The 57,671-nt window shown below is 71.6% G+C and carries 47 protein-coding genes and 1 pseudogene (1 of these 48 cut by a window edge); 28 read left to right on the top strand and 20 right to left on the bottom strand.

What is annotated here, in order from left to right:
- Positions 1–5,235, bottom strand: partial view of a hypothetical protein gene (locus ABZ374_RS13905; RefSeq protein ID WP_360310452.1) — the 5' portion only. Its footprint begins 117 nt before the window's first position; 5,235 of the gene's 5,352 nt are visible here — the first part of the coding sequence; it begins with the start codon at positions 5,233–5,235; its stop codon lies beyond the left edge, outside the window.
- Positions 5,232–6,641, bottom strand: a complete 1,410-nt coding sequence (locus ABZ374_RS13900) for an alpha/beta fold hydrolase (RefSeq protein ID WP_360310450.1) — start codon at positions 6,639–6,641, stop codon at positions 5,232–5,234. The genes ABZ374_RS13905 and ABZ374_RS13900 overlap by 4 nt, the downstream gene beginning before the upstream one ends.
- 381 nt (positions 6,642–7,022) lie before the next feature.
- Between ABZ374_RS13900 and ABZ374_RS13895 the strand changes: the two genes are divergently transcribed.
- The 5 genes from ABZ374_RS13895 (at position 7,023) to ABZ374_RS13875 (ending at position 9,010) form a co-directional block, all read left to right on the top strand.
- Positions 7,023–7,238: a hypothetical protein gene (locus tag ABZ374_RS13895; protein ID WP_360310448.1), complete on the top strand. Its 216-nt coding sequence runs from the start codon at positions 7,023–7,025 to the stop codon at positions 7,236–7,238.
- The gene (locus ABZ374_RS13890) at positions 7,235–7,786 is read left to right on the top strand and encodes a flavoprotein (protein WP_360310446.1); all 552 of its coding nucleotides are present in this window, start codon (positions 7,235–7,237) and stop codon (positions 7,784–7,786) included. Before ABZ374_RS13895 ends, ABZ374_RS13890 begins: the two co-directional genes overlap by 4 nt.
- Positions 7,787–7,841: 55 nt before the next feature.
- Positions 7,842–8,171, top strand: a complete 330-nt coding sequence (locus ABZ374_RS13885; protein ID WP_360310444.1) for a DUF6247 family protein — start codon at positions 7,842–7,844, stop codon at positions 8,169–8,171.
- Positions 8,168–8,401 (top strand): hypothetical protein, encoded by a 234-nt coding sequence (locus tag ABZ374_RS13880; protein WP_360310442.1) that lies wholly within the window; start codon positions 8,168–8,170, stop codon positions 8,399–8,401. The genes ABZ374_RS13885 and ABZ374_RS13880 overlap by 4 nt, the downstream gene beginning before the upstream one ends.
- A gap of 171 nt (positions 8,402–8,572) precedes the next feature.
- The gene (locus tag ABZ374_RS13875; protein WP_360310440.1) at positions 8,573–9,010 is read left to right on the top strand and encodes a hypothetical protein; all 438 of its coding nucleotides are present in this window, start codon (positions 8,573–8,575) and stop codon (positions 9,008–9,010) included.
- Positions 9,011–9,143: 133 nt separating this feature from the next.
- Here the strand turns inward: ABZ374_RS13875 and ABZ374_RS13870 are convergent, their stop codons facing one another.
- From ABZ374_RS13870 to ABZ374_RS13860, 3 genes are all read right to left on the bottom strand, one after another.
- A complete protein-coding gene (locus ABZ374_RS13870; RefSeq protein ID WP_360310438.1) occupies positions 9,144–9,731 on the bottom strand; it encodes a flavin reductase family protein in 588 nt (195 codons plus the stop codon).
- A gap of 110 nt (positions 9,732–9,841) precedes the next feature.
- Positions 9,842–10,618, bottom strand: a complete 777-nt coding sequence (locus ABZ374_RS13865; protein WP_360310436.1) for a tryptophan 2,3-dioxygenase family protein — start codon at positions 10,616–10,618, stop codon at positions 9,842–9,844.
- On the bottom strand, positions 10,606–11,418 hold the full coding sequence (locus tag ABZ374_RS13860) for an alpha/beta fold hydrolase (RefSeq protein WP_360310434.1): 813 nt from the start codon (positions 11,416–11,418) through the stop codon (positions 10,606–10,608). Before ABZ374_RS13860 ends, ABZ374_RS13865 begins: the two co-directional genes overlap by 13 nt.
- Before the next feature lie 192 nt (positions 11,419–11,610).
- Here ABZ374_RS13860 and ABZ374_RS13855 point away from each other — a divergent pair, with 192 nt between their 5' ends.
- The 3 genes from ABZ374_RS13855 (at position 11,611) to ABZ374_RS13845 (ending at position 14,425) form a co-directional block, all read left to right on the top strand.
- Positions 11,611–12,807: a cytochrome P450 gene (locus tag ABZ374_RS13855; protein WP_360310432.1), complete on the top strand. Its 1,197-nt coding sequence runs from the start codon at positions 11,611–11,613 to the stop codon at positions 12,805–12,807.
- A gap of 97 nt (positions 12,808–12,904) precedes the next feature.
- Positions 12,905–13,111: a ferredoxin gene (locus ABZ374_RS13850; RefSeq protein WP_360310430.1), complete on the top strand. Its 207-nt coding sequence runs from the start codon at positions 12,905–12,907 to the stop codon at positions 13,109–13,111.
- Positions 13,112–13,120: 9 nt separating this feature from the next.
- Entirely contained in the window at positions 13,121–14,425 is a 1,305-nt protein-coding gene (locus tag ABZ374_RS13845; RefSeq protein WP_360310428.1) for a cation:proton antiporter, read from the top strand.
- Between the two features lie 121 nt (positions 14,426–14,546).
- On the opposite strand, the gene sigJ is transcribed toward ABZ374_RS13845, so the two are convergent.
- On the bottom strand, positions 14,547–15,434 hold the full coding sequence (gene sigJ / locus ABZ374_RS13840; protein ID WP_360310426.1) for an RNA polymerase sigma factor SigJ: 888 nt from the start codon (positions 15,432–15,434) through the stop codon (positions 14,547–14,549).
- A 144-nt stretch (positions 15,435–15,578) separates the two neighbouring features.
- On the opposite strand from sigJ, the gene ABZ374_RS13835 reads away from it, so the two are divergent.
- The 10 genes from ABZ374_RS13835 to ABZ374_RS13790 all read left to right on the top strand — a co-directional run bounded on the left by ABZ374_RS13835 (position 15,579) and on the right by ABZ374_RS13790 (position 27,478).
- Entirely contained in the window at positions 15,579–17,165 is a 1,587-nt protein-coding gene (locus ABZ374_RS13835; protein ID WP_360310424.1) for an MFS transporter, read from the top strand.
- Between the two features lie 263 nt (positions 17,166–17,428).
- Positions 17,429–17,923 (top strand): helix-turn-helix domain-containing protein, encoded by a 495-nt coding sequence (locus ABZ374_RS13830; RefSeq protein WP_360310422.1) that lies wholly within the window; start codon positions 17,429–17,431, stop codon positions 17,921–17,923.
- A gap of 263 nt (positions 17,924–18,186) precedes the next feature.
- Entirely contained in the window at positions 18,187–19,071 is an 885-nt protein-coding gene (locus ABZ374_RS13825; RefSeq protein ID WP_360310420.1) for a sigma-70 family RNA polymerase sigma factor, read from the top strand.
- A gap of 285 nt (positions 19,072–19,356) precedes the next feature.
- Complete coding sequence (locus ABZ374_RS13820; protein WP_360310418.1) at positions 19,357–20,949, top strand: tryptophan halogenase family protein; 1,593 nt, start codon at positions 19,357–19,359, stop codon at positions 20,947–20,949.
- A 28-nt stretch (positions 20,950–20,977) separates the two neighbouring features.
- Positions 20,978–21,589 carry a flavin reductase family protein gene (locus ABZ374_RS13815; RefSeq protein ID WP_360310416.1) on the top strand — a complete coding sequence of 204 codons (612 nt, stop codon included), beginning with the start codon at positions 20,978–20,980 and terminating at the stop codon, positions 21,587–21,589.
- Positions 21,586–22,656: an LLM class flavin-dependent oxidoreductase gene (locus tag ABZ374_RS13810; protein WP_360310414.1), complete on the top strand. Its 1,071-nt coding sequence runs from the start codon at positions 21,586–21,588 to the stop codon at positions 22,654–22,656. Before ABZ374_RS13815 ends, ABZ374_RS13810 begins: the two co-directional genes overlap by 4 nt.
- Positions 22,653–24,482 carry a non-ribosomal peptide synthetase gene (locus tag ABZ374_RS13805; protein WP_360310412.1) on the top strand — a complete coding sequence of 610 codons (1,830 nt, stop codon included), beginning with the start codon at positions 22,653–22,655 and terminating at the stop codon, positions 24,480–24,482. The genes ABZ374_RS13810 and ABZ374_RS13805 overlap by 4 nt, the downstream gene beginning before the upstream one ends.
- Positions 24,479–25,678, top strand: a complete 1,200-nt coding sequence (locus tag ABZ374_RS13800) for a cytochrome P450 (RefSeq protein ID WP_360310410.1) — start codon at positions 24,479–24,481, stop codon at positions 25,676–25,678. The genes ABZ374_RS13805 and ABZ374_RS13800 overlap by 4 nt, the downstream gene beginning before the upstream one ends.
- A 65-nt stretch (positions 25,679–25,743) precedes the next feature.
- On the top strand, positions 25,744–27,087 hold the full coding sequence (locus ABZ374_RS13795; protein ID WP_360310408.1) for an NAD(P)/FAD-dependent oxidoreductase: 1,344 nt from the start codon (positions 25,744–25,746) through the stop codon (positions 27,085–27,087).
- 64 nt (positions 27,088–27,151) lie between these two features.
- Positions 27,152–27,478, top strand: a complete 327-nt coding sequence (locus ABZ374_RS13790; protein WP_360310406.1) for an antibiotic biosynthesis monooxygenase — start codon at positions 27,152–27,154, stop codon at positions 27,476–27,478.
- 4 nt (positions 27,479–27,482) lie between these two features.
- Here the strand turns inward: ABZ374_RS13790 and ABZ374_RS13785 are convergent, their stop codons facing one another.
- A complete protein-coding gene (locus tag ABZ374_RS13785) occupies positions 27,483–28,508 on the bottom strand; it encodes an isocitrate/isopropylmalate family dehydrogenase (RefSeq protein ID WP_360310404.1) in 1,026 nt (341 codons plus the stop codon).
- Between the two features lie 286 nt (positions 28,509–28,794).
- On the opposite strand from ABZ374_RS13785, the gene ABZ374_RS13780 reads away from it, so the two are divergent.
- Positions 28,795–29,460, top strand: coding sequence for a nitroreductase (locus ABZ374_RS13780; protein ID WP_360310486.1), 666 nt, complete (start codon positions 28,795–28,797; stop codon positions 29,458–29,460).
- Positions 29,461–29,561: 101 nt separating this feature from the next.
- On the opposite strand, the gene ABZ374_RS13775 is transcribed toward ABZ374_RS13780, so the two are convergent.
- Complete coding sequence (locus ABZ374_RS13775; RefSeq protein WP_360310402.1) at positions 29,562–30,239, bottom strand: NAD(P)H-dependent oxidoreductase; 678 nt, start codon at positions 30,237–30,239, stop codon at positions 29,562–29,564.
- 236 nt (positions 30,240–30,475) lie between these two features.
- On the opposite strand from ABZ374_RS13775, the gene ABZ374_RS13770 reads away from it, so the two are divergent.
- From ABZ374_RS13770 to ABZ374_RS13745, 6 genes are all read left to right on the top strand, one after another.
- Positions 30,476–31,357, top strand: coding sequence for a sigma-70 family RNA polymerase sigma factor (locus tag ABZ374_RS13770; RefSeq protein WP_360310400.1), 882 nt, complete (start codon positions 30,476–30,478; stop codon positions 31,355–31,357).
- 134 nt (positions 31,358–31,491) lie between these two features.
- Positions 31,492–32,394 carry an RNA polymerase sigma-70 factor gene (locus ABZ374_RS13765; RefSeq protein ID WP_360310398.1) on the top strand — a complete coding sequence of 301 codons (903 nt, stop codon included), beginning with the start codon at positions 31,492–31,494 and terminating at the stop codon, positions 32,392–32,394.
- A gap of 155 nt (positions 32,395–32,549) precedes the next feature.
- Positions 32,550–33,752, top strand: coding sequence for an FAD-dependent oxidoreductase (locus ABZ374_RS13760; RefSeq protein ID WP_360310396.1), 1,203 nt, complete (start codon positions 32,550–32,552; stop codon positions 33,750–33,752).
- 411 nt (positions 33,753–34,163) lie between these two features.
- Positions 34,164–38,048 carry a Pls/PosA family non-ribosomal peptide synthetase gene (locus ABZ374_RS13755; protein WP_360310394.1) on the top strand — a complete coding sequence of 1,295 codons (3,885 nt, stop codon included), beginning with the start codon at positions 34,164–34,166 and terminating at the stop codon, positions 38,046–38,048.
- Positions 38,036–39,550 (top strand): M1 family metallopeptidase, encoded by a 1,515-nt coding sequence (locus tag ABZ374_RS13750; protein ID WP_360310392.1) that lies wholly within the window; start codon positions 38,036–38,038, stop codon positions 39,548–39,550. Before ABZ374_RS13755 ends, ABZ374_RS13750 begins: the two co-directional genes overlap by 13 nt.
- A gap of 131 nt (positions 39,551–39,681) precedes the next feature.
- The gene (locus tag ABZ374_RS13745) at positions 39,682–40,455 is read left to right on the top strand and encodes an SDR family NAD(P)-dependent oxidoreductase (RefSeq protein ID WP_360310390.1); all 774 of its coding nucleotides are present in this window, start codon (positions 39,682–39,684) and stop codon (positions 40,453–40,455) included.
- Between the two features lie 265 nt (positions 40,456–40,720).
- Here ABZ374_RS13745 and ABZ374_RS13740 read toward each other — a convergent pair whose 3' ends face one another.
- A complete protein-coding gene (locus ABZ374_RS13740; RefSeq protein ID WP_360310388.1) occupies positions 40,721–41,071 on the bottom strand; it encodes a hypothetical protein in 351 nt (116 codons plus the stop codon).
- A gap of 470 nt (positions 41,072–41,541) precedes the next feature.
- Between ABZ374_RS13740 and ABZ374_RS13735 the strand changes: the two genes are divergently transcribed.
- Complete coding sequence (locus ABZ374_RS13735) at positions 41,542–43,059, top strand: amidase (protein WP_360310484.1); 1,518 nt, start codon at positions 41,542–41,544, stop codon at positions 43,057–43,059.
- A gap of 33 nt (positions 43,060–43,092) precedes the next feature.
- Here the strand turns inward: ABZ374_RS13735 and ABZ374_RS13730 are convergent, their stop codons facing one another.
- The 5 genes from ABZ374_RS13730 to ABZ374_RS13710 all read right to left on the bottom strand — a co-directional run bounded on the left by ABZ374_RS13730 (position 43,093) and on the right by ABZ374_RS13710 (position 48,614).
- Entirely contained in the window at positions 43,093–43,935 is an 843-nt protein-coding gene (locus tag ABZ374_RS13730) for an alpha/beta hydrolase (RefSeq protein ID WP_360310386.1), read from the bottom strand.
- 4 nt (positions 43,936–43,939) lie between these two features.
- On the bottom strand, positions 43,940–44,557 hold the full coding sequence (locus ABZ374_RS13725; RefSeq protein WP_360310384.1) for a dihydrofolate reductase family protein: 618 nt from the start codon (positions 44,555–44,557) through the stop codon (positions 43,940–43,942).
- An 85-nt stretch (positions 44,558–44,642) separates the two neighbouring features.
- Positions 44,643–45,638, bottom strand: coding sequence for a TolB-like translocation protein (locus tag ABZ374_RS13720; RefSeq protein WP_360310382.1), 996 nt, complete (start codon positions 45,636–45,638; stop codon positions 44,643–44,645).
- Positions 45,635–47,014, bottom strand: coding sequence for an MFS transporter (locus tag ABZ374_RS13715; RefSeq protein ID WP_360310380.1), 1,380 nt, complete (start codon positions 47,012–47,014; stop codon positions 45,635–45,637). Before ABZ374_RS13715 ends, ABZ374_RS13720 begins: the two co-directional genes overlap by 4 nt.
- Before the next feature lie 115 nt (positions 47,015–47,129).
- Positions 47,130–48,614, bottom strand: a complete 1,485-nt coding sequence (locus ABZ374_RS13710; RefSeq protein ID WP_360310378.1) for an alkaline phosphatase family protein — start codon at positions 48,612–48,614, stop codon at positions 47,130–47,132.
- A gap of 219 nt (positions 48,615–48,833) precedes the next feature.
- Here ABZ374_RS13710 and ABZ374_RS13705 point away from each other — a divergent pair, with 219 nt between their 5' ends.
- Both ABZ374_RS13705 and ABZ374_RS13700 read left to right on the top strand, forming a co-directional pair.
- Positions 48,834–49,223, top strand: coding sequence for an Ig domain-containing protein (locus ABZ374_RS13705; protein WP_360310376.1), 390 nt, complete (start codon positions 48,834–48,836; stop codon positions 49,221–49,223).
- A gap of 246 nt (positions 49,224–49,469) precedes the next feature.
- Positions 49,470–50,354 carry a LysR family transcriptional regulator gene (locus tag ABZ374_RS13700; protein WP_360310374.1) on the top strand — a complete coding sequence of 295 codons (885 nt, stop codon included), beginning with the start codon at positions 49,470–49,472 and terminating at the stop codon, positions 50,352–50,354.
- 44 nt (positions 50,355–50,398) lie between these two features.
- Here the strand turns inward: ABZ374_RS13700 and ABZ374_RS13695 are convergent, their stop codons facing one another.
- The 6 genes and pseudogenes from ABZ374_RS13695 to ABZ374_RS13670 form a co-directional block, all read right to left on the bottom strand.
- Complete coding sequence (locus tag ABZ374_RS13695; RefSeq protein ID WP_360310372.1) at positions 50,399–51,301, bottom strand: hypothetical protein; 903 nt, start codon at positions 51,299–51,301, stop codon at positions 50,399–50,401.
- On the bottom strand, positions 51,298–53,172 hold the full coding sequence (locus tag ABZ374_RS13690; protein WP_360310370.1) for a class I SAM-dependent methyltransferase: 1,875 nt from the start codon (positions 53,170–53,172) through the stop codon (positions 51,298–51,300). The genes ABZ374_RS13695 and ABZ374_RS13690 overlap by 4 nt, the downstream gene beginning before the upstream one ends.
- Entirely contained in the window at positions 53,166–54,329 is a 1,164-nt protein-coding gene (locus tag ABZ374_RS13685) for a nucleotide disphospho-sugar-binding domain-containing protein (RefSeq protein ID WP_360310368.1), read from the bottom strand. Before ABZ374_RS13685 ends, ABZ374_RS13690 begins: the two co-directional genes overlap by 7 nt.
- Positions 54,326–55,201: an alpha/beta hydrolase gene (locus tag ABZ374_RS13680; protein ID WP_360310366.1), complete on the bottom strand. Its 876-nt coding sequence runs from the start codon at positions 55,199–55,201 to the stop codon at positions 54,326–54,328. Before ABZ374_RS13680 ends, ABZ374_RS13685 begins: the two co-directional genes overlap by 4 nt.
- Complete coding sequence (locus tag ABZ374_RS13675; protein WP_360310364.1) at positions 55,198–55,509, bottom strand: phosphopantetheine-binding protein; 312 nt, start codon at positions 55,507–55,509, stop codon at positions 55,198–55,200. Before ABZ374_RS13675 ends, ABZ374_RS13680 begins: the two co-directional genes overlap by 4 nt.
- Positions 55,506–57,671: pseudogene (locus tag ABZ374_RS13670) on the bottom strand (hypothetical protein); the annotation flags it as partial. The gene ABZ374_RS13675 and the pseudogene ABZ374_RS13670, both read right to left, overlap by 4 nt.

Raw genomic sequence — 57,671 nt, 5'->3', positions numbered from 1 at the left:
GGCGTACATCGCGCAGGCGCGGGCCTCGTCGGGGGAGCCGTCGGCGAGGGCCAGGACGGCGGTGAGGACTGCGGCGTTGGCGTCGTGGTTCTCCAGGACGGGTGGGCAGGCCGCGAGCACGGCTGTCATCCAGGGCACGTCGGCGTGTTCGATGGCGTCCAGGGCATGGTTGGCCGCGACGGACGGGTCGGTGAGCAGGGCGAGTACGTCTGCCGCGGCCATGTGTTCGCTGAGGTCGAGGATGGCCCGGTGTCGGCGTGAGTCGACGGTGTCGCCGGCTGCGGTGAGGAGTTGCCGGACCGCCGGGGTGTGCAGCTCGTCGGCATGCTCGGCGAGGAAGCGGATCGAGTCGTCCCAAGTCGGCGTGTCGAGCCAGGCCTTCACGACCGCTCGGCGTTCGTTGTCGTCGCGACTTTCGGCCAGGAACGTGGCGACACCGAGTCGTGCGATGGCGTCGAATGTCTCGGCCAGGCGGCCGAGCGCGGCGTGTCCCGGGTACAGGGACTGCGCCGCGTCGAGGTCGGTTCTGCCGGCCGCCGTCCGAAGCCAGGTGGAGTTTTGCGTGACGAACGCCTCGACGCCGGCCCAGGTCTCGATCTCGGCCCATGCCTCCAGGAGGGCGGCGCATTCGTCGTCCGGATGGAATACCGCCCAGGCCGGTAGCCGCTCGTCCCGGCTTTTGCCGAGCAGCACCACATCGCGGATCGCCCGTCGTGTCAGTCCCAGGCGATGTGACGATCCTTCATAGGTTTCAGCCGCTGCTTGGACCAGTTGATCCGTTGCCTCGGAAGATCTGTCGCTGTCCATCAGATATCGGGCGTAGCGGGTGCGCAGTTCGGCCATGGCGATCGGGGTTGGCCTCAGGTCGTCCAAGACGCCCAGCCAGGTTGCTTTCGTCAGGCCGGCATCCGTCTGCAGGAGCGAAAAGTTCTCGAGGGACATGGCGAGGTCGGGGAGGAAGGCTGCGGGGTCGTCCCGGGCGAGTGCGCGGTGGTGGTCGACGGCCTCGGTGATCGAGGTGAGCGCCGCGTTCGGGTCTCCGGCGTCGGACTGGCGGCTTGAGAGGTTGTTGAGGGACATCGCGAGGTCGGGGAGGAAGGCTGCGGGGTCGTCCTGGGCGAGTGCGCGGTGGTGGTCGACGGCCTCGGTGATCGAGGTGAGCGCCGCGTCCGGGCTTCCATTCTCGGACTGGCAGTTCGCGAGGTTTGTGAGGGACATGGCGAGGTCGGGGAGGAAGGTTGTGGGGTCGTCTTGGGCGAGTGTGCGGTGGAGGTCGACGGCTTCGGTGATCGAGATGAGGGCTGCTTTTTGGTTTCCGGTTTGGGACTGCTGGACCGAGAGGTTGTTGAGGGACGTGGCGAGGTGGGGGAGGAAGGTCGCGAGGTCGTCCTGGACGAGTGCGCGGTAGTGGTCGACAACCTCGGTGATCAAGGTGAGGGCTGCTTTTTGGTTTCCGGTTTGGGACTGCTGGACCGAGAGGTTGTTGAGGCACATGGCGAGGCGGGGGCGGAAGGTCGCGGGGTCGTCTTGAGCGAGTGTGCGGTAGTGGTGGACCGCTTCTGTGCTTGAGGTGAGTGCCGCGTGACCGTTCCCGGTCTTGAACCGGCAGTTCGAGAGGTTGGTGAGGGATGTGGCCAGGTGGGGGAGGAAGGTCTCCGGGTTGGCGTCGGTGAGCGTGCGGTAGTGGTCGACGGCTTCGGTGCTGGAGGTGAGTGCCGCGTGCCGGTCCCCGGTCTTGATTTGGCAGGTCGAGAGGGTGTTGAGGGAGGCGGCGAGGTCGGAGAGGAAGGTGGCGGGGTCCGCCTGCGCGAGCGGGCGTTGCAGTCGGACGGCTTCGGTGCTCGAGACGAGTGCCGCGTCCCGGTTCCCGGTCGCCGACTGGTGGTTCGAGAGGTTGGTGAGGGACGTGGCGAGGCGGGGGAGGAAGGCTGTGGGGTCGGCTTTGGCGAGTGTGCGGTAGTGCTCGACGGCTTCCGTGCTTGAGGTGCGGGCCGCCTCTCGGTTCCCCGTTCGCGACTGCTGGACCGAGAGGGTGTTGAGGGAGGAGGCGAGGTCGGGGAGGAAGGCTGCGGGGCCGTCCTGGGCGAGTTCCCGGTAGTGGCCGACGGCCTCGGTGATCGAGGTCAGTGCCGCGTTCGGGTTCCCGGTCTCCGACTGGCAGTTCGCGAGGTTGTCGAGGGACGCGGCGAGGTCGGGGAGGAAGGCTGCGGGGTCGTCCTGGGCGAGTGTGCGGTAGTGGTCGACGCCCTCGGTGACCGAGGCAAGTGCCGCGTGCCGGTCCCCGGTTGCGCGTTGGCGGCTCGAGAGAGTGTTGAGGGAGGCGGCGAGGGAGGGGAGGAAGGTTGCGGCATCGGCCTGGGCGAGTGCCCGGAAGTGGTCGACGGCCTCGGTGGCCGAGGCAAGTGCCGCGTTTCGATCACCGGTTACGCGCAGGTGGTTCGAGAGATTGTTGAGGGACATGGCGAGGTCGGGGAGGAATGCCGCAGCGTTCGTCTGTGCGAGTGTGCGTCGGAGCTGGACGGCTTCGACGATCGAGATGAGTGCCGCGTCCCGTTTCCCGCTCTCGGATTGCCGGTTCGAGAGGTTGTTGAGGGACGCGGCGAGGTCGGGGAGGAAGGCTGCGGGGTCGGCGTTGGCGAGTGTGCGGTAGTGGTCGACGGCTTCGGTGCTTGCGGTGAGCGCCCCGTTTCGGTCCCCGGTTGCGTCCCGGGAGATCGAGAGGTTGTTGAGGGCGGCGGCGAGGCCGGAGAGGAAGGTTGCGGGGTCGGCGTTGGCGAGTGTGCGGTAGTGGTCGACGGCTTCGGTGCTTGCGGTGAGCGCCCCGTTTCGGTCCCCGGTTGCGCCCCGGCAGGTCGAGAGGTTGTTGAGGGCGGCGGCGAGGCCGGAGAGGAAGGTTGCGGCATCGGCCCGGGCGAGTACTCGGTAGTGGTTGACGGCCTCGGCACCCGAGCTGAGCGCGGCCTTCCGGTTCCCGGTCTCCGACTGGCGGTTCGAGAGGCCGTTGAGGGCTCCGGCCAGGCCGGGGAGGAAGGTTGCCGGGTTCGCCTGGGCCAGTGCGCGGTAGTGGTCCACGCCTTCGGTGGCGGAGAGCAGCGCCGCATTGTGCTCACCGATGTCCGCTTGTCGCGGGCTGAGGCGTGTCAGTTGCGCGGCGAGTGCTTCCGTTGGCGTCGCATTGTCGTTTCGTAAGTCCGTCAGGCGGCGTACCTCGACATCGTGCGCGAGGTGGACCAGGCCGGTGTGAGCCTCCGGCAGGGCACGGGCGAGTTCGTCGAGCCAGGTTGGTGTCCTGGGTCGGCGGACCGCGAGTTCCAAGGTGGCGAGGGCGGCGCCGCCCTGTGCGGAGGCGACCGGCAGGACCGCCTCCCATCGGTTTGCGCCTGCATCGATCCAGGTGAGGAGACGGGAGTTGGCGGTTTCGGGGTCTGCGGCTGCGGCGCGGTTGAAGTGGAGGAGGGTCTGATGCAGTGGGTCGGGTTCGAGGCCGTTCAGGACACGTTCGAGAAGGGCGGGGTCGTCCGCGAGCCGCTGGATGGTGAGGTGGTCGCCGATCGGGTCGGGGCGTACCACCAGGGGTTCGCCGACGCCGGGGCGTAGGCAGGTGGTCAGGGTGGTGCGTACCTCCTCCCGCCATCGGCCGTCGTCCGACAGTTCCTCGACCGCGCGGAGCGCCGCGTGGGCCTGGGCGTCGGTGGTGGGTGCGCGCAGGGTCAGGCAGGCCGCCGCCCGGGCCAGGACGGCGGTGGGGGCTTTGCGGGTGCCGGTGAGGTCCTGGTGGGTCTGGGCCCAGTAGCGGCGTTCGTGGTCGAGTACCTCGTCGTACAGGTCGCCGCGTGTGGCGGGCAGTGGGCCCTCGCGGCGGGCGGCGAGCAGGCCGAGTAGTACGTAGTCGAGGGTGGACCACCGGTCGGGTACCAGTGCGTCGAGTGTCGTGTCCTGCGGCGTTGCGCCCGGATCCCGCTGCGCGGCGTAGGCGTCCATGGCGCTGCGGAACAGCCTGCTGCGGGCGGGGTGTTCGGAGGGCAGGCGGAGGCGGAGTTCGTCGCAGAGTTGTCCCCTGCGGGTCCAGGAGGCGCGGAGGTCGTCGAGCCAGTCGCCTTCGACGGAGCGGGCGGTCATCACGACGGCCGCAGGGGCGCCGCGTCGTAGGCCGAGGATGCGCAGGAGTTCGCGGGTGCGGTCGGAGGCGGCGTCGGCGTAGTCGACGACGATCAGGGTGGGGGTGACGACGGCGCCGAGCCAGTCGAGGGGTTCGTCGCTCTTGAGGTAGCCGGTGTACCAGTCGTGGCGGGTGCGCATGCGCTGGGCGAGTTCGAGGGCGAGGCGGGTTTTGCCGGCGCCGCCGGGGCCGTGCACGACCGCGATGCCGGTGCGGCGGCCGGCGGCGACGGTGTGGCACCAGTCCGCGAGCACGGTGAGTTCGTCCCGGGCCTCGAAGGGCACGATGCCGTAGTCCGCGCGCAGGAGTTGCATCGGCGTGCGGGCGGCTTCGGGGACCGTGTCCAGGCTGATGTACGGCTCGCGCAGCGGGTCCCCGGCCGGGCGGCTGGTGGTGGGGTGGACGCTTTGGGCGCGCCATAGGTGCTTGACGTCAACGCCGACGCGCCATGCCCAGGACGCGGTGCCGGCTTCGTCGGGGAAGGGCGTGTAGTGGGTGGCGGAGCGCGCCGCCTCGTCGAAGTCGGCGTTCAGGCCGCGGGTGGCGGCGGTGGGCAGGCCCCGGGCGATCCCGACCGGGTCCACGAGCACGAGCGGGGGCCGGCGGCCCGAGGGCGAGGGACGGGTGAGCCCGCCCCACGCGGAGGGCGGGCTGTGCCACACGCCCGAGGGCTCCACGGGGTGGGGGGCGTCGCGGACCCACACGCCGAGCAGCGCGTGGGACGCGCCTCCGCTCGTGGAGTCGACGAGCACGACGATCGGGTGCAGGCCGGCCTTGAGGCAGGCCCCCGCCATGACCAGGGCGAGGTCGAGGCAGGTGCCGCGACCGGGGCTCCACAGGACTTCGCCGGGTTCGCGGATCACCTGGCGGCCGGAGTCGGTGGTGGGTTCTTCGTGGTCGTAGAGGATGCCGTGTGCGGCCAACGCCTCGTAGACCGCCCGAAGGTGGGCGATGGGGCTGTTCAGGAGCGCTTTGGGAGGCAGTTCGCGGACCAGGCCCGCGACCTCGTCGGGTACGACGTATCGGGCCAGTGCGGCGTCGTCGCCGATGAGGCTCCAGGTGGGCCAATCGCTCACGGGGCGACCACCGCGACCAGGTCGCGGGCGGTCAGGTCGCCGGCACCCGGGACGGCTTCGGCATCCACAGTGATCTCGTACACCCCCACCGGCTGCCCGGCGAATTCGCCCACGTACGCACCCGCGGTCGAGTCCGCCGTCAAGCACATCTCGATTTCCGGCGTGCCCGGCGGGGCATCGGCGGGCCGCAGGGTCGCCCACACCTCCACATCGGCCGGGGGACCGGCAGGCGCGTCCTCGCCGCGAATGGCGACCTGGACCGACAGCGGGCTGCGTTCGGCGTGGACGTCGTCGATGTCCAGGCCCAGCGTCGTCTTGTGGCGGTCGCCTCGGACAGCGTCCAGCGGGCGCCTTTCCGCGTAGGGCACGAGCATCGGTGCGACCCACGCGGCGGCGGACATCGGTCCGTGCTTCTCGGCGACGCGCATCGCGATCGTGTTGTGGCCGCTCATCTCCCACGGCACCGCCGAGCACGCGGGGACGGTGCCGTCGCCGAGTTCGTCCTCGCGGCCGGCCAGGTCCAGCCAGGTCGGCTGCTCGCCCGTGATCCGCAGGGCCTTTCCGTCCCAGTGGGCGACCCCGTCGGTGGCGTGGCTCCACCCGACCCGGGGCACCATTTCCGTCGTGCGTGGCAACACGTCCCATGCCTTCTTGATGTCTGCGTGCGTCCGTGCGCCGGTCTCGGCCCGCGAGCGCAACCATTCGATCGGTAAGTCCTTCGGGTACAGGGATATTTGAGCCGAGTCATCCCACACCGCCGGGTACTGGGGGAGGAGTTCGGCGATCGACGGCCATCGGGTGAGGGCTCCCTTCGGGCCGCCGATGCCGGGCCGGAGCGGGATGCCGTTGACCATCCAGCGGAGAGCCGTGGGCGCACCGCGATGGGGTGTACCGAGGGTGACCAGGGACCGGCACACCCGCCGGCCCTCCAACGGACCGAGCCAGTAGCGGGCCACCAGCCCACCCATCGAGTGCGCCACCACCACGACGCGTCCCGCCCGTTCCTTCTCGCTGCAATCCTTGAGCCGGTCGTGGACGTCGGCGGCCAGGCGGTGTGCGGCTTCGACGACGCTCAGCCGGAAGTCGTAGGGGAACAACACGACATCGGCGGCGAGGTTGCGGGTATCGGGGTGTCCGCAGTCCACGACGGCGCCCGCACCCACCTCCTTGATCAGCCGCTCATAGCCGTGGACCGGCGTCCAGCCGAGCAATCGCTTCGACGTGATCAACCCGACCGGTCGCAGCGCGATGTCGGGATCGAGCCGGCCGGGACGCAGGAACGACGCCGCGATGTCCCCCAATCCCGCGTCCCACACCCGCCGACCCGGCCGCTTGCCGGACGGCGGTTCCTCCAGAACACTCCCCCCGATGCCCGGCAACACGTACACCAACTGCCGACGACCCATGCCCGTCCCCCTTCGCTACAGCCACACGACAAACCGCCGGATCGCCCGGAACCGGTTCATTGCTGGCCACACCGTAGAATCCCCGCTCTCGCCTCCGCCGGGAATCGCACACATCGCAAGATGCTCTTCACCGGTTCGCGAGCTCGGGCAGGCGTTTCGCGGGGGCGGATCATCAACACGCCAGTGGAAGAACGGTGTTCGGCCGCAACAGGCGGCGGCCATGCTCGACGGCGACCGCAACCGCGCCTTTACCGCGTTCGGCCCCATCAACGTCAGCGTCCACAGGGTGTCCCTCGCCCTCACGCCGGGCAACGCCGGGCAGGCTGTCGAGGCGCCTGCGGTGTCGACGTCGCGGGCCTCGAAGCGGCCGAGCGTGGGGCGGTGTTCCGGCTCGACGTCGCTCGGGCTCTCGCCGTCTGCGGACGCACCGAGCAGGCCGGCATCGCCCTGCCCGCGGCGGAGGAGCAGCAGGCACCCGAGGAGATCCGCTCCCGCACCGTCGCGCGGAACCTCATCGGCGAGTTGGTGCGTCGCGACGAGTACGGTCGCCTCCCGGAGCTGCGACCCCTGGCCGTCCGATCGGGAGTACCCCTGTGAGCGATCGAGTCCTGTACCTGGTCGTGTGCGCGGCCGGGCCGGCGCCGCAGGTCGGTGTCCTTGTGGAGGCGGCCAAGGGACGAGGTTGGGACGTGTGCACGATCGCGACGCCGGCGGCCGAGGGCGGCGGGTTCGTCGATCCCGCAGCCATCGAAGCAGTGACCGGCCGCCCCGTCCGCCACCGCTATCGGCGGGCGGACGAGCCCGGTCGATGGCCGAAGGCGGACGCCGTCGCCGTGGCGCCGATGACGATGAACACGGTCACCAAGTGGGCGGACGGACACGCCGACACCTACGCCCTGGGGGTTCTCACCGAGGCGATCGGGCTCGGCTTGCCGATCGCGGCCCTGCCGTTTTGGAACGCCGCCCAGGCCGCCCACCCCGCTGTCGACCGGGCCGTCGCGACCCTTCGGGAATGCGGGGTCGAGGTCCTGTACGGCACCGACGGGTTTCGGCCGCACCCGCCGGGCACGGGCGGCAGCCGCATCCCGACCTACCCGTGGGTCCGTGTGCTCGATGCCCTGGACCGGCGCGCGGCCGGCGGGTAACCCACCCGTGTGCGCCGGCTACCGATTACCACCCGTGCGGTGTCACGCTGGCGGCATGGACGAGCAGACCACCGACCCCCGTCGGCCCCGGCACACCATCGGCTTCGGCGGCACCCACCACGCCACCCCCGCCGAGATCCGCGCCGAACTTCCCGCCGACCTCCGCGACGAGTTCGAAAAGGAGTACGGCCAGGCCCTGGACACCGCCCGCGACAGCGGAGACCTCCAGCCCCTCGCCGACATGCTCGGCCCCTGGCAATCCGAGGTCCGCATGCGCCGCAGCCCCGACTGGCCGGAAACCGAAGAGACCATCCGGCGGATCAACGCCGGCCTGCCCGTCGACACCGTCCCGGCCGACCGCACACAGTGGGGAGACCACCCGTGAGCTACAGCGTCGAGTCCACCTACACCGTCCAGCGCTGGCTCAAAGGGCAGCCGGCCCACGTGACCGGCGCCTACGACGACATGACCCGACGCCTTGTCTCCGACCCCTGGCGAGTCGGCTCGCCCACGCGCTCCGACAACATGCGCGAGTATGCGTTCTGTGTGGAGGGCACCGCGACGTTCATCATCGAGGATCGATGCGTGACCGTCACGATCGTGCAGATCAGCTGAGCAACGGGGCGTTGTGGGACCCGCCTCGTAGAGTGTCGAGATGCACGACGAGCACATCGCCCAGGCGACCGCCCGCCGGGAAGTGGCCGACGGCGCCGTCGAAGCCCGCGTCGCCGATGGAATGACGAGCTCGCGTCCGAGGACGACCGTCTGTTCCGAAGGATGGCCGTAATGATCACCCAAGGTGCGCGGTTCACGGAGGATTGTGGTCACTGTGGTGGGGTCGTCGAGGGGTGGTTCGCCCAATTCATGGACGACGAAGTCCTGCACTGGGCCGTGGATCGGTGTTGTGGGAGCTGTGGGGTCGTCATCGACGACTGGGGGGTGGACCCGGCGCCGGATTTCGTCAGAGAAGCAATTCTGGCCGAGCACGCTGCTCGGAGACTCGTGGTCGGGGACTCTTCTCGGGCGAAAGTCCAGTTGCTCAAGGCATTTCGCGCGGTATCCCAGGTCGACCTCAGGACCGCGTCGACGATGACGAGCCAGGCCATGGCGTCCGGTTGGTCCGGGACCCACCTGGAGGTCGAGTTCCTCGCGAGCATCCTGAGGAACGCAGGGGTGGCAGGCGTAGCGGTGGAGGTTGTCTCCCCGCCCCTCCCCGCACCGTAGGTATGGGATCGCCGGCGCCCGGCCGCTCATGCCTCTGTTGCGGACGGACGACCCTGCGGAGGTCGCGTGGCAGGCGGGCGGCCGGGGCCGCGGGAAGCCCAGGACGGCACCCTGTCCTGGGCTTCGGGTGGGGTCAGGGGTCGAGGGTGTAGCGGTCCTGGGTTTTGAGGTAGTCGGCGGCGCCCATCCGGCCGATGGCGTCGAGGCGGGTGAGGTCGACGTGGAAGTCGTCGGTGTCGAGCAGGTCTTCCTCGGCGGTGACGTGGACGACCTCGCCGATGACCACGAAGTGGTCGCCGATCGGGACTATGGCGGAGGTTCGGCATTCGAAGGCGATGGGTGAGCCGTCGATGCGTGGGCTGCCCACCCGGGTGCCGGGGATGGGGAGCAGGCCGACGAGTTCGTATTCGGATCGGCCGTGGGGGATGGGTTTCGCCGCGCCGGTCGCGGCCTCGGCGTGTTTTTGGATCAGGACGTTGACGGTGAACTCGCCGGTGCCGCCCTCGGCCGGTGGTCGCGCGTTGCGGCACGAGTCCTTCTCGGAGCCGTCGGCGCGTCGGCCCGCGCAGAACAGCAGCGCCATCGGGGAGTAGCCCACAGCGGTGTAGTAGGAGAAGGGCGCGAGATTGACCGCCCCGTCCGGCGAGACCGTACTGACCATGGCGATCGGTCGGGGGACGACGCTCCACAGCAGCAGCCGTTCGCGCTGCCGCGTGGTCATGTCCGCTGCGTCGAATTCCAGCATGTATCAGCCGTTTCGGATCGGGACCGGACGTCCGCGGCCGGGGGAGGCCGCCTGTGCCGCCGGGGTGGGCAGGGTGCCCGCCGACGTCACGCCGGGCTGCTCGTGAGTTCCGCCGCGTGGAGTGAGCCGCGCAACCGGCGGAGTTCGGGGAAGGGGAGGGTGATCCGGCGCATCAGGAATTCCTCCCCCGTCGTGCCGCCGGTGCCCTCCTGTCCGCCGACCATCCTCGACATCAGCCCGAGGTGGGCCACCTTCCATCGCCAGTAGCCGTTGCCGACGTCGAGAAGCGCCTCGGCGACGCGGTGCAGGCCGCCGATGTCGGGGCCCAGGCGGCAGATCTCGGCCACGCTGTGCCCGTGGTGCGCGGCGCTCTGCACGAAGGCTTCGTAGAGTTCTCCGTCGCGCTTGTTGTCGCCGATCAGGCGGCCGAGTACGCGGAATTGATCCGACTGTGCTCCGCTGGCCGTGCCGAGGTAGGGCCGGAACTCGACGAAGTGGCGGAGCTGGAGGCGCTCCAGGACGATCACCTGCTCGTGCAGTACCCGCAGTAACTCGCTTGCCCGTTGCAGGAGTTCCACGCTCACCTCGATCCCGTTGCCGCCGGGATACGGGGAGGCCGGGCGATACCCGTTGGCCGAACGATGTGCGGGGGTCGAGCGATACGGGGAGGTCGACAGCAGTTCGGTGACCAGGTTCAGGTCGGCGATGGTTTGTTTGAGCCAGAGTTCGCAGGACTGGTGCGCGACGATGAAGAAGTGCTCGGCCAGGACCACGGTCCGGTCGGCCGTCTCGGGGATCTGCGTCTTCTGGAGCGCGAGCAGTGTCTCCGTTTGGAGGTAGGAGGTATAGCTCAGGTCGGCCATGGTTGGCTCCGCGTCCTAGAGTCCGAAAAATCGAGTGCGGCGTCGATGAAGGCGAGGATCTCGGCCACCAGCCCGGCCGGGTCCCGGAACGGGTGGAAGTGTCCGCCCGGTCGTTCGAGCAGGCTGAAGGTCCCGGTGCCGACCGCGTCCCAGCCGGCCAACCCGGTGCCGTCGACGAGGGGGTCCTGTGCGCCGTGGTGGCAGCGGACGGGGCAGCGCAGCGGCGTGGCCCGGGCGGCCGGTCGGTAGCGTTCGTGCGCGGTGATGTCCGCGCGCAGCACCGGGAGCAGTACCTGCGCCAGGTCGGGGTTGTCCGCGATCTCCGGGTCGACGCCGCCCATGCGGCAGACCACGGACCACAGTTCCTCGTCGGGGCACAGGTGTGTGCGGCCCCCGCCCTGCCTGCTCGGCGGCAGGCAACCGGACACCAGCAGGCCGTGCAGCGGCCGACCGTCGGCGGCGAGGGCGAGGGCGCTCTCGTAGGCGACCAGGGCTCCGAGGCTGTGCCCGAACAGGAAGGTGGGCAGCGGGTCCAGTCGTGAGAGCTCCGCGTCGAGTTCCGCGCTCAGTGTCCGCACGTCGTCCGGTGCCGGCTCGCCGAAGCGGTCGCCGTGCCCCGGGTATTGCACGGCGAGCAGCTCGATGTCCGGTCGCAGGCTCGCGGCCCACGGTGCGTAGGCGGCGGCGGTCCCGCCGGAGTGGGGGAGACAGACGAGCCGCGCGACGGGCTGCGGGGTGGCCGGGGTGACCGGTGCGTCGGTCAGAGTCCGCAGGCAGTAATTCCGGCGTGTAACGGGCATCTTTTCACTCCTCCGCTCCGATGCCTTCGTAAGTTCTCATGGCGGATGAATGCATCGAGGAAATCTTTCGACTCTCCGTCAATTCCCGGTCGCCTGCGACAGATCTCTGACACAACTTGTTCGTACGGTCCCGGGTGCGTGTAAGGATCCGCGTGCCGGAGTCGGTACCTTTTACGATGGGGATTTCGAACAATGAGCCCAGCGGCAGCCACCTCGGTTGATTTGACCGATTCGCGCACGTTTTTCGAGCACGATCCCTACGAGTTCTTCGCGGCGGCCCGGGCCCGCGAACCGGTGTACTGGCACGAGGCGTCGGGTGATCTGCCCGGATTCTGGGTGGTCACCGACTACGACAGCGTCGTGGACTGCTACCGGGATCCCGCGACCCTGGGCTCCGGCCGCGGCACCGTGCTCGACGTGCTGCTTCGGGGCGACGACTCGGCCGGCGGGAAGATGCTGGCCGTGACCGACCCACCCCGGCATCGCCAGTTGCGGGCCCTGCTGTGGCGCGCCCTCTCGCCGAAGGTGCTCAATCGGGTCGTACGCGAAGTCGAGGCGTACACCACCGCGTTGATCGGCGCCGCGGTCGAGGAGGGCAGCTTCGATTTCGCCACCCGGGTCGCGGAACACGTGCCGATGAACACCATCTGCGATCTGCTCTCCGTGCCCGAACGGGATCGCCCCGACCTGCTCGACTGGAGCAAGGGCGCACTCGCCGGTGCCGAAGAACTCGATTCCCTCGAAGCACGCAACGAACTCGTCCTGTATTTCATGAATCTGGGCGCCTTTCGCCGCGCACATCCGGGCGACGACGTGGTCAGCACCATCGCGACCGGGACCATCGACGGCGAGCCGTTGACCCTGGAGGAAGTCGCCCTCAACTGCTACAGCCTGGTCATCGGCGGCGACGAGTCCTCGCGGGTGTCGGCGGTCGGCACGGTCAAGGCGCTGGCGGAGGCCCCGGAGCAGTGGCACGCCCTGCGCGCGGGGCGGATCGACCCGGACACCGCCGTCGAGGAGGCCCTGCGCTGGGCCACGCCCTCGTTGCACTTCGCCCGTACCGCCGTGCGCGACCGGGTCATCGGCGACAAGGCGGTGCGCGCGGGAGAGATCGTGTCCCTGTGGAACATCTCGGCGAACAACGACGAGCGGGTCTTTCCGGCGCCGCGCAGTTTCGAGCTGTCCCGAACCCCGAACAAGCACGTCGCCTTGGGACACGGCCCGCATTACTGCCTGGGCGCCTTCCTCGGTCGGGTCGAACTGCGCGCGCTGATGGGCGCGCTCGTCGGCGCGGTATCCGAGATCGAACTCCTGGGGACGCCGACCCGGATCCAGTCCAATTTCCTCAATGGGTACAGCAGCCTGCCGGTGCGCTTTTCACCGCGGTGACGCAAGCAGTCGCGGAATGCGCGGCCGGCCGTGGAATTGCGACCGGCCGTGGAATGCGACCGTCGGAATCGGAATCGACGCGAGAAAAGGATCTGTCATGCGTGTGACCGCCGACCAACAGCGGTGTATCGGCTCCGGAATGTGCGTACTCGCGGTGGCCGAGGTGTTCGACCAGGGCGAGGACGACGGCATCGTGCACCTGCTCCGCCAGGACGTGCCCGGCGAACTCGAGGACCGAGTGCGGCACGCGGCGCGCGTCTGCCCGTCTCGGGCGATCGCCGTGCTCCCCGAATCCGACGCCTAGGAGCACGTCATGCCGTCCGACACCGCCGCGCCCCTGGGCGGCCATTCGCTCCTGCTGCTCCTGGTTCAAGTGTCGACGCTGTTGTGTGTGGCACTGCTGCTCGGCCGGCTCGCCGAGCGGCTCGGACTGCCCGCCCTCCTGGGCGAGTTGTCCGCGGGCGTCCTGCTGGGGCCATCGGTGCTGGGCGGGCTCGCGCCCGGGCTTCGGGACTGGCTCGAGACCTCGTCCGCACCGCAGACGCACCTGCTGGACGCGGTCGGGCAGATCGGAGTGATCCTGCTCGTGGGCGTGACCGCGTTGGAGATCGATCTCGGCCTGGTGCGCCGCAAGGGTCGGACCTCGCTCGGCGTGGGCCTCCTCGGTCTGCTCATCCCGCTGGCCCTGGGGGTCGCCATCGGCTTCGCGGCGCCCGCGAGCCTGCTGCCCGCCGATCACGATCGCGGCCTGTTCGCGTTCTTCGTCGGGGTGGCGATGTGCGTCAGCGCCCTGCCGGTGATCGCCAAGATGTTCGCCGACATGCGCCTGTTGCACCGCGACCTCGGCCAACTGACCATCGCCGTCGCGGTGGTGGACGACGTCAGCGGCTGGATGTTGTTGTCCGTGGCGTCCGCCGCGGCCGTGGGCGGCCTCACCGTCGTCTCGGTGGTGAAGCCGGTCTGTTGGCTGTTGCTGATCGTGGTGTGCGCGACGCTGATCGTCCGGCCGGCCATTGGGTGGCTGATGGCCAGGGTGACCGCGGCGGGGACGACCATCGCCACCGCGACCGTGGTGATCCTGGGCAGCGCGGCGCTGACCCAGGCCGCAGGCATGGAGGCGTCCTTCGGCGCGCTCGTCGGCGGCCTGCTGATCGGCACCTGCACCCGAGAAACGGTGGGCCGGTTGGCGCCGTTGCGCGCGGTCACGTTGTCGGTGTTCGCCCCCCTGTACTTCGCCGAGGCCGGCCTGCGGCTGGATCTGACCGTGCTGGGCAGACCCGTGATCGCCCTGGCCGCGCTGTGCGCGCTGGCCGTGGCCGTCGTGGGCAAGTTCGCCGGGGCCTTCCTCGGCGCCCGACTGGCCGGTCTCGACCATCGCACCGCGCTCGTGCTCGGCGCCGGGATGAACGCGCGCGGGGTCATTCAAATCATCGTGGCCGGGATCGGACTGCAACTGGGCGTGCTGAACACCGCCGCCTACACCATCGTGGTACTGATCGCGATCAGCACCACGATGATGACCCCGCCGGTACTTCGCCGGGCCCTTTCACGCATCGAGGTCAACGAGCAGGAACGGGCCCGCCTGCGGCGCAGCGAGAAGCTGGTCGGCGTGTCCTGACGGACCTCCCGGCCGCCCGCCCGCAGCAGCCGCGCACGGAAGCCGCCTGCGCTGGCCGCCCGCGCGCAGCCGGCCCGCGCAGGCCACCCACACAGCGCCCACGCAGGCCACCCCGCGCCCGCTACCCGTGCAGCGCCGCCAGATCCATCGCCCCCAGCCGGTCGGGATCCAGCAGGATCTGGATCCCGACGATCCGGCCCCGCGCGATGGCGAACCCCATCACCGAGACCGGCCGCCCGTCCCGCTCCACCAGCGCGCCGGGCGAGCCGTTGACCAGCACGGCCCGCACCACCACCCCGGGCTGCCGGAACAACGCCGCCCGCTGCGCGGTGGGCCCGGCCCCCCGGACTACGGCCGAGGCGGAGACGAGGGTACGCCCGCCGTCCGCGCGCAACTCGACGTCCGGATCCAACAGGGCCACCAGCGCGTCGAGATCCCCGCCCCGCGCCGCGGCGAAGAACGCGTCGACCAGCAGGCGCCGGGTCGCGAAGTCGCCGTCCGCCGAGCTCGCCGAGGCGCCCTGCACCCGTCGGCGCGCCCGGCTGGCGAGCTGACGCGCCGCGACCGTGGAGCGCCCGACCACCTTCGCCACCTCGTCGAACGTCAGATGGAACATGTCGTGCAGGACGAAGGCGACCCGCTCGGTCGGCGCCAGCGTGTCCAGCACGATCATCAGCGCGAGGCTGACCGAATCGTTCAGCAGCGCATCGTCCTCGGGGCCGAAGGTCTCCTCCCGGCCGAGCACGGGATCGGGCAGCCGCAGCCCGATCGGATCCTCCGGCCGGGCCGCACGGGAGCGCAGCACGTTGAGGCAGATCCGGCTGACCACGGTCGTCAGCCACGCCGGGAGCGACTCCACCTCGTCCGCGTCCGTGCGGCTGAGTCTGATCCAGCTCTCCTGGACCGCGTCCTCGGCCTCGGCATGCGAACCCAGCATGCGATAGGCGACCGTGCCGAGCCGTGGCCGGGCGAGCTCGAACTGCTCCGCAAGCTGATCGGGATCGGACACGGTCACACTCCTCGGGCGACAGGGGTCATTACCAGTGGGCGGTCAGGACCTGGCAGTCACGGATTCACTGGGAGTACGGATGATCACCACATCGCATAGCGTAGTCGGCTCGGCACTGTGCCCGACGACCGACCGGGAGGGCACATGAGCCTCCGACTCACCGAGACGCAACATCGCCGCCTGGTCCTGTTCGCGATGTGCATGGCGACGTTCATGACCTCGCTCGACCTGACCATCGTGAACGTGGCACTTCCCTCCGTGCAGAACGAACTGCACATGAGCGCCGCGCAGTTGGAGTGGGTGATCGGCGCCTACTCACTGAGCCTGGCGGCGATCATCCCGGCCGGCGGCGCCCTCGGCGACCGCTACGGCCGTAAGCGGGTGTTCCTCACCGGCATGGTGGTCTTCACCATCGGTGTGGTCGCCTGCGCCCTTGCCTGGGACGCGAATTCACTGATCGCCTTCCGCGCCCTGCAGGGCGTCGGCGGCGCGGCGATGCTCGCCCTGGGCCTGCCCATCATCATGGAGACGTACCCGCAGGAACAGCGGGCCGGCGCGATCGGCGCCTGGGCCGCGATCGGCGGCACCGGCTTCGGCGCCGGACCGGTCGGCGGCGGCATCCTGCTGACCTTCTTCGGTTGGCAGTCGGTGTTCTGGATCAATCTGCCGTTCGCCGCCCTGGGCATCGTCTGCACGGTCGTCGCGGTCCGCGAATCGCGCAATCCGCGGGCCCGGAAGCTGGACGTGCCGGGCATGACGATCAGCGGCCTGGCGCTGGTCTGCCTCACGCTCGGCTTCGTCGAGTCCTCGGCCCACCCCTGGGGCTCGACGCTGGTGGCCCTACCCCTGGTCGCCGGAGCCGTGTTGCTGGCCGCGTTCTTCTGGTGGGAGCGCCGCATCCCGCACGCGATGTTGCCGCCCGCGCTGTTGCGCGCGCGCAGCTTCGTGAGCGCCTCGGGCATCTACATGCTCTGCTACGGCGGAATGACCGGCGCGTTGTTCTGGGTGACGCTGTATTTCCAGAACGTCGCGGGCTGGTCCGTGATGCGCACCGGCCTGTCGTGGTTGTTCATGAACATCCCGTTCCTGGTCATGGCGCAGTTCGGCGGGCGCCTGGACGCCCGGTTCAAGACGTGGGTGGTGACCGTCAGCGGCACGGTGGTCGCCGCGGTCGGTGTGCTCCTGCTCAGCCGGGCGGGGACCACCCCGTTCGCGGTCAGCGCGCTGGGATTCGCGCTCTACGGCGGAGGGTTCGGCACGTTCGTCCCGGCCACGACCCACGCGGCCATGCGCGACGTGCCCGCAGGGGTCTCGGGCGCGGCTTCCAGCGTCCTGAACGCCTCCCGGCAGATCGGCTCCTCGGTGTGCCTGGCGGTGCTGGGCACCGTCGGGGTCAACATGGCGACCTCCTCGTGGCGGAGCAAGACCTCCGGCCTGGACGGCGTCCGGCACGCCCAGGCCACGCAGCAGGCGCAGAACGTCGGCGGCGGGCGGGTGGAAAAGGTCGTGGACACGCTGGGCCCCTCGGTCAAGCAGACCGCGATCGATTCCTTCCTGCACGGCTACCAGATGGCCGTCGGACTGGCCTCGGCCTGCACCCTGGTCGCGGCCGCCGTCGCGTACGCGGGGTTCCGACAGCGGGCCGTGCGTTCGGTGGCCGTGGGGCCGCAGGCGAAGCCGGAGTCGGAAAGCCCCCGGGAGAGTGAGGCGCTCAGCGATCGTTCGCGGTGACTCGTTCCATCGTCCCGTCCGTCGGGGCAGCGTGTTCGCGGAGCTCCATGCTCCGCGAACACGCGACTTCGGCGCCCGGTGAAAAATGGCGTCCGGGGAAATGAGAAATCCAATCCGGGTGGGTACACATCTGGAGCCGCGGCGTGGCATCCCGGCCTCGGTCTGCTTTTTTCGTACGTACCATCCGATTTGCAGGATCGCGTGAACCATGGGGTGCAAAAAGGGAATATCGACAACAGAACTCTGTGCATTGGGGGACACCCTTGAGCAAGAGCGTCAAGTTGGTGCGCTGGCCCATCGAGGCGAGCACGCGAGACGATTGCAAGAAGGCGGGCATTCCCTGCCTTCTCGTCGTGGAGGCCGGAAATCGGGCTCCCATCTGCGTTGATCCCTCGGAGGACTGGATCAGAACGCCGGCCCCTCGGGAAGATGTCGAAGCCCGGATCCAAGCGTTAACACAACGTGCGCACGGGCTCATAATTCCGGCCGTCGACTCCACCGGAGTGCTCTACTTCGGTACGGACTCGGTGGCCATCTCCAGCACGCAGGCGGGCCTGATGGAACAGTTCGTCGCGCACTACGGCGAAGTGGTCTATCGCGCGGAGCTCGAGGAACAGTTGATCGAATTGACCGGGAAGATCACCAGAAACGCTCTCGATCTTCAGATCATGCGACTGCGCCGCCGCATCGCCTCGGTACGCCTCAGCATCCGAACCATCTGGGGACGCGGTTACATCCTCGAACCCGAGACCATGTAACCCGCCACCGGACCGGCCGACGCCGGGCGCCTCGTCGCCGGCGTGGCGGACGATCCCGTCCTCTGCCCGATCCCTAGCCGGGCAGAGGACGGGGGCTCGGGGCCCGTCGGGTTCGGGACGTGAACGAGGTCCGCACACAGGGCGAATCCCGACGGTCTCGTCGCTTTGGATGGCCATGGCACCTTTCCTCGTCAGGCATTCGTCACACGACCCGTTACCTCAGGGTCATCTGTACGACGGATTGCACACCGGAAAGGTGACCGATGGACCAGCGCCAATTCCTGGCAACGTGCTTCGAGGACAACCGCAGGGACCTGCTCGCCCTCGCCTACCGCATGCTCGGTTCGCGCGAGGAGGCGGAGGACGCGGTGCAGGACACCTGGCTGCGGCTGGAGCGGGTCGACGCCGCGTCGGTGCGGAACCTGCCGGGCTGGCTGCGCACCGTGGTCTCCCGTATCTGCCTGGACATACTGCGCGGCCGACACGTGTGCACCGAGGAGCCGAGCGATCCGCTGCCGCCCCCGGCCACGGGTGTGACGAGCGGCAATCCCGAACAGCGGGTGCTCGAAGCCGAATCCGTCGGCATCGCGCTGCTCGTCGTCCTGAACGCCCTCAGCCCCGCCGAGCGGGTGGCGTTCGTACTGCACGACATGTTCGGCGTGCCCTTCGACGAGATCGGCGCGACCCTGGGCCGGAGCGAGGCGGCGGCCAAGAAGCTCGCCAGCCGGGCCCGGCACAAGGTGCGGGAACCGCACGAGCATCGCCGGTCGGTCGAACTGGCCCAGCATCGCGAGGTGGTGGCCGCCTTCCTCGCCGCCGCCCGCACCGGTGACACCGCCAAGATCGCCGCGCGCCTGGCTCCGGACGTGGTGCGGCGCGTCGACGCCGCAGCCGTCTCGGCGAACCACCCGAGCGAGGTGCGCGGCGCGGGACCCGTCGCTCGCGAGATCAGCCACTTCTGCGCCGCCGCCGAACACGTCGAACTCGCGATGATCGACGGCCGCGTCGGCCTGCTGGTCGCGCCGGAAGGGCGGCTGCGACTCGTCATTCGCTTCGCCATCGAGGACGGTCGGGTCCGGGAGTACGAACTGCTCGCGGGTCGCGCCTGGCTGGAACCGTTGCGCATACGGCTGTTGCCCGAACCCTGACGCCCCCGACGCCGCGCAGCGGAATACGGTGATCCGTTTATCGATCCCGGGGATAACCGGCAACACACCGGACCGGTCCGGGCAACCGAGCCGGTCGGTGAAAGATCACCCGCATATCCGCGGTCGCCCCGGCCGGAAAGAAGCGCGTCTTTCGTGAATCTTTTCCCGTCGACCGACCCTGTGGACGCCCGTGTCAGAGTCGGGTGCATTACCGGGATCCCGCTGGAGTCTCATACCGAATCGCCGGGTCCCGTCCCATTCGAGGCATCGACCAAGACGGGAATCATGATCGAGAACGTAGTGATCGTCGGCGGAGGTACAGCCGGCTGGATGACCGCCACCCATCTCAAGGCGAGCTTCGGTGATCGACTGTCGGTCACACTCGTGGAATCGAAGGCCGTGCCCACCATCGGAGTGGGCGAGGCCACGTTCAGCACCGTCCGGAAATTCTTCCGGCACCTGGGGCTGACCGAACCGGAGTGGATGCCCCGCTGCCACGCCTCGTACAAACTCGCCATCCGATTCGAGAACTGGCGCGCCCCGGGCCACCACTTCTACCACCCCTTCGAACGACCCCGCGTGGTCGAGGGCTTCCCGCTCGCCGAATGGTGGCTGCGGGACCGCCCGTCCGACCGGTTCGACCGGGACTGCTCCGTGCTGGCCGCACTCTGCGACGCCAAGCGCTCGCCCCGCCACCTGGACGGGGGCCTGTTCGAAGGGGACTTCACCACCGGCGACGCACAGGACATGTCCCGCGCGACCCCCGAGGGCCAGAGCACCCAATTCCCGTACGCCTACCACTTCGACGCCACCCTGCTCGCCGGATTCCTGGCCGAGTACGGCGTCGAACGCGGCGTGCGACACGTCCGGGACGACGTGGTCGACGTGCGCCTGGACGCCGACGGCTACATCACGGACGTACTGACCAAGGAGCACGGGCCGCTCGGCGGCGACCTGTTCGTCGACTGCACCGGGTTCCGCGGTCTATTGCTGAACCAGAAGTTGGGCGAGCCGTTCGTCTCGTACCAGGATTCCCTGCCGAACGACAGCGCGGTGGCCCTGCGCGTCCCGGTGGACGTCGCCGCCGGCGGCATGCGGCCCTGCACGACGGCCTCGGCACAGGACGCCGGCTGGATCTGGACCATTCCGCTGCTCGACCGGCTCGGCACCGGCTACGTCTACTCCAGCGACTACACCACGCCGGAGGAGGCGGAGCGCACGCTGCGCAGGTTCGTCGGCCCCAAGAGTGCCGACCTGGCCGCCAATCACATCAAGATGCGGATCGGCCGCAGCGCCCGGTCATGGGTCAAGAACTGCGTGGCCATCGGCCTGTCCAGCGGCTTCGTCGAGCCGCTGGAGTCCACCGGCATCTTCTTCATCCAAAACGGGGTGGAGCAACTGGTCAAGCACTTCCCGGGCACCCGGGACGACGAGCCGCTGCGCCGGGCCTACAACCACCAGGTGAGCGGAGTCATGGACGGGGTACGGGAGTTCCTGTTCCTGCACTACTACGCCGCGGCTCGGGCGGACAACGACTACTGGCGGGACACCAAGACCCGGGCGGTGCCCGACGGCCTGGCCGAGCGCCTGGAGCAGTGGAGCGCCACGCTGCCGGACGAGAACTCCGTCTTCCCGCGCTTCCACGGCTTCGAACCGTACTCGTACACCGCCATGATCCTGGGCCTCGGCGGGCTGCCGGTCCGGTCGCTGCCGGTGCTCGACCAGTTGGATCCGACCACCGCGCGCAACGAGTTCGAGCGGGTGCGCAAGCAGGCTTCGGCCCTGATCGAGCGCCTGCCCGGGCAGTACGAGTACCTGGCCCACCAGGTCGCCCGGCACGGCGGGGCCGCCGGCGGGCGCCTCGTTCCCAGCGCGTGACAGCACACCAGGAGGTGCTGCAACCACCATGTCGATTCCCATCGCCGAGGCCGATCGCCGCGTTGCGACGGAGCCGGTGTCCACAAGCGAGTTCAGAAACCTGATGGCGGCCTTTCCGGCCGGTGTGTCGGTGCTCACCGCCGCCGAGCCGGGCGGTCCGCTGCACGGCATGACCTGCACCGCGATCGCCAGTGTGTCGGCCAGCCCGCCGACCCTGCTGGTGTGCGCCCAGCAGGCCGGCCGCACCCTCGCCGTCCTGACCAGGACGCGGGCCTTCACCGTGAACCTGCTCGACGATCAGGCCCGCGCGACGGCCGAACTGTTCGCGGCCCGTTGCCCGGATCGCTTCGAGCGGGTCGCGTGGACCATGCGACCCGGCTTCGGCGGACCCCACCTGGTGCAGGACGCGCACACCATCGCGGACTGCCGGGTCACCAAGTCGGTGACCGTCGCCGACCACGTCGTCGTGTTCGGCGAGGTGGTCAAGGTCAGCACCGCGGGCGACGTGCTGCCGCGACCGCTGGTCTACGGGATGCGCGAGTACTGGTCCCTGACCCCGGGCGGGGCCGGCTCGCGGGAGTGCACCACCACCACGACAACGGACGATCAGCCGCACACGGATACGAAGAGGCCGCGATGACGAGCTACGGGATCTCCCTGTTGCCGGACACGACGCCGCAGCAGCGTAGCGCCGGTGACTACTACACGAACCTGCTGACCGTGTCCGAGCTGGTGGAGAACCTCGGGCTCGAATACGTCAAGATGACCGAGCACTACCTGCATCCCTACGGCGGCTACTGCCCCGACCCGCTCGCCTTCCTGTCCGCCGTGGCCGCGCGAACCAGCAGGATCCGGCTGATGACCGGCGGCATCCAGGCGTCCTTCCACCACCCGATCCAACTGGCGGCCCGCACCGCGCAGCTCGACGCACTCAGCAACGGGCGCCTGGACGTCGGCTTCGCGCGGGCGTTCCTGCCGTACGAGTTCGACTCGTTCGGCATCGACCTGGACAGCAGCAAGGATCGTTTCCGGGCGACCGTCGACGCGGTGGTGCGGCTGTGGACCGAGTCGGACGTGAGCGAGGACACCCCGTTCTTTCGCTACCGGGCGGCGAACTCCCTGCCGTTGCCCACCCAGGAGCCGCACCCGCCGGTCTGGGCCGCCGCGTTGCTCACCCGTTCGAGCTTCGAATGGATCGGCGACGCCGGCCACAACCTGTTGATAGCCTCCGCGCCCAGCCGCGAACAGGTGGACCAGGTCCGGGAGATGATCGACCTGTACCGGGCCCGCTTCCGCGCCGCGCCCGGCAACGCCGGCCGCGAACCCCGGGTCGCCATCAGTGTCGCGCTCTACCTCGCCGAAACGGACCAGGAGGCGATCGAAGAGGGCACCGCCGCGTTGCGCCGCCACTGGGACGTCTTCGGCTCGGCCGCGAACGCCTGGCGGGACCGGACCTCCAGCTCGTACGAGGGCTACCGCGAGGCCGTGGTGGACAAGCACCAGGCCGGCCCGAGCGAGGACGCCGGGCTGGCCGTGGTCGGCTCGCCGCAGACCGCGATCGAGCAACTGCGGCATATCGAACAGGAGTTGGACACCGACATCGTGCTGTTCCAACTCGACTTCGGCCAGCAGCCGTTGGAGTCGATGGAACGCAGCCTGAAGTTGTTCGCCTCCGAGGTGCGCCCGTACCTGGGGAGCACGCGGTGACGACGCGGCGATCGGCTCCGCGTACCGTGCCCGAGTTCTTCGAGGCACAGGTGGTAAGCAGTCCGGACGCGCTCGCGGTGCTCTACAAGGACACCGCGCTCACCTACGACGATCTCAACCGCCGGGTCAACCGGCTGGCCCGGCTGCTGATCGACCGCGGCGTGGGCCCGGACCACCTGGTGGCCGTGGCCGTTCCCCGGTCGGTCGAGCTGGTGGTGAGCGTGCTGGCGATCCTCAAGGCGGGCGGCGCCTACCTGCCGCTGGACCCCCGCTACCCGGCGGCCCGCAAGGCGTTCATGGTCGAGGACGCCGCCCCGACGCTGCTCGTGCGTGCCGGCGGCGGGCGGGTGCCCGGGGTGGAACTCGCGGAGATCGACCTCGACTCCGACGCGTGCGCCGCCTTCGACGACGCGGATGTGCGCCAGGCCGACCGCCGCGAGCCGTTGACGGACCGGCACCTGATGTACGTGATCTACACCTCCGGCTCCAGCGGGACCCCCAAGGGCGTCGCGATCAGCCACGACGGCGTCGCGGACCTCGTCGCGACCCAGGCGCAGCGGTTTCGGCCGGGCCTCGGTGACCGGGTGTTGCAGTGGGCCTCGATGAGTTTCGACGCCGGTTTCTGGGACGTCACCCTCGCGCTGCTGCACGGGGCCACGCTGGTGATGGCCGACGACGAGGACCTGCTGCCCGGCGACGCGCTGCACGAGACGCTGGCCAAGTACGAGATCGACCATGCCGTACTGCCGCCGGTCGCGCTGAGCGTCACCGACAGCGAAGGTGTCCTGCTGGGCGGCACCATCATGTCGACCGGCGACGCCTGCACCCCCGCCCTGCTGCGCAAGTGGGCACCCGGGCGGCGGATGTTCAACGGCTACGGGCCGACCGAGGCCACCGTCGGCTCCACGATCGCCGGGCCGATCACCGAGGCGGACGGCGTCGGGATCGGCTTCCCGTGGGTCGGGACCCGGGTCCGGGTGCTGGACGAGCACCTGCGGCCGGTGCCCGACGGCCGGGAAGGTGAGCTCTACCTGGCCGGTTCGGGGTTGGCCCGAGGCTATGTCAACCGCCCGGAGTTGACCGCGTCGCGCTTCCTGCCCGACCCGTTCGGCCCACCCGGCGCGCGGATGTACCGCTCCGGCGATCTGGGTCGGCGCGACGCCGACGGTCGGTTCCACTTCGCCGGCCGGGTCGACGGGCAGATCAAGCTGCGCGGGTTCCGCGTCGAACTCGGCGAGATCGAGACCTGCCTGACCGGGCAACCGGACGTGGCCCTGGCCGCGGTGGTCGTCGAGGGCGAACTCGCCGACGCGCGACTGGTGGCCTATCTGACCGCGCACCCGGGCGCCACCCTCGACCCTGCCGCGCTGCGCACCGAACTGGCCGCCGCGCTACCGGAGTTCATGGTCCCGACGCGGATCACCGTGCTCGACGAATTCCCCACCCTGCCCAACGGGAAGGTGGACCGGCGAGCCCTGGGCGCGCCGAGCGACGCGGACGCGCCGGAGCCGCCCGCACCGCCGGCCGGGCCGCGCACGCCCGACGCCCTGCTGGGTGACGTGGTCGCGCGCCTGCTCGGCCTGTCGACGGTCGATCTCGACGCGAACTTCTTCGACCTGGGCGGCAACTCGCTGATCGCGGGCCGGCTGATCGGCGCGGTGCGCGAGGAACTGGGTGTGCGCCTGCCGATCCGGACGGTCCTGGAGGCGGGCGACCTGGGGGAGATAGCCCGATTCCTGCACGGACGCATCCAGCCACCGACAACCGCCGAAGCAGAGCCGCCCACCGGGAGCGGCACGGCGCGGCAACAGAAGGAGATGCCGTGAACGAAGAGTTGATCCGCTTCCCGATCCGCAAGGACGCCGCCTGCCCGTTCGACCCGGCCGGCAGCATGCGCGCGTTGGACGAACTGACCCGCGTCACCCTGTGGGACGGCAGCACACCCTGGCTGGTCACCGGCTACGACCTCGGGCGCAAGCTCCTGGTCGACCCCCGGGTCAGCGCCGACTCGACGACACCGGGCTACCCGCACTTCGACGAGGGCAGCCGGGAGCGGCGCAAGGACGGGCGCTCCTTCGTCGCCCTGGACGACCCCGAGCACGCCCGGCAACGCCGGATGGTGTCGCTGCCGTTCGCCATCCGCAACATCGAGGCGCTGCGCGGCGACGTAACGAACATCGTCGACGGCCTGATCGACGACCTGCTCGCCGGGCCGAATCCGACCGACCTGGTTAGCCGCTTCGCCTTCCCCACCTCGACCCAGGTGATCTGCCGGATGCTCGGAGTGCCCTACGCCGACCACGAGTTCTTCCAGGATCAGACGTCGCGCATGCTGCATCGGGACAGTGAGCCCGCGGCGATGGTCGGCGCCCAGGAGGCGCTGCGCAGCTATCTGCGGGAGCTGATCGAGCGGCAGAAGAAGGAACCGGCGGACGGCCTGATCTCCTCGGTGATCGAGGCCCAGGTGCGCACCGGCGAACTGAGCGAGGAGCAACTCTCCTACATCGCGGTGACCCTGCTGGTGGCCGGACTGGAGACCACCGGGAACATGATCGCGCTGGGCACACTGGCGTTGTTGCGCAATCCGGACCAACTGGAACTGCTGCGCGGCACCGAGGACCGCCGGGTGGTGGAAGGCGCGGTCGACGAACTGCTGCGCTACCTCAACATCTCGCACTCCGGCCGGCGGCGGGTCGCCATCCGGGACATCGCGGTCGGCGACACAATCATCCGCGCCGGGGAGGGCATCATCCTGGCCAGCGAACTGGCCAATCGCGACCCGGAGAACTTCCCCGACCCGGACCGGCTCGACCTCGGCCGCGACGCCCAGCACCACCTGGCCTTCGGATACGGCCCGCACCACTGTCTCGGTCGACCGCTGGCCGCGCTGGAACTACAGGTGGTCTACGGGACGCTCTACCGGCGCATTCCGACCCTGCGACTCGCGATCGACTTCGACGACGTGCCGTTCAAACACGACGGCGTGGCGTACGGCGTGCGCGAGCTTCCGGTGGCCTGGTAATCGGCCCGCACATGGGTGATCGCAGAGGTCGTCATTCGCCGGTGCCGCCGTCGCTGGGAGCAGTCATGCACACGTCGAGCACGTCCGGGTTCGGGACGGGCAAACATGTCGCGGTCGTCGGGGCCGGACTGGCCGGCCCCGTGGCCGCGATCTATCTGGCCCGGCGCCACGACCTGGTCACCCTGCTGGAACGACACCCGGATCCGCGACGCAGCGCGGCCGGACCGGGCCGTTCGCTCATGGTGATCCTGTCGAACCGCGGCTGGCGGGTCCTGCGCGAACTGGGCCTGGAGCGGGCGGTACGCCGGATCTGCTCGCCGCTCACCGGCAGGTGCGGTCACCTGCCCGACGGCAGCACGGTGGTGACTCCCTACAGTCGGGACGGGGCACCGATCTGGGCGGTCCAGCGGGAGCGGCTGCACCGGATGTTGCTGGACGCGGCGCAGGCCGAGCCGGGAGTGCGGCTGCACTTCGAACGCCCGGTGCTGGAGGTGGATCTGGACGCACCGGCGCTGCTGGTGCGCGCCGGCGAGGCGGAGCGGTGGATCGAGTGCGATCACATCCTGGGCTGCGACGGAGTTCGCTCCACGGTCCGCGCCGCGCTGGTGGCCAAGGGTGGTCGCGAGGAGGTCGGCACCCTGGAACTGGCCTACCAGGAGATCGTGTTGCCGCTGCCGGCCTGCGATCGCGGCCTGATGCACTATTGGCCGGCGGGCGATGCCCTGTTCGGGGCGTTCCCGATGGTCTCCTCCGACCTGTTCGCGGGGTCGGTGTTCCTGCGTCGGGAAGGGCCGGGTCCGTCCTACCGCGCGGCGGCCGGCACTCGGGCACTGGCCGAGCAGTTCACCCGGCTCTTTCCCGAGCCGGCCCGCAACATCCCGGACCTGCAAAGGCAGTTGGCGACCAAGCCGGTCTCCTCGCTGCGGGTCACCCGCTGTGACCGCTGGGTCCTGGGCGACCGGGCCGCGCTGATCGGCGACTCCTGCCACGCGATGGCACCGTTCATGGGCCAGGGCATGAACTGCGCCTTCGAGGACGTGCGCACGCTGGTGAACTGCCTCGACCGAGAGCCCGACTGGGCCTCGGCGTTCGCCGAGTACGAGCGGATCCGCCGCAGCGACGGCGAGGCGATCGCGGAGATCTCCTACGAGCACTACCGGACGATGTCGCGGCTGCCGGATGCCCGGCACGAGGCCGAAGAGGCGATCACCCGGCGGCTGGTCGGCCTGATGCCGGACCGCTTCGTCCCACTCTACGAACGCTGCGCGTTCAGTGAGGAGAGCTATCGCTCCGCGCTGGACCAGGACCGCCGACTGCGCGCACTGGCCCGGCGCATTCTCAACCGGCACGGCGCCGCGGCGATCGACCTGCCCGATCCGCGGCTGCGCGAATGCGTCTCGTCCGGGTGAGACGTGGCACGCCGATTCCCCGCACGGACAGCCCGGTACAGCCGAGACCCCAGGGAGGGTACAAGTGATTCTGGTCGTCTTCAGGTCACGTTTTTCCGCGCAGGTCGACGAGGAGTACGGAACGACCGAGGATCATCTGGCCAAGAAGGTCCGGGAGATGGCGGGGGAGGATCTCCTGCACATCAAGAACTACGTCGCGGACGACGGTGAGCGCGTCGCCCTGGTGTGGTGGCGCAATCCCGAGACGCTGGAGAAGTGGCGCGAGGATCCGGAACACCTGGACGCGCAGCGGCTCGGCCGGGAGAAGTGGTACGACTTCTACGAACTGAGCGTCGCCGAAGTGCTCCGCACCAGTTCCAACGCACAACCCGAGGTCTATCCCGCCCCGTGAGGGCTCACAGGGCGGCGAGCACGGCGCGGGTCACCTCCTCCGTGCTCAGCCTCCCGCCCAGATCCGGCGTGACCCGCTCGGCCGCGATCGATTCGGCCACCGCCGCCTCGATCGCGGTCGCCGCCGCGGTGAAGCCCAGGTGGCGCACCAGCAGGGCCGTCGTGAGCAGGCACGCGAAGGGGTTGGCCAGGCCCTTCCCGGCGATGTCGGGAGCCGAACCGTGCACCGGTTCGAACAGCCCGAACGTCGTCTCGGGATTGAGGTTCGCGGACGGGGCCAGCCCGATGCCGCCGGCCAGCGCGGCGGCCAGATCGCTGAGGATGTCGCCGTAGGAGTTGTTGGCGAGGATGACGTCGAAGCAGCCGGGGTCGGTGACCAGCTTCATCGCGGCGGCGTCGATGTACAGATGCGAGGAGATCGTCCGCGGGTTGCGTTTGGCGGCCCGGCGCCGGCATTCCTGCCACAGCCGACCTCCGTTGCGCACCGCGTTGGCCTTGTCCACCAGGCACACCTCGCGGCGGGCCACCGTGTAGGCGTAGTCCACGATGCGCGAGACGCCGTGCCAGGTGTTGACGTCCGTGTCGATGGCGATCTCGTTCGGCGAAAAGCCGCGGAGACTGCCGCCGATCCCGCTGTAGAGCCCCTCGGTGTTCTCCCGCACGATCACGCAGTCGATCGTGCGCCTCGCCGCGTTCCGGAGCGGACTCAGCCGGTCGTGCCACAGCCTGACCGGACGGTGGTTGGCGTACAGGTCGAATTCCTGGCGAATGCGCAGCAGCACGCTGCGGGTGTAGTCGGTCTCGTCGAGATCGGGCCGGCCGATCGCCCCGAGCAGGAGCGCGGAACTCGCGGATATGCGCGCGAGGTCCGCGTCGTCGAGCGCACCGCTGCCCGGCGTGTATCCGTTCGCGTCGACATGGTCGAGCACGTCGATGGACAGGCCCAGGTCGAGCGCGGTCAGGACCCGCAGCGCGGAGTCGACGACCTCGGGGCCGATGCCGTCGCCGGGGATGACGGTGATGGTGCTCACGGGTCGCCTTTCGCCGGGCCGAAGGGTTGCCGGGCGCGGACGGACCGTCGCGGTGTCGCGGCCTGCGGCAGGGCTCAAGGCTAGGGTTCCGCGGCCGACCGGCGACCGGATCTGTCGTGGTTCAGTCGCCGCCCGACGCCGCCCGCCCGACGCCCGGGTTGCCCGTTGCGGGTGTTTTGCCGTCACCTCCGCGCCCTCCCGATCGTCAGAAATGCGGAAGGAGCCCCGTCGGCGCCGCAGACGACGGCCGAGGGGCGACGAGATCGGATGCGAGAGGCACATGTTCTTGGACGTGTACGAGGCTGTGGCGAGTCGGCGCGCGGTACGCGGTTTCGCGGACGAGCGAATCCCGCGCGGAGTACTCGAACGGGTGATGTCCGCCGCGTCCCGGGCACCGTCGGGAGCGAACCTCCAACCCTGGAACACCTACGTGCTCACCGGCCCCGCGCTGGACCGGCTCAAGAAGCGCACCGGCGAGCGGGTGGCCGCGGGCGACCCCGGAGACGAGCGGGAGTACCCGATGTACCCGCCCGAATTGCGCACGCCCTACCGCGAGCGGCGGTTCGCCGCCGCCGAGCGGCGCTATGCCGCGCTCGGCATCTCGCGCGGGGAAAAGCAGGCCCGCTCGGCGGCCGTCGCCGCGAACTGGGACTGCTTCGGCGCGCCCGCCGCGCTCTTTTGCTACATCGACCGCGAGATGGGCGCGGCCCAGTGGGCCGACGTCGGCATGTACCTCCAGACGGTCATGCTGCTGCTTCGCGCCGAGGGCCTGCACAGTTGCCCACAGATGGCCTGGTCGGTCTACCGCACGACCGTCGCGGAGGTCGTCTCGCCGCCCGACGGCCTGCTCCTGTTCTGCGGCATGTCGATCGGCTTCGAGGACCTGGACACGCACCCCGTGCGCACGGACCGGGCCCCGATCCCGGAGACCACCACCTTCATGGCCGACTGACCACCGCACTCCGTCGGGCGCCGCACCGAAGGCCCGGTCGCGGGTAGGCGGCGTCGACCCGTGCCCCGCGCCCCACGCCGACGCGGGGCGCGGGCGGGGGGTCAGGCGGGTGTGGGGGTGCGGGTGTTCGGGACGGCGCGCAGTCGCGCGGCGACCGCGCGGGCGTGTTCGGTCGCCGCGACGCGGGCCTCGGCGAGGAGGCGGTGGGCGAGCGGCCTGAATTCCGCCATCGCCGGGTTGACGTCGGCGGCGGTGAGTTCGGCTCGGGCGGTGACCACGTCCAGGCCCCAGACGTCGGTGAGCATGCGGTTCAGGTACGGCGTGGCGTGGTCCCAGCCGGCGCGCGGAGTCCCGGGCGCGTAGCCACCGCCTCGGGCCTCGACCAGTACGGCCGGCCTCCCCGGCAGGATCGGCCGGCTGACGTCGGCGGCCCGGGGGTCGGTGATGACCACGTCGAACCACTGCTTGACCTGCTGCGGGACGCCGAAGTTGTACATCGGCACGGCCAGCAGGAAGGCGTCGCAGGAGAGGAGCTCGTCGGTGAGTTCGGCGGCGAGCGCGGTCGCCGCGCGCTGTTCGTCGGTCCGGGCCCACTCCTCGGTGGTCCGGCTCGCCTCGGCGACGGGCCAGACGCCGGGCAGCGGTCGGCGGCCCAGGTCGCGGCGGACGAACTCGGCGTCCGGGAAGGCGCGCAGCCATTCGGCCTCGACCAGGTCGGCGAGGGTGCGGCTGACCGAGTCGTCGACGCGGATGCTGGAGTCGAGTCGGAAGAACTTCATCGGGCTTCTCCTTGGTACGGATCGGGCGGCCGAAAGCACCGCTCGGGGCAGCACGGGGTGCCGCGCGAACCGGGTCGGTTCCGGTTCGGCGGGCGGCTCGGGTGGGTGTGGCCGGGTGGCACGCGCCAGGCCCGGCGCGGTGCGGCGACGGTAAACTCGCCTGTTGTCTCCTTGCCGTCGGCATCGTGCGGAGTGGTCGTCTCCCCTTTGACCGATGCTCGACCGAAAAGGTGACCATGAACGGACCCGAGGGCCTGGCCACGCGTTTCGAGGCACACCGCGACCACCTGCGCGGGGTCGCCTACCGGATGCTCGGCTCGCTGGACGACGCCGAAGACGCGGTACAGGCCGCCTGGTTGCGGGTCGACCGGGCGGGCGTGGACGGGGTGGAAAACCTGGCCGGGTGGTTGACCACCGTGGTCGCGCGGGTGTGCCTGGACATGTTGCGGATCCGGCGGACCCGAGGCGAGGAATCCCTCACCTCGATCCCGGAGGCGGTGCTGGAGCGGCCGGGCGGGATCGAACCCGAGCAGGAGGCGGTGTTGGCCGAGTCGGTGGGCCGGGCCCTGTTGGTGGTGCTGGACCGGCTCACCCCCGCCGAGCGGGTCGCCTTCGTCCTGCACGACCTGTTCGCCGTTCCGTTCGCCGAGATCGCGCCGGTCGTGGGCCGCACGACGGTGGCGAGCAAGAAGTTGGCCAGCCGGGCCCGGGAGCGGGTACGCGGGCCGGTCACCCCGGACGAGGCCGAGCGGGCCGAGGACTACGGCGTGGTCGACGCGTTCCTGTCCGCCGCGCGCGGTGGCGACCTGGACACCCTGCTCCGGGTGCTCGCACCGGACGTGGTCCGCGTGGCCGACCGTTTCGCGGTGCCGGAGGGGGTCACCCGCGACGTGCGGGGCGCGCGGGCGGTCGCCGAGGAGACCCGGATCTTCGCGCACCGGGCCCGAGTGGGCGAGCCGGCCCTCGTGGACGGCCGACCCGGAATCGTGATCGCGCCCAACGGCCGACTCTTCGCCGCCCTGCGCCTGACCATCGAGGCGGGCCGAATCACCCGGATCGAGGTGATCGCCGACCCCGCCCGGCTGGCCGAACTCCCCCTGGCGGTAACCGGAATCTGACCCGAGGCGGAAGCCGCGGGCGCGGATCGCCGGTCCGGGATCCCGCCCGCGCGCCGCCTGCCACCCGCGCGCCGTCGCCCGGGTGTGCGCCGTGCCCGGTGTTCAAGGTGGGCTGGAATGCTGAAGGAGTGACGATGGAAACCGGTGGGGACGCGGAGTCGGCGGCGCGGGAGTTCGAGGCGCATCGGGCTCGGTTGTTCGCGGTCGGGTATCGGCTGCTCGGGTCGGTGAGCGAGGCCGAGGACGCGGTGCAGGACACCTACCTGCGCTGGAACGGGGCCGACCGCGCGGGCGTGCTGGTGCCGGCCGCGTGGCTGACCAAGGTGCTGACCAACCTCTGCCTGAACCGGCTGGCCTCCGCGCGGGCGCGGCGCGAGTCGTACGTCGGGCCGTGGTTGCCCGAGCCGGTGCGGACCGACCGGGGCGAGGTGCTCGGCGTGCTGGAGACCGCCGTGCAGCGGGAGTCGGTCTCGCTCGCGCTGCTGACACTGCTGGAGGAGTTGACCCCCGCCGAGCGGGCCGTCTTCGTGCTGCGCGAGGCGTTCGGTTACAGCCATCGGGAGATCGCCGAGATCCTGGACGTGCGCGAGGAGCACTCGCGGCAACTGCATCGCCGAGCCAGGCTGCGGGTCGGCGAGCCGCGTGGGCGCTACGCGGTGGACGCCGCGCAGCGGGCCCGGATCGTGGAACGGTTCTTCGCCGCGACCATCGCCGGGGACGTCGCGGGGCTGGAACGGCTCCTGGCCGAGGATGTCGTCTCGTGGGCCGACGGCGGCGGCAACATGACGGCGGCGCGCCGGGCGATCGTCGGCCGCGAGAAGGTGCTGCGCTACCTGTTCGGCCTGGGTGCCCGGCTGGAGGGCGGGCCGATCGGGTCGGCCCCGGCGGAGATCAACGGCGAATCGGCCATGCTGATCCACCGCGGCGACACGCTCGCCGCGGTGGTCGTACCGGAGATCACCGACGGCTTGATCACCTGTGTGCGGCTGATCCTCAACCCCGACAAGTTGGCCTTCGTCGCCCGGCAGGGAGCGTGACTCGGGGAGCGTGATCGGGGGAGCGCCCCCGGCGAGCGCGCCCCGACGAGTGCGACCCGGCAGGTGTGACCCGGCTCACCTTCGAGGCCGTCACGGATCCGCCCGCCGCCCGGTTCAAGAGGGACCGAGAGGGACCGACTCGAACGGGAGGAACCATGACTCATCGCATCGTGGTGCTGGGCGCCGGATACGCCGGACTGATGGCCGCCAAGCGCACGGCCCGGCGATTGCGGCACACCGATGCCCGCGTCACGCTCGTCAACGCCGGCGACCGGTTCGTGGAGCGGGTTCGACTGCATCAGCTCGCGGCCGGACAGCGGCTGCGCGACCTGCCGCTGGCCGATCTGCTGGCCGGCACCGGGGTCGAGCTGGTGCCGGCCCGGGTGACCGGGGTCGACGCCGGGGCGCGGACGGTGCGCATCGACACGGCGCCGTACGTGCTCGAGTACGACACGCTGGTCTACGCCCTGGGCAGTGTGGCCGAGACCGCTTCGGTGCCGGGCGCGGCCGAGCACGCGTCGGCGGTGGCCGGCCACGACGACGCCGTGCGGCTGCGCGGGCGGCTGGCCTCGGCGGCGCCGGATCGGCCGGTGGTCGTGGTGGGCGGTGGGCTGACCGGCATCGAGCTGGTGGCGGAGCTGGCCGAGGCACCCGGTGGGCCGCGCCCGCTGCTGGTCACCGGAGGCGAACTCGGCGCGGGGTTGTCCGAGCGCGGGCGGGTTCGGCTGCGCCTCGGGCTGGACCGGCTCGGCGTGCCGGTCCGCGAACACGCCCGGGTCGTTCGGGTCGGCGCGGATCGCCTGGAGCTGGCCGACGGCAGCGACCTGCCTGCCGCGCTCACGGTCTGGGCGGCGGGCTTCGGGGTGTCCCCGATCGCGGCCGAATCCGGTCTCGCGGTCGACGGGCGCGGGCTGATCACGGTCGACGACCGGCAGCGCTCGACCTCGCACCCCGAGGTGTACGCGGTGGGCGACGCGGCCGCCGCGCTCGGCCCGGACGGCCGTCCCTCGCGGATGTCCTGCCAGACCGCGCTGCCGATGGGCTTCCACGTCGCGAACGGCATCGCCGACCTGCTCACCGGACGTACGCCCGGTCCACTGCGGCTGCGCTACGCGTGGCAGAACATCAGCCTCGGTCGCCGCGACGGCGTGACCCAGTTCGTCCGGGCCGACGACACGGCACTGGGCGCCGCCGTGCTCACCGGCCGTTCCTCGGCCCGCCTGAAGGAGACGGTCACCCGGGCCACCGTGTTCGCGCTCCGCCATCCGGGCCCGGTCCCGCGGCCGCGCCGCACCGGGCCGACGCACCGCCCCGAGGCCGGCACCGGGCCCGCCGCCGACCGCGAGTCGAGCAGGTAGCGGCGCCCGAAACGCCGCCGAGCCCCGGTCCGCCATGCCCTCGGGGGCGTCATCCGTCCGGCCGAGCCGGTCGGGCGGCGGGCTCGGGGCGGGCTTACGGTGTTGTGTGGGTCACAGGAGTGAGTGGTGGTGTCCAAGTCGAGTTCTGGGCTGACGGGACGTCAAAAAGCTTCATTTCAGGGGCAGATGATATCTGACGGGTCGTCAATTCATATCTGACGATTCGTCAGATCCCTTTGTCCTAAAGGAAGTTGATCGCATCACGGGTCGTCGTTGTGCGTCGAACAGAGCTAGTGTCGGTCGGGTTGCCACGCTCCAGCAGCGACCCGGCCGGCCAGGACCGGGGACCGCGACACCTCCCCGGAAGCCTTCCAGTGGGCCGTAGCGGGGACCAGGGATGATGAGGACCTCATGGCCATCGCGCTACCAGTACGAGCCCAGGACGACCCGTCCGGCACCGCACCGACGCCGACCCCGGCCGTCTACCCGGGGCGCCCCGCCCCCGCGCCACGCACCCTCGTGGACATCCTGGACGCCACCGTCCGGGACCATCCGAACGAGCCCGCCCTCGACGACGGCCGGCGGACGCTGACGTACCGCGCCCTGGCCGCCGAGGTGGACACGCTGCGCCGCCGGCTCGCCGACGCCGGGATCGGCGTCGGCGACCGGGTCGGCATCCGGGTGCCCTCCGGCAGCAACGACCTGTACATCGCCATCCTCGCCGTGCTGGCCGCCGGCGCCGCCTACGTCCCGGTGGACGCCGAGGACCCGGACGAGCGGGCCGACCTGGTGTTCGGCGAGGCGGGCGTTCGCGCCGTGCTCGGTGCCGAGCGCGAACTGCGCGTCACCCGCGCCGGCGAGCCCGTCGCCCCCGCCCGCCCGGGCCCCGGCGACGACGCCTGGATCATCTTCACCTCCGGCTCCACCGGCAAGCCCAAGGGCGTCGCGGTGACCCACCGCAACGCGGCGGCCTTCGTGGACGCCGAGGCCGGCATGTTCCTCCGGGAGGAGCCGCTGGGCCCCGGTGACCGGGTGATGGCGGGCCTGTCGGTCGCCTTCGACGCGTCCTGCGAGGAGATGTGGCTGGCCTGGCGGTACGGCGCGTGCCTGGTCACCGTGCCCCGTTCGCGGGTGCGCTCCGGTGCCGACCTGGGGCCGTGGCTGGCCGAGCAGGAGATCACCGTGGTCTCCACGGTGCCCACGCTCGCCGCGCTGTGGCCGACCGAGGCGCTGCTCGACGTACGACTGCTGATCTTCGGCGGCGAGGCGTGCCCGCCCGAGCTGGTGGAGCGGGTGGTCGCCGACGGCCGTGAGGTGTGGAACACCTACGGCCCGACCGAGGCCACCGTGGTCGCGTGCGGCTCGCTGCTCACCGGCGAGGGCCCGGTCAGGATCGGGCTGCCCTTGGACGGCTGGGAACTGGCCGTGGTCGACGCGACCGGCCGACCCGTCGCGATGGGCGAGACCGGCGAGCTGGTGATCGGCGGCGTCGGCCTGGCCCGCTACCTGGACCCGGCCAAGGACGCGGAGAAGTACGCGCCGCTGGAGTCGATGGGCTGGGACCGCGCCTACCGCAGCGGCGATGTGGTGCGCGCCGACGAGGAGGGCCTGGTCTTCGTCGGCCGCGGCGACGAGCAGATCAAGCTCGGCGGCCGGCGGATCGAACTCGGCGAGATCGACGCGGCCCTGCAGGCCCTGCCGGGCGTGGTCGGCGCGGCCGCCGCCGTACGCACCGTCAAGGGCGGCAACCAGCTCCTGGTCGGCTACCTGGTGACCGGCGAGGGCTGGGACCGCGAGGAGGCGGTGAACCGGCTGCGCGCCGAGCTGCCCGCGGCCCTGGTGCCCCGGCTGGCCCCGGTGGCCGACCTGCCCACCCGCACCTCCGGCAAGGTCGACCGGGACGCGCTGCCGTGGCCGCTCACCGACGCGGAGGACGCCGGACCCACCGAGCAGCTCTACGGCACCGAGGCCTGGCTCGCCGAGCAGTGGACCGACGTGCTCGGCATCGCCCCGGAGACCGCCCAGGACGACTTCTTCGCGATCGGCGGCAACAGCCTGGCCGCCGCCCGGCTGACCACGCTGCTGCGCGAGCGGTACCCGGCCGCCGCGGTCGCGGACATCTACCAGCAGCCCACGCTGCGCAAACTGGCCCGCCGGCTGGAGCGCTCGGCCCAGGGCGCGGGCGCGGTGCGCAAGGTCGCCCCGACGCCCACCCGGGCCCGGATCGCCCAGTTGTTCCTGCTGATCCCGCTGTTCACCCTGATCGGCCTGCGCTGGACGGTCGGCCTGCTCGCGCTGGGCAACGTCGCCGCCTGGTTCGGCGAGTACCCGTGGGCGCCGACCGCTTCGTGGTGGTGGGTCGCGGCCGGTTGGGCGGTGTTGTTCAGCCCGCCGGCCCGGGTGGCGATCGCCGCCGGCGGCGCCCGGCTGTTGCTGCGCGGAGTGGGCCCGGGCACCTATCCGCGCGGTGGCGGCGTGCACATCCGGCTGTGGGCGGCCGAACAACTGGCCGACGCCGCCGGCGCGACCGCGCTCTCCGGTGCCTGGTTGCAGCGCTACGCCCGCGCGCTCGGCGCCAGGATCGGCCCGGACGTCGACCTGCACACCCTGCCGCCGGTCACCGGCCTGCTCAAGCTCGGCCGAGGCTGCGCGGTGGAGGCCGAGGTGGACCTGTCCGGCCACTGGCTGGACGGCGACCGGTTGGAGATCGGCGCGATCAAGGTCGGCGCCGGCGCGATCGTGGGCACCCGCAGCACGCTCTTCCCCGGGGCCCGGATCGGTCGTTCGGCCGAGGTGGCGGCGGGTTCCGCGGTCACCGGGAACGTGCCGCCGAGGCGCCGCTGGGGCGGGGTGCCGGCGATACGGCTCGGCAAGGTCGACCGGGGCCGGTTCGGCGAGCGTCCGCCGCGCAGGACGCACTGGGCGGTGCTGTACGGCCTGAGCGGGTTGTTGCCGACCCTGTTGCCGATCCTGGCCGTGTTGCCGGTACTGCCGATCCTCGGCGTGTTCGTGCGCCCCGGCGAGGGCCTCGGCGCGGCGCTCGCCGGCGCCATGCTCGCCCTGGTGCCCGCCGTGGCCGCGTTCGCGCTGGTCTACGCGTTGTCGATCGTGCTCCTGGTACGCCTGCTCAGCCTGGGGCTGCGACCGGGCTATCACCCGCTGCACGGCCGGACCGGCTGGCAGGCGTGGACCGTCACCCAGTTGATGGACCTGGCCCGGGACAAGTTGTTCCCGCTGTACGCGAGCCTGTTCACACCGGTGTGGCTGCGGGCGCTGGGGATGAAGGTGGGCAAGGGCGTCGAGGCGTCCACGGTGCTCGCGCTGCCGAGCCTGACCACGGTCGGCGACGGCGCGTTCCTGGCCGACGACACGCTGATCGCCTCCTACGAACTCGGCGGCGGCCGGATCCGGATCGGCGAGGCGCGGATCGGCGAGCGGGCCTTCCTGGGCAACTCGGGGATGACCGCGCCGGGCCGCTCGGTGCCCGCCCGCGGCCTGGTCGGCGTGTTGTCCGCGACGCCGAAGAAGACCAAGAAGGGCGGCTCGTACCTGGGCATGCCGCCCATGCGACTGCCGCGTTCGGCGGACGTCGCGGACCAGGGCCTGACCTACGACCCGCCCGCCCGGCTGCGCTGGGCTCGCGGCCTGGTCGAGGTGTGCCGGGTGGTGCCGGTGTTGTGCTCGGCCGCGCTGGCCGTGCTCACCCTGGCCACGCTGGCCTGGCTGGGCGCGCACTCGCCGATCCTGGCCGCGCTGCTGTCCGGCCTGGTCCTGCTCGGCTGCGGCGTGCTCGCGTGCGTCGTGTCGATCGCGGCCAAGTGGCTCCTGGTCGGCCGATTCAAGCCGGTCGAGCACCCGCTGTGGAGCGGCTTCGTGTGGCGCAACGAGTTGGCCGACACCTTCGTCGAGGTGCTGGCGGTGCCGTGGCTGATCGGCCGGGTGCCCGGTACGTCGGTGCTCAACGTGTGGTTGCGCGGGCTCGGGGCGTCCATCGGCCGCGGCGTGTGGTGCGAGAGCTACTGGTTGCCGGAGGCGGACCTGGTCACCCTGGAGGACGCGGTCAGCGTGGGGCACGGCTGTGTGCTCCAGACGCATCTCTTCCACGACCGGATCATGCGGATGGATACTGTGATCCTTCGCGAGGGTGCCACCCTGGGCCCGCGCGGGATCGTGCTGCCGGGCAGCACGATCGGGGCACGCAGCACGCTGGGTCCCGCCTCGCTGGTGATGCGCGGCGAGACGGTCCCCGAGGACACCGGTTGGCTGGGCAATCCGATCGAGGCATGGCGACGGTAATGCGTTTCGAGACGGCGTCGCGGGACACGGCCCGTCCCGCGACGGTGGGCGCGACGGGGACGGAGCACGAATCGGTGATCGACCACGGGCCGCGCTCGGCCGCCGGGGAGGCGTACTTCGCCACCCACGGCGATCCGCGCTATCACGCGCATCGCTACGAGCTGGACCTGGACTACCGCCCCGGCCCCAATCGGCTGGCCGGCACCGCCCGGATCGGCGCGGTGGCCGGCGATCGGCCGCTCACCGAGTTCGCGCTCGACCTGGGCGAATTCCGGATCGGCCGAGTGCTGGTGAACGGCCGCCAGGCGCGCTACACGCACCGCGCGGGCAAGCTGCGGGTGCGGCCGGGCGCGGCGATCGCTGCGCGGGCCGCGTTCACCGTCGAGGTGCACTACGTCGGCAATCCCAAGCCGGTGCGCAGCCCGTGGGGCGGGGTGGGCTGGGAGGAATTGACCGACGGCTCGCTGGTGGCCGGCCAACCGATCGGCGCACCGTCCTGGTACCCGTGCAACGACCGGCCCGACGACAAGGCGGCCTACCAGATCTCGGTCACCGCACCGTCGGCCTACACCGTGGTGGTCAGCGGCGCGCTGCTCACCCGCAGCACCCGGGGCAGCACCTCGACCTGGGTCTACGAGCAGCCCGCGCCCACCGCGAGCTACCTGGTCAGCGTCTCGATCGGCCGCTACGACACGATCGGGCCGCTGGAGCCGAACGCGGGCGTGCCGCAGTTCGCCCACCTGCCGGGCCGGCTGGTCCCGCGCTTCCTGGTCGACTTCGCCCGGCAGCCGGAGATGATGACGCTCTTCGAGGAGTTGTTCGGGCCGTACCCGTTCGACGAATACACCGTGGTGGTCACCGACGACGATCTCGACATCCCGATCGAGGCCCAGGGGCTGGCCACCTTCGGGGCGAACCACGTCGACGGCGCGCGTGGGGCCGAGCGGCTGGTCGCGCACGAATTGGCGCACCAGTGGTTCGGCAACAGCGTCGGACTGGCGGACTGGCGGCACATCTGGCTCAACGAGGGCTTCGCGCGCTACGCGGAGTGGTTGTGGGCCGAGCGCTCCGGCGGGCGCCCCGCCGCCGTGCAGGCCGCCGTCGAGCACACCCGACTGGGCGGTGCGCCGCAGGATCTGCTGCTCGGGGCGCCGCGCCCGAAGCTGATCTTCGACGAACGCATCTACGCCCGGGGCGCGTTGACGGTACACGCGGTGCGGTGCGCGCTGGGCGACCCGGCGTTCTTCACGATGTTGCGGGACTGGGTCACCTCGCACCGGCACGGCGTGGTCACCACGGACGACTTCGTCGCGCACGCGGCGCGGTACGCCGCCGGGTCGTTGCAGCAGCTGTTCGACGCGTGGTTGTACCGCGAGGTGTTGCCGCCGTTGCCGACGTCGCCGGCCGCCCGGCCCGCGCCGTCCGCGCCCGCTTCGCCGGCCCCGCGGCGGGGGCGGCTCGGGTGGCCCTGGGCGTCGGGGCACGGCAGCGGCTCGGACTGAGGCGGGGCGGCGATCGGGGCCGCGTCGGTTCGTCGTACGGTGCGGGAGGATCGGCACCGTGGTCACCGACATCCGCACGGGCGGTATGCGGTGCCCGCGGCACGGATGGCACGGACGAGAGGAATCCCGCGATGACCCAGGGCGAGAGCGCGACCCCCACGACCCCGTCCCGAGGCTGTGCGGTGGTCACCGGCGCCAGCAGCGGGATCGGCGCGGCGACCGCCGTGCATCTGGCGAGTCTGGGCTACGACGTCGTGCTCGGCGCGCGGCGCAAGGACCGGCTGGACGAGGTGGTCGCGCGGTGCGCCGGACGCGGCCGGGCGTTGCCGCTGGACGTGGCCGACCCGGACTCGGTGACCGCGTTCGCCGCCGCCGTCGAGCGTTGTGACCTCCTGGTCAACAACGCGGGCTTCGCGCGGGGCACCGAGCCGGTGGCCGAGGCCGACGAGGCGGCGTGGACCGCGATGTACGAGACGAATGTGCTCGGCACGCTGCGGGTGACCAAGGCGTTCCTGCCGTTGCTGATCGCCTCCGGCGACGGTCAGGTGATCACCATCGGCTCGGTGGCCGGGCGCGAGCCGTACGAGGGCGGCGCGGGGTACAACGCGGCCAAGCACGCGGTGACGGCGATGACCCGGGTGTTGCGGCTGGAACTGCGTGGGCAGCCGGTGCGGGTGTGCCAGATCGATCCGGGCATGGTGGAGACCGAGTTCACCCTCAACCGGCTCGGCGGCGACGCGGAGGGCGCGTCGGCGGTCTACGCGGGGATGACGCCGCTGGTCGGCCGGGACATCGCGGAATGTGTGGGCTGGGTGGCGACTCGGCCGCCGCACGTGAACATCGACTCGATGATGGTGCTGGCGCGGGACCAGACGTCGGCGCGCGTGGTGTTCCGGCACGAGTGAGCGATTCGCGCTCGGGCCGCCCCCGTCCGGTGCCGGATGACCGGCCGGGGCCGAGCGGAGCCGGGACGCGCGTGCGACCGGCGGCAGCGAGTCGGTGTCGGCGTTGGGTCGGGCAAGTGGCGGAAACGCCGGGGCGTGCTCGGGGCAGGCCCACAGGGTCCGGCCGGCCGCGCCACGGACGGAGTCGATCACCTGCACCGGGACGAGCCCGTCGTGTTGCTCGCAGCGGCAGGAGTGGCGGTAGGACAGGGCGAGGATCACGCGGTCACCCCCGCGCCACGGGCTGCGCGGGCCGGCGGGAATCGGGTGTGGCGATCGCGGCGAGGCGGCCTTGTCGGGTGGCTTCGGCGACCTTGCGGCGTCGCTGGGCGACTTCCTCGGGTGTCATCGGGTAGGGCGGGACGACCGTGGCCGAGTCCTGGATCGGCGGATCGTCGGCGGCGGGGGTGGGCGGTACGAAGTCGCGCCACCGGGGGTGGGTTTGCGGCTTGGGGCTGGTGGGTCGACTCGGCCGGGGCCGCTTCGGTTCGGCGGTCCGGGCGTGCTTGCCGGCCGACTTCGGAGGGGTGCGCGGTTGGCACAGCCATCCGAGAATGGCAGCGATAAAGTGGGTCACGTCGTCGGCTCCTCGAAAACTGTCGGCCGATCCCGGGACCGTTCCAGCGGTCGCCGGGGCTTTCACTTGTGGGTCACGGCCAGGCCGTCACCGCGCGAGTAGCGAGGTCCACCGTTCGGCTTGGTCGGGGAGGTTCCGCGTTTTCGCTTCCGCTGTTGCTCCGGTGACGAACGCTCGAACGGCAGTGGTGGGTGCGGCGCGCCATGCCGGGAATTGTCGCAACTCCATCGGGGGAGACGTCGGCGTTTTGCCGGGCGCCTTCGCTGTGCCCGAGCATCGCTCTGGGCGTGAGTCCGGGCCGAGCTGAGCGCACCCGCCCAGGCAGGGATTCCCTCCCGCAACGCCGGCCCTCCCGCCCGGGCCGGCCAAACCAAGTCGGCCTGCCCGCCGAACGGCGATTCTTCGCGGACTTTTCCGTTGTGGGAAGTGGAGTTTTATGGCTTCCGCGGCGGTCCGTTAGCGTCGGAATCATGGATTGGAATTTTCGGTCGGCCAAAGAGTCGGCGGCTGCGTTGCGTGCCGGTGAGGTGTCCTCGGTGGAATTGACCGAGGCGGCGATCGCTGGGATCGAGCGGGACGAGGGCGTGATCAACGCGATCTGTGTGTCCGACTTCGATCGGGCCCGGGCGGCTGCGCGTGATGCCGACCGGGCATTCGGCCGGGGCGAGGATCGGCCGCTTCTGGGTATTCCGGTGACGGTCAAGGAGTCCTACGACATCGCCGGGTTGCCCACGACCTGGGGCATGCCGCAGTACCGGGACTTTGTGCCCGCCGAGGACGCGGTACAGGTGTCGCGGATCAAGGCCGCCGGCGCGGTGGTGCTCGGCAAGACCAATGTGCCCCTGGGACTGCAGGATCTGCAGAGCTTCAACGAGATCTACGGCACCACCAACAACCCGTGGGATCGCGGTCGTACGGCGGGCGGGTCCTCCGGCGGATCGGCGGCGGCCCTGGCGTCCGGGTTCGGTGCGTTGTCCATCGGCTCCGACATCGGCGGCTCGCTGCGCACCCCCGCGCATTTCTGCGGTGTCCACGCGCACAAGCCGACACTCGGGCTGGTGGCGAACCGCGGCATGGTCCCGCCGGCCACGCCGGCATTCCCGATCGACCTCGACCTCGCCGTCGTCGGCCCGATGGCGCGCACCGCCCGCGACCTCACGCTCCTGCTCGACGTCATGGCCGGGCCGGATCCGCTGACGTTCGGCGTGGCGCACGACCTGAACCTGCCGCCCGCACGCCACCAACGGCTGGGCGACTTCCGGGTCCTGGTCCTCGACGAGCATCCGTTGATTCCGACCGGGTCCGCGGTGCGGGCCGGTGTGAACCGGGTGGCCGATGCACTCGTCGACGGCGGTGCCCACGTCGAACGGCACAGTCCGCTGCTGCCCGACCCGGCCGAAGCCGCGTTGATCTACACGCAGTTGCTGTTCTCGGGTTCCGTTGCGCGTTTTCCCGTCGAAGAGTACGAGCGGCTGCAAACCCGCGCCGCCGGATTGAGCGCGGAAGACCGGAGCCTGGACGCGGCGCGGCTGCGCGGGATGGTGCTGAGCCACCGCGATTGGGTCGAGGTGAACAACCGTCGCGAGCTCCACCGCCACGGCTGGCGGCAGTTGTTCGCCGAGTTCGACGCCGTGGTGTGCCCGATCACGCCGACTCCCGCGTTCCCGCACGACCACAACCCCGACCTGTTGGCACGCCGGATCGACATCGACGGCGTCGAATACCCGTTCTTCGACCAGCTCGTCTGGGCCGGTCTGGCCACCATGCCCGGCCTGCCCGCCACCGCGATACCGGCGGGCCGGTCCGCCGAGGGCCTGCCGGTGGGAGTGCAGCTCATCGGTCCGATGTTCGAGGACCGCACCCCACTGCGGCTGGCCGAACTGCTCGAACAGCAGATCGGCGGCTTCCGGGCACCGAAGCAACGCGTCGTGCCGGATACCCGTCGAGGACGAGGTACGGCGGCCGTCGCGGCCGGATCCGCGGCGTAACGGATTCGGTGCCGACGCGGCACGCGCCGTTTTCTAGCCGAGGGTGAGCATCGCCTTGGCGACCTCGGCGATCGCCGTGTCGGGGATGGTGGTGGCGGCCTCGTCGAGGACGAGCAGGCGGGCGCCGGGGATCTCGCGGGCGAGCGCCTCGCCGTTGCCGCTGGGGAAGAACGGGTCGCGGCGGCCGTGGACGACCAGCGTGGGGACCGCGACCTCGGGCAGGCGTTCGCGCCAGCGGGGTTTGCAGTCGAGCCTGGAGAACACCAGGCCCATCTGGTTGGCGGTCTGGACCGGTGGTGCCGTGCCGGGCGTGCGATCCCAGATGCGCGCGGCGACCGCGCGCGCGGCGACGGGGTCGTTGCCGAGGATCTCCGCGCCGGCGGCGGAGAACTCCGCAACCGCCTCGCGGTCGCTCCAGTCGGGCAGCGCCCGCGCGAACAGCCGGCCCATCGTCGCCCGGTCGTGGTCCGGGAGGTCGTCGTCGGGCGGGCCGGGGGCGACCGCGCGGGTGCCGACCAGGGTGAGCGCCGAGAACGCGCCCGGATGGTCGAGCACGGCCACCTGGGCGACCATCCCGCCGACGCCGATCCCCGCGAGGTGCGCAGGCCCTCCGCCGAGCACGTCGGCAAGGGCCGCCGCGTCGTCGGCGAGGTCGCGCAGGGTATAGGTGGGCGCCTCCGGGTCCCTCGTCGTCGACTCCCCGCTGTCGCGCAGGTCGTAGCGCACCACCCGGCGCCCGCCGGCGGCCAGGCGCGCGCAAAGCGCGTCGGGCCAGGAGAGCATCGTCGTTGCGCCCACGAGCAGGACGAGCGGCGCGTCGTCGGCACCGAACGACTCGATGCCCAGGGCGATTTCATTGGCTTCGACAGTGGTCATCGGGTCACCGGGAGACGTCGTGGGCGAGGTGGGTCGCGGTCGATGTCGCGACCACGCTCCGCTGTACCAGGGTGCGCGGCGTTCCACCGGTGAACAGTGGTGTGCCGGCGCCCGGCACGACGGGGGCGAGGTGCAGGATCAGTACGTCGACCAGCCCGGCGTCGAGCGCCGAGCGGATCGTGGCGCCGCCGCCCATGAGGACGACGTCGAGGTCCCGGCCGCCGGCCGCCGACGCCGCCTCGGCTCGCTTGCGCGCGGCGGCGACGGCGTCGGACAGGCCGGTGGTGACGAACGTCCAGTCGAGGTCGGTCGTCCGTACCGACTCCGGCGGCGAGCCGGTCACGACGACGAATGGGGGTTTGCCGACCTCGCCCGCTCCGTAGCCGCACGTGTCGTCCCAGCCGTTCGGCCCGTCGACCAGGTCGAACAGGTGGCGGCCGAGGACGACGGCGCCCGAGCGCACGGTCCCCTCGCGCAGGACCCGGTGGTCGTCGGGGTCGTCGGAGAACGCCCACGTGTGCAGGGCCCCGCCGCCGGTGCCCAGTCCGTTGTCCGGGCCGGGATCGGGCCCGGTGACGAAGCCGTCGAGGGACACGGAGATGTCGGCGATGATTCGAGTCATGTCAAGGTAGACCCGATCCGCCGCCCGAACTCATCGCGCCGCGTGGGGTCGATGGCCTTCGGCGCCGCGCGCACTCCGAGTCGGCTCAACCGCGCAGCATCGCCGGGGACAGGGCATGCGGGATCAGCAGGGTGGGGTGGCCCGAGCCGTCGGCGTCGGTGGTCCAGATGTCGGCGCGGAGGTCGCCGGGGAGGCTGTAGACGACGCGGTCGTTGTCCAGCCATTCGGCCTGGTCGTCGAGGGTTCGGGTTTCGGCGAGGGGGCTTTCCGTGTTGGTGGCCAGGGTGAGGGCGAAGAGGTGCCAGGGGCGGTCGGGGTCCGCGCCGGGGACACGTTTCTTGTACACGACGCGTGTGCCGTCGGGGGACAACGACGGGCACTCGGCGTTCTCGCGCACCGTGCGCAGCGTGCGGGCGGCCACGTCGCCGCGGGCCAGCCAGGTGTGTCCGCCCGTGGCCACCGTCGCGTAGAAGGTGTTGTCGTCGGCGGCGAAGGTCACGCCCCAGACGTTGACGTCGGGGGAATGGATCGACTCGTCGCCCCGGTGCAGGGCGTACGACTCCAGATTGTCGTCGAGTCGGCCGGTCCGGGTGTCCAGGATCGCGGTCCGGGTGGCGAAGTTCAGGCCCGCGTACGACTCGCCGTTCACGAACGACGTCCACGCGACCAGCCGTCCGCTCGGTGAGACCCGGGCGCGTGAGGGCGTCCCGGCCAGCGCATGCCGACCCTTCTCGCGCAGGTTCGCATCCAGGAGCACCGCGTCGTACGTGCCGAGCGCGAGTCGGGCCGGTTGCAGGCACACCCCCGTGCCGTGCGCGGCGTGGAAGACCAGGCAACTGCGCGCGGCGACCTCCCGCTCGCCCGGACGCGCCGCGTCGACCGCCGCGAGGTGGTCCCGGCCGGCGTCGGCGGCGGTGCTGCGGAACAGGATCCGCCCCGGGCGATCCAGGCTCAGCGTCGTGTAGTCGCCGTTCCGGCCCGCCTCCGCGTCGCCGGCCGCGCGCAGCGTGTACACCACCGCGAGGCCGACGAGCAGCGTGGTGACCACGGTCAGCACGATCAGGCGCGTGGTTCGGGTCATCGGGATGCCCCTTTCGGGCCGGTCGGGCGGGTGCCGCCCGGAGTCAGCGTGCCGCCGGCCAACAGCACGGCGGCGGCGAGCAGCGCGAGGGCCAACGCGGCGGCGGCCAGGATGCCGGCGGTGTGCGGGCCGTACAGCGTCCACGCCGTGCCGAACCCGGCCGCCCCCAGCGCCCGCCCGCCGGCCTGCCCGGTCTGCACCAGCGCGAGCGCTCCACCACGCAGCGCGGCCGGTGCGGCCGGGGCCGCGAGCGCCATCAGCACGCCGTCGGTGCCCGCGTAGAACAGCCCGAGCAGACCCGGGATCGCCACGATCAGCGCGCCGTCGGGCAGCGGCGCGAGCAACACCAGGTAGCCGCAGAGCAGCGCGACATGGCCGGCCAGGAACACCCGGGCGCGTCCGTACCGATCCCCGGCACCGCCGGCCGGGACCGCGAGCAGCAGGAAGACCAGCGCGGTGCCCAGCGGCAACAGCGGGAACAGGTGCGGTGACAGGTCGGTGTGCCGCTGCAGCAGCAGGTAGAGCATCGCGTCACCGACGGTCGTCGCGCCCAGCACCAGCGCGGCCAGACACACCCGGGCGAAGCCCGGCACCCGCAACACCGCCGCCGCGTCCCGCAGTCGCACCGGCGCGCGGTCCGCCGTCCGCCCCGCGCGAGGGCCCGCGCCGGCGGCTGCGTCCACGCCCCTCTTCACGCCGGTCGTGACGCCTCCGGGCGTCGGGTCGCGGACGAACAGCAGCAGTACCAACAGCCCGAACGTGGCGAAGCAGAAGCTCAGCACGAACACCGCGTCGTACGCGTCGGCCGTAACCCACAACACCGCGAGCGCGACCGGCGGTCCGAACAACGCGCCCGCCGTGTCCATCGCCCGATGCACGCCGAACGCCCGACCCTGCTCCGCCGGCGTCGCGGCCATCGAGATCAACGCGTCGCGCGGCGCGGTACGCAGCCCCTTGCCCGCCCGATCGGCCGCGAGCACCCCGCCGATCGCCGAGACCCCGCCGGCCGCGGGCAACAGCAGTTTGCACCCGGCGGAGATCCCATAGCCGATCGCGGCGACCGTGCGGTGCCGGCGGAAGCGGTCCGCGACCAGCCCACCGAGCAACCGGGACAGCGCGGTGGCGCCGTTGTACAGGCCGTCCAGCATGCCGAACGCCATGGGCGAGAGCCCGAGTCCGAGCACGAGGTAGACCGGGAGCACCGCGGTGACCATCTCCGCCGACACGTCGGTGACCAGCGAGACCACGCCGAGGGTGAGTACGACGGGCGCGACCCGCCGGGCGCCGCGCCCGGTCGGCGGCGGCGGTGCCTGCGCACCCGGGCCGCCGCGCGCACCGGACGCGAGGTCGGCGGAACGGCTGGACGACAGATACATCGTGGGCCTCCGGCTGCGGTTCGGCACGGGGAAGGGCGGAAGTCGTGGGTGTCGAGGGCGGGTTCGGGCCTTCGACACCCACGACGGCGGGCCTATTCGACGACGCGTCGAACGATCAGAACCAGCTCACGGTCCAGGGGAACGCGACCGTGCCCTTGGCGCCGGTGGAGTCGGTGGCGGTGACCTCGACGGCGAACGTGCCGACTCCCCACGCCCGACCCGAGACCACACACGAGAGCGGATTCAGGAACAACCCCGCCGGGAGACTGCGCCCCGCACACGAATACGGTCCGCTCTCACCGGAGACCCGAAGCGTCAGATTCACCTGCTGGTTGAACTTCGACACCTGTGGCCCCGGACTCGCGATCACCACCCCACCCGAGGGCGTCGACGAGATCGTCCACCCGAACGACACCGGAGCCGACACCGCCCCGGCACTGTCCGTCGCCGTCACCGACACCTGCGAACTCCCGGCCGCGGTCGGCGAACCCGACACCACACACCCGCCACCCGAAGCCGCCAACCCCGCCGGCAACCCCTGGAATACACACGTGTACGGACCCGTACCACCCGACACCTGCACCGCCAACGACACCGGCACACCCACCGACCCCGCCTGCGCACCCGGACTCACCACCGACACCGACGACGGATTGCCGTCCTGCCAGATCTCGGTGATCGGGGTCGCGGTCGCGGCCTGGCCGGAGCGCCGGGTGCCGTACATGTCCTCGAAGGTGCGCAGCAGGCTGTAGTGGTCCTTGCGACCCGGGTATTGGCCGGGCTTGACGTGCGCGCCGTACAGGATGGTCGCGATCCGGTTCTCGCTGCGGAAGTTGTCCTCGTCCCAGGTGACCACGAGCAGGCTGTTGTGCGTCTTGGCCCACTCCGCGTAGCCGCTCAGCTTGTTCCGGGTCCAGGTGTCCCCGGTGGAGATGCCACAGGCCGAGTTGAACAGGCGGTCGTGCATGTCGTTGCACAGGTTGGGCACCACGTACGAGACCGTGGGCAGGGTGTTGTAGTCGGTCGGGAACGCGGTGACCGGATAGGTGGTGGCGGCGGGCACGTTCGAGAAGGACAACCACGGGTTGTGCTTGCGTGCGTACGAACCACTCGTGCACACCCCCGGGTTCGCCGCCGACCAGTCCTCGTTGTAACTGCCCCACGTGACACCCGCGTCGATGAGCTGCCGACCGAGGTTGTCCGCGGTGTACGGCGCGCCGGGCGGCGGACACTCGTCACCGGTGACGCCCTGCGTGGAACCGGAGAACATCGCCAGGTAGTTGGGCTGACTGGGGTGGGTCTCGCCGTGGAAGTCGGTCAGGGAAGCTCCGCCGGCGGCCAACTGGTTGAGGTAGGGCGCCTGCGAACTTCCGATGATCTCCTCGTAGTTGCTGTTCTCGTGCACGACGACCACCACGTGGTCGTAGCGCGGGATCGCGGCGGCGACCGCCGCCGGTGCCCGGTCGGGTGGACCGGCCGAGGCGGGAGCGGTGACGCCGGCGATCGCGCCGAGCGCGAACCCGACGGACAACGCGACGAGTTTGGCCGATCGGGGCTTGCCCCGGGCCGTCGACCGGGACCTGGATCCGGAGTCGGACATGACCTGGCGCCTCCTTGGGCGTGGACGAAGCGGAACCGCAGCGTGGATGCGGTGACCTGCGGAATCAACGTCCGTCGCGGGTAACGGAACCGCCGGCACCGCGGTCCGCCGGGCCCGCCACCGGGACGCTGCCGGGCCTGAACTGGCCGGGAACGGCGCCGGCCGAGCCGGCCGGCCCGGGTGCGCCCGGTCGCACTCAGAACCAGCGCTCATGCACCGATGCCCAAGCGGTGCGCTGCCGGCGCACACATGTCCGTCCGTCATGAATGCATGCCGGACCGGTATTGGACGTGGGTGAGATCGGCCTCATCTCCTGGAAACATGAACAGATCACATTCCGAAAACCGGCCGAGGATTCGTCCCCCGATCGGCCCACCCGGTCGAAGTTCACCCAGCAGGTGGACCCTGACGCTTCGGGTCTCCGGTGGGAGCGGACCGTATTCGTGTGCGGGGCGCAGTCTCCCGGCGGGGTTGTTCCTGAATCCGCTCTCGTGTGTGGTCTCGGGTCGGGCGTGGGGAGTGGGCACGTTCGCCGTCGAGGTCACCGCCACCGACTCCACCGGGGCCAAAACCACCGCGTCGTTCCCCTGGACCGTTAGCTGGTTCTGACCCACAGTCGAAGCGCACCACTTCCGCCGGGCCGGTCGGCTCGGCGCTCGGGGCATGTGCCTCGGGCGCTGCGCGGCCCGCCCGGCCGCACCGCGTCACCTCTTCATTCGCCCCCCGGCACCACGGCACACCTTGGAGGAACACCATGGTCGACAGCCACCGTGCGGCACACCGAGAGCCAAGCCGGATCCGAGCGCATGATCGAACCTTCGCGGCCCGGGTCCCGGGCCAAGGCGGCGATACCCCGTGACCCTCCAACAGTTGCGCTACCTCATCGCCGTGGCCGAACACGGCAGCATGACCGGTGCCGCCCAGGAACTCTTCGTGGTCCAGCCGGCCCTGTCCCGATCGTTACAGAGCCTGGAACGCGAGCTGAACGTGGTCCTGTTCACCCGGGTCGGCCGCGGCCTGGTGCCGACGGCGGCCGGCGCGCAGGTGGTCAATCTCGCCCGCAAGGTGCTGCGCGGAGTGCAGGCGATCAAGGACATCGTGCAGGCGGAGGAACCGACCTGCCGCGACACCGTGCACCTCGCCGCGACCGCCACGCTGGCGATCGAGTGCACCAGTGGCCTGCTCCCCGGTCTGGCCAAGCTGCACCCGGAGTTGCACATCGTGGTGGACCGACAGGACAGCCGCGAAGCGCTGTTCGCGTCGCTGCGCTCCGGCGAGACGGACATCGCGCTGGTGGATCTGCCCGCGCCCGGCGGTTTCGAGGTATTGCCGCTGCGCTCGTACGAGGTGGTGTTGGTCTCGCCGAAGCACACCCGACTGCCGGATCCGGTCTCCTGGACGGACCTGGACGGGCTGCCGATGATCCTGCCGCCCCGGCGCAGCGCGCGGCGGGCCGACTTCGAGATGTTGTTCGCCACGGCCGGGGCGCGGCCGACGGTCGCGATGGAGACCGACGATCGTGGCGCCTGGATCCCCTGTGTGGTGGCCGGGCACGGCTCGGTGTTGTGGTACGCCGACCTGGCCCAGCCGTTCGCGTCGAGTGTCGCCGTGCGGTCGATGAGTCCTCGGCTGATCCGGACGGTCGGCCTGGTGCGCGGGCGCGGGCCGATCAGTCGGGAGGTGCGGGCGCTGCTCGACTACACCCGACGCCAGGGCGTTCAGGAGATGGAGTACGTGTGAGGGTCAACGCGTTCGACCGCGGCTGAGGATCGGCCGGGCCCGCCCTACGCCACCCGGGTGCAGGGGGACCCGACCCAGGCGCTGAGTACCCGCGGCGCCGGTTCGCCGGCCCGGGTGTAGGTGTCCACCAACGCCCGGCGTACAGCGGCCAGCGCCGCGCCCGGCACCACCGCGATCGTGGACCCGCCCGCACCCAGCGGCCGGGCCTCGATCGCGCCCGCGGCCAGTGCGTTGCGCGCCGGCGGGGACGGGTGGGCGGGTCGGTCGACGGCCGGGCCGCCGGCCGGGTCCGCGTCGCCGGCGGGCCGGCGAGGCACCGCCAGCACGATCCGCAGGCCCAGCCGATCCGGATCGAACGGCACGTGGGTCGGCTCGCCCGCGCGTTCCTCGATCAGGGCGACGTGGCCGGGCCGGCCGAACAGCGCGACCGCGCCCAACGGCGGATCGGCGAGCCGGATCCGGGCCCGCCGGCCGGCGCTCTTCACCGGGTCGTGGAAGGCCGCCTCGATCAGTGCGGCCGTGCAGGTCAGCGGGATCGACGCGGACAGACCGGTGCTGTCCGGCAGGTCGGTGTGCACCAGCAGATCCAGCCCACCCGCCCCGGTGGTGCCGGCAAGCACCGGCCGGACCCAGTCCGGGACCGGGCCGACCTCGCCCGCCGGGTCCAACTCCACCCCCTCGTTCGGGCGGTCGATCGAGCCCACCCGCAGCACACCGTCCGTGCGCGGCGCGGCGGCCACCACCACCCGCCAGGACAGTGCCACCGCGGTGCCCGACCTGGCTCGCGAACCCGACAGGCGCAGCACGTACGGTGCGGACCAGACCCCGGCCGGCGGTCGGCCGAAAGCCTGCGCGAACGCGAACGGCACCAGGCGCAGCACCGGCGCCGCACCGCGTGTGGTGGGCAGTGCCGCCGCCGTGGTCGGCGTGGTCGACGGGCGGGTCATCCCGGGTCCTTTCGGGCGAGGAGACGGTAGGCGTTGCTGCCGCCGTGCTCGCCGGCGACGTGCGCGAACAGCAGGGCGACCGCGTCGAGCAGTACGGCCACCACGAAGCACGGGACGGACAGGGCGACCAGCACGGCGCGGCGGATCCGGCGCAGCGGGGTCGGCCCGCCGGCGATCCACGGCATGGCCGGGTTCGGCGCGAGCGCGGTGAGGGCCTGGGACACCGCGCCGATGAAGTCGTTGCCCTGGTGGGCCCGGCCGTGCTCACGCGCGAGCACGGTGAACCCGCTTGCGTTGAGCGCGACTTCGAGGTTGCGCCAGGGCATCAGGTGCTGGTGCTGGGGCTGGAACTGCGGCAACCACAGGCCGCGCAGCAGTCGGCCGTACGTGCAGTTTGGGTCGGGCAGTTCGATCAGCAGCCGGCCGCCCGGTACCAGGACCTTGGCGGCGGCATCCAGCTCGGCGAAGGGATCGCGAGTGTGCTCCAGGTAGTGGTGCATGCCGACCACGTCGTAACCGCCGGCCAACTTGTCCGCCAGCTCCGGGAATTGGCCGCGATACGCGGTCCGGATCCAGCCGCGCCGCTCGGCCTGCCCGACCCCGTCGCCGAGGTCGAGGCCGTCGAAGACGGTGTCCGGCAGCACGGTCTTGCCGACCACGCACATGTGCGCGTGCCCGGTGCCCACGTCCAACCAGGCGCACGGGGGCCGGTCCGCCGGCAGGTGCCGGCGCACCAGGTCGGCGCGGGCCCGGTAGGTGCGCGACATGGTGCCGAACAGCGCCTCGGCGCCCGGGCCGCCGAGGCCGTCGTAGAAGTCCCGGTAGTAGTAGTCCAGTCCGGCCGGGGACAGGCGGGGATTCTGGAACACGTGAGCGCAGTCCCGGCAGCGCTCCAGGGTGAACCGGCCCGGTTTGCCCTGGAGGTGGTCGCCGACCCGACTGCGCACCGCGAGCCGGGTGGAGCCGCACCACGGGCAGGTGTCCCGGCGGTCCTCGAAGAAGGCGTCCAGGCCGTTCGCGACGCTGCGCGCGTACGCGGGGCGCAGCTTCGCCGGGTCCAGCGCCGGGGTGGCGGCCCGGGCCGGGCGGGGCCCGGACACCGCGCGCACCCAGCGCCATCCCGCCAGGATCGGCCGCAGTGCGGTGGCCCGGCCCAGGTCGCGCGGACGCACCGGCGAGCGGCCGGCCACCACCGCGTACGGCTGGACCCACATGGCCAGCAGGGCCCAGGCGCCCCAGAACGGGGTGGCCGTACACGCCCCGATGTAGGCGGCGGCCTCGCCCAGGTTGCCGATCATGGTCGGCCACACCGGCACGCCCAGCGCCCGCAGCCGGCGCTTGCGCAGCGCGGGATCGGTAGGTGCCGCGACCAGGCCGGGCGCGACCGCGTGGCCGGTGCTCAGGGCGGCGAACGGTTTGAGGCGGGCGCCGAGTTCGATCAACTCGGCGGCGTCGAGGTCGACCAGGTCGGCGGCCGGGACGTCGGCGCGGCGCAGCACGTCCGTGTGTACGAGCAGCGCGTGGCCCGCGCCTCGGGCCCGGGCGAGCGGGTCGCGACGGTTGCGCTCCGGGTCCAACCGGCCGAGCAGGGTCAGCAGTTCGTCGGCGGGCAGGTCGCCGGGGACCAGGTCGAGCAGCAGCAGTCGATGCAGTTCGGCGTGGGCGACGGCGTCGCGGATGGTGGACTCGTCCGGGCGGACCCCGGTCGCGGCCACGCAGGTCCAGGCGTCCGGCGCGCGGTTGTCGGTGGGCGCGGTGGGCAGGGAGGGCAGTGCGCGCAGTCGGCGGCGCAGCGTGCGAGTGCCGCCCAGCAGGCCGAGGCCGATCAGCAGGGCAAGCCACGGGAACGGCCCGGCGACGGGGTTCAGCACAACTTCTCCAGACGGTCGGCGGCGGCGCCGGCGCCGCCGGCCGCGGCGAACGAGGCGCGCACCCGGCGGGCACCCGCGCGCAGCTCCGGACGATCCAGCGCGTCGGTCACGGCCGCGCGCAGTTCGGGCACGTGCGCGCGGCCGAAGCGCACCCGGACCCCGGCCCCTGCGGCCACCACCTGGCGCGCCACGATCGGCTGGTCGTCGCGGATCGGCGCGAGCACCAGCGGCAGGCCGAACGCGAGCGCCTCGCACACGGTGTTGTGGCCGCCGTGCGTGACCACCGCGTCCAGGTGCGGGAGCAGCGCGAGTTGGGGCACGAACTCGCGGACCAGGACGTGCTCGGCGGGCTCGCCGGCCAGCCGCTCGGGGGCGGCCAGGATGAGTTGGAGTCGGTCGGCGAGCGGTCGGGTGGCGGCCACCACGGCGGGATAGAACCGGTCGCCCGCCTCGCGGTTGAGGGTGCCGAGCGAGACCAGGACCCGACGTCGGTTCGGGTCGAGCCGATCCCACGGGAAGTCCACCGCCACCGGCCTGGCACCGAACGCGGGTCCGACGTAGCAGTGGTGCGCCGGGACCGGCTCGGTCAGCCCGACCAGTTCCGGAGTGGAGAAGATCAACACGAGCCGCGCGGAGAAACGCGGATCACAGTCGGCGGGTACGCCGGCCGCGATCGCCGCCTCGGCGATCCGGGCCCGCACCCAGTCGGCCACCTTCGGGAAGCCCACCAGTGGCCGGGTGAACTCGGCCGAGGTGGTCGCCGAGGTGGCCCACGGCACGCCGGCTCGGACCGCGGCGAACGCGCCGGCGAAGGTCTGCTGATCGGCCACGATCACGTCCGGCCGGTAGCCGGCCACGGCCGCCCGGACCCCGGGCAACATCGCGTGCGCGAGCGGCACCAGGGTCTCCTCGACCAGGAAACGCAACGCGGCCACCCCGCGCAGTCGTTGCCAGTTCGCGTGCAGTGCGGAGTAGCCGCCGGCGGGATCCGGGGCGTCGCCGGTGGCGAACAACCGGGCGCCCAGCGGGAGCAGCTCCAGGACCTCGGGCGGCCCGCACCACACCGCCTCGTGCCCGCGCTCGACGAGCGCCGCGGCGACCGCGACGGTCGGGTTGACGTGTCCGGCGAACGGCGGGACCACGAACATGAATCTCATCGGCCGACCCCGGACCGCGTCCCGGCCGGCTCGTGCCGCACCAGCCAGTCGAGCAGTGCGCCCAGCACGGGCGCGGTGGCCTCGCGCAGCACGGTGTGCGCGACGCCGGGCAGGACGGTGAGCGTGCAGTTCGCCAACAACTCGGACAACCGGCCGGCGGGTGGCGCCAGTTCGGACAGTTCGCCGTAGATGGCCAGGACCGGGCAGGCCAGGTCGACCAGTTCGGGCTCGGTCGGGGCGCGCAGCAGGGTGACGTCCTCGATCAGGGTGGTGCCGTTCAGGAGCGCGTCGGCGCCGGCCCGGAGCCGGGCCGCCTTGCGCGCGGGGCCGGTGGGCAGGCGTTCGGGGCCGGGATGCGCTTCCAGGCCGAGCGCGGCCAGGTTGAGCGTGTTGGCCATTTCCTCGACCCAGCCGCCTGCGTAGGGCTCGGCTTCGGTGGGCTCGGTGCCGGTGGGTTCGGCGTCGGTGCGGAGGTCCAGGCACTGTCCCTCGATCAGCACCAGGCTCGCCACCAGGTCGGGCCGGGTCCGGGCGGCGTGCAGCGCGATCAGGCCGCCGAAGCTGTTGCCGACCAGGTGTACCGGGGTCGGCACGTCGCACGCCTTCAGCAGCGCGGCCAGGTCGGCGACCGCGGTGTCCGGGTCGTAGCCGGTCCGGGGCCGCTCGGTGCGCCCGTGTCCGCGCTGGTCGTACAGCACCACCTCGGAGCCCGCCCGGGCGATCGGCGCGGCCAGCGTGTAATAGAAGCTGGAGAGGTTGTCCAGGACCAGCCCGTGCAGGAAGACCACCGGCGTGCGCAGCGTGGGCCGGTCGGCGGGCGGGCCCAGCCGCTGGACGTGAAAGCGCAAACCGTTCGCGTGCACCTCGCTCATCGGGCACCGTCCAGCGCCTCGGTGCGGGTGCGGGCCGCGATGTGGTCCACGAGTCGGCCGACGGTCATCGCCATGATCTCCTCGATCTCCAGGTCGGCGAGGAAGGCGATGAAGTCGACCCGGTCGCCGTAGTGCTCCTGGAGCCGTCCGGCCAGGGCGACGAACTCGATGCTCTCCAGCGCCAGATCGTCGTCGAAGCCGCTGTCCGGGGTGATCTCGGCGGCGATCAGCAGTTCCTCGCCGACGATCTCGGCGAGCATCCCGGCGACCTCGGCCAGGATCCGGTCGGCATGCGGGTCCGCGCTCATCGGGTGCTCCCATGTGAGGTGGTGGGGAAACCGTTGCGGTGCTCGTCGGGCCGGGCGTTCGTCCACGCGACCACGTAGCGGTCGATCCGGTCGCCGGCGGGATCCGCCACGACCCGGGTGTGGACCGGGTGTTCGGCGCCGTCGGGCGGGCCGGTGCGCACCGACACCTCGGCGTCGTGCGGGCCGGTCGGGTGGGCCGAGGTCACGACCCGGTGCGCCGGTCGGCCGGTCGGGTCGGTGCCGTGTGCCCGGCCGGCCGCCTCCTTGGCGCACCGGAAACGCAGCAGCCACACGTGCCGCGCCTGCGGCTCGCGGTCCACGAGCCGGGCCAGCAGCCGGCGTTCGTCGGCGGTCAGTGAGTCGTGTTCGAGGGCCGCGACGTCGGCGGCGGGGTCGAGCAGGGCGATGTCGATGCCGATCGGTGCCGCGCTCGCGGCGGCGACGGCCAATCGATGACTGTGCGTGACGGACACGTGCGGCGGGGCCGGTGCCTGGGTGCCGGGCTCGACGATCACGTGCGCGAGCGGGCGGTCCGTGTCGTCGGAGTCGATCCGGACCTGCACGGGATACAGCGGGCCGTGTCCGCGTGCCCACAGGTACTGCCGCACGGCGTCCTTGACCACGACCCGCCGGAGCAGCCGACCCCGCCGTTCCCGAGGCGCCGCGGCGGCGAACTCGGCCTGCTCGGTGGTGTCCAGGTAACGGCGGGTCACCAGGTCCTGCGCCGCCGGGTCGGGCCAGCGGGTACGCAGCAGACACCAACCCTCGGGCTGCGGCTCGGCGATGCCGGTGGTGTGCGGGGTGAACTTCATCGGCCACACCCGCTCGTCGGCGGCGAACCGGCGGTAGACCCAGTCGCGCACCACGATCCGCACCGCGCCGGTGGCCGGGTCCACCAGTTCGACGTCACCGCGCACGGTGGTCGGCCGAACCTCCCGGATCCGCGCGGTGGCCAGCAGTTGCGCGCCCGGCGCGGGTGGCAGCCCGTACTCGTCGATCGCCGCGACCGACATCGGGAAGACGAGGCGATCGGTGTCCAGGCGCAACTGCATCCAGTGGCCCAGGAGTTGCCCGGCCGCATCGAGCAGTGCGCCCGGTGCGGGCAGGGCTCGGACGAGGCCGCGGATGCCGTCGTCGGCGACGGTCAGCACCTGGTCGATCCCGGCGAAGCCGGGGCCGTGGAACATCCAGCGATCGCGGTACAGATCCCGGGCGCACACCGGTGCGGGGCCCTCGCCGGCCAGCGGCGTACGGTCGGCGGGCGGCGCGGGGCGGGCGGCCCGGTGGTCCGCGAGCAGTACCTCGGCGGACATGTGGTGGCCGAACTCGATCCGGACCCGCTCGGCGGTCAGCGGCGTACGGACCAACTCGGTGTCGGTCGGCGGCGCCACCGGCAACCAGCGCAACGAGCGCACGTCCCGGTACCCCGCGACCACCCGACCCGGCCCGTCCGCCGCGACCGCCGCCTCGCCGGCCAGCAGGATCAGCGTGGTCATCGGCAACACCGGGAACCGGTCCGCCGGTTCCGGCCACCAGTCGGGCTGCTCGTAGACGCAGTGGTCGCGGACGTAGGGGAACTCGGCCAGGGAGAAGCGGTAGGGGCGGTGCTGTCGGGCGTCGGCGGGTGCGGGTGCCGGCGGCGGGTGGGGGAGGCCGGAGGCCTCGGCCCTTGCGAGGCCCGGGCTGCGGTACGCGCGGCCCTGTTCGGCGTCGGCGAATGCGGGTGCCGGTGTCGGCGGCAGGTGCAGGCGGTCGGCGACCTCGTTTCCCGCGAGGCCCGGGCCGACGACGTCGGTGACCGCGCGGTCGGCCTCGGTGAGCACGGCGCGGAAGGCCGCGAGCACCGGATGCCCGGAGGCGGGCGCGACGGCCGAGGAGGTCGACCGCACCGAATCGGTCAGCCGCAGCGGCCCGGCGGCCGAGCCCAACGCGACCACCGGCGAGCCGAGATCGAGCCGGACCATCGCCCCGGACGGCGCCGGGGCGGGTGCGGGGACGCGGGCGGGGGCAGCGGCGAGGTCGGCCGCGCGTGCGGGCGCCGGCCCGGGCACCTCGGTCGTGGGCGAGGGCGTGCTCGCGGGGCCGGCCCGGTGGTGCCGGCGCGCATCGGTGCTCGCGGGGCCGGTCGAGTGGTTTGTCGACGGATCCGTGCTCGCGGGGCC

The organism is Embleya sp. NPDC005971 (assembly GCF_040629175.1).
Classification (GTDB): Bacteria; Actinomycetota; Actinomycetes; order Streptomycetales; family Streptomycetaceae; genus Embleya.
Note: the sequence above shows the minus strand (reverse complement) of the source record. Positions and strands in the feature narration are given on the sequence as shown.

What these genes read in the sequence shown, in the direction of transcription:
- ABZ374_RS13720 (WP_360310382.1), bottom strand. Translation starts at nt 45,638, where the DNA reads ATGACCCGAACCACGCGCCTGATCGTGCTGACCGTGGTCACCACGCTG.
- ABZ374_RS13680 (WP_360310366.1), bottom strand. Translation starts at nt 55,201, where the DNA reads ATGAGCGAGGTGCACGCGAACGGTTTGCGCTTTCACGTCCAGCGGCTG.
- ABZ374_RS13885 (WP_360310444.1), top strand. Translation starts at nt 7,842, where the DNA reads ATGGACGAGCAGACCACCGACCCCCGTCGGCCCCGGCACACCATCGGC.
- ABZ374_RS13820 (WP_360310418.1), top strand. Translation starts at nt 19,357, where the DNA reads ATGATCGAGAACGTAGTGATCGTCGGCGGAGGTACAGCCGGCTGGATG.
- ABZ374_RS13705 (WP_360310376.1), top strand. Translation starts at nt 48,834, where the DNA reads ATGCCCAAGCGGTGCGCTGCCGGCGCACACATGTCCGTCCGTCATGAA.
- ABZ374_RS13815 (WP_360310416.1), top strand. Translation starts at nt 20,978, where the DNA reads ATGTCGATTCCCATCGCCGAGGCCGATCGCCGCGTTGCGACGGAGCCG.
- ABZ374_RS13795 (WP_360310408.1), top strand. Translation starts at nt 25,744, where the DNA reads ATGCACACGTCGAGCACGTCCGGGTTCGGGACGGGCAAACATGTCGCG.
- ABZ374_RS13865 (WP_360310436.1), bottom strand. Translation starts at nt 10,618, where the DNA reads ATGGCCGACCTGAGCTATACCTCCTACCTCCAAACGGAGACACTGCTC.
- ABZ374_RS13875 (WP_360310440.1), top strand. Translation starts at nt 8,573, where the DNA reads ATGATCACCCAAGGTGCGCGGTTCACGGAGGATTGTGGTCACTGTGGT.
- ABZ374_RS13900 (WP_360310450.1), bottom strand. Translation starts at nt 6,641, where the DNA reads ATGGGTCGTCGGCAGTTGGTGTACGTGTTGCCGGGCATCGGGGGGAGT.
- ABZ374_RS13760 (WP_360310396.1), top strand. Translation starts at nt 32,550, where the DNA reads ATGACTCATCGCATCGTGGTGCTGGGCGCCGGATACGCCGGACTGATG.
- ABZ374_RS13745 (WP_360310390.1), top strand. Translation starts at nt 39,682, where the DNA reads ATGACCCAGGGCGAGAGCGCGACCCCCACGACCCCGTCCCGAGGCTGT.
- ABZ374_RS13750 (WP_360310392.1), top strand. Translation starts at nt 38,036, where the DNA reads ATGGCGACGGTAATGCGTTTCGAGACGGCGTCGCGGGACACGGCCCGT.
- ABZ374_RS13765 (WP_360310398.1), top strand. Translation starts at nt 31,492, where the DNA reads ATGGAAACCGGTGGGGACGCGGAGTCGGCGGCGCGGGAGTTCGAGGCG.
- ABZ374_RS13730 (WP_360310386.1), bottom strand. Translation starts at nt 43,935, where the DNA reads ATGACCACTGTCGAAGCCAATGAAATCGCCCTGGGCATCGAGTCGTTC.
- ABZ374_RS13675 (WP_360310364.1), bottom strand. Translation starts at nt 55,509, where the DNA reads ATGAGCGCGGACCCGCATGCCGACCGGATCCTGGCCGAGGTCGCCGGG.
- ABZ374_RS13845 (WP_360310428.1), top strand. Translation starts at nt 13,121, where the DNA reads ATGCCGTCCGACACCGCCGCGCCCCTGGGCGGCCATTCGCTCCTGCTG.
- ABZ374_RS13855 (WP_360310432.1), top strand. Translation starts at nt 11,611, where the DNA reads ATGAGCCCAGCGGCAGCCACCTCGGTTGATTTGACCGATTCGCGCACG.
- ABZ374_RS13810 (WP_360310414.1), top strand. Translation starts at nt 21,586, where the DNA reads ATGACGAGCTACGGGATCTCCCTGTTGCCGGACACGACGCCGCAGCAG.
- ABZ374_RS13755 (WP_360310394.1), top strand. Translation starts at nt 34,164, where the DNA reads ATGGCCATCGCGCTACCAGTACGAGCCCAGGACGACCCGTCCGGCACC.
- ABZ374_RS13735 (WP_360310484.1), top strand. Translation starts at nt 41,542, where the DNA reads ATGGATTGGAATTTTCGGTCGGCCAAAGAGTCGGCGGCTGCGTTGCGT.
- ABZ374_RS13850 (WP_360310430.1), top strand. Translation starts at nt 12,905, where the DNA reads ATGCGTGTGACCGCCGACCAACAGCGGTGTATCGGCTCCGGAATGTGC.
- ABZ374_RS13685 (WP_360310368.1), bottom strand. Translation starts at nt 54,329, where the DNA reads ATGAGATTCATGTTCGTGGTCCCGCCGTTCGCCGGACACGTCAACCCG.
- ABZ374_RS13695 (WP_360310372.1), bottom strand. Translation starts at nt 51,301, where the DNA reads ATGACCCGCCCGTCGACCACGCCGACCACGGCGGCGGCACTGCCCACC.
- ABZ374_RS13870 (WP_360310438.1), bottom strand. Translation starts at nt 9,731, where the DNA reads ATGACCACGCGGCAGCGCGAACGGCTGCTGCTGTGGAGCGTCGTCCCC.
- ABZ374_RS13775 (WP_360310402.1), bottom strand. Translation starts at nt 30,239, where the DNA reads ATGAAGTTCTTCCGACTCGACTCCAGCATCCGCGTCGACGACTCGGTC.
- ABZ374_RS13710 (WP_360310378.1), bottom strand. Translation starts at nt 48,614, where the DNA reads ATGTCCGACTCCGGATCCAGGTCCCGGTCGACGGCCCGGGGCAAGCCC.
- ABZ374_RS13770 (WP_360310400.1), top strand. Translation starts at nt 30,476, where the DNA reads ATGAACGGACCCGAGGGCCTGGCCACGCGTTTCGAGGCACACCGCGAC.
- ABZ374_RS13835 (WP_360310424.1), top strand. Translation starts at nt 15,579, where the DNA reads ATGAGCCTCCGACTCACCGAGACGCAACATCGCCGCCTGGTCCTGTTC.
- ABZ374_RS13860 (WP_360310434.1), bottom strand. Translation starts at nt 11,418, where the DNA reads ATGCCCGTTACACGCCGGAATTACTGCCTGCGGACTCTGACCGACGCA.
- ABZ374_RS13725 (WP_360310384.1), bottom strand. Translation starts at nt 44,557, where the DNA reads ATGACTCGAATCATCGCCGACATCTCCGTGTCCCTCGACGGCTTCGTC.
- ABZ374_RS13715 (WP_360310380.1), bottom strand. Translation starts at nt 47,014, where the DNA reads ATGTATCTGTCGTCCAGCCGTTCCGCCGACCTCGCGTCCGGTGCGCGC.
- ABZ374_RS13825 (WP_360310420.1), top strand. Translation starts at nt 18,187, where the DNA reads ATGGACCAGCGCCAATTCCTGGCAACGTGCTTCGAGGACAACCGCAGG.